Origin of the sequence: Halorubrum sp. SD683 (assembly GCF_002135045.1) — an archaeon.
GTDB classification, from domain to species: domain Archaea; phylum Halobacteriota; class Halobacteria; order Halobacteriales; family Haloferacaceae; genus Halorubrum; species Halorubrum ezzemoulense.
On record NZ_NEWJ01000004.1, the window covers coordinates 1 to 52809 of the forward strand.

Annotated in this window: 62 protein-coding genes and 2 tRNA genes (1 of these 64 only partly in view); 27 read left to right on the plus strand and 37 right to left on the minus strand. The window is 70.0% G+C overall.

The annotated features are described in order from the left end of the window. The 3 genes from B9G49_RS02525 to guaB form a co-directional block, all read right to left on the minus strand. Window positions 1-606: DEAD/DEAH box helicase (locus tag B9G49_RS02525; RefSeq protein WP_143414676.1), on the minus strand; the 606-nt coding region annotated here is incomplete at its 3' end. 72 nt (window positions 607-678) lie between these two features. Further along, complete coding sequence (locus B9G49_RS02530) at window positions 679-1266, minus strand: HalX domain-containing protein (RefSeq protein WP_049929939.1); 588 nt, start codon at window positions 1264-1266, stop codon at window positions 679-681. A 201-nt stretch (window positions 1267-1467) separates the two neighbouring features. Next, window positions 1468-2955 carry an IMP dehydrogenase gene (gene guaB, locus B9G49_RS02535; protein ID WP_086215315.1) on the minus strand — a complete coding sequence of 496 codons (1488 nt, stop codon included), beginning with the start codon at window positions 2953-2955 and terminating at the stop codon, window positions 1468-1470. A gap of 525 nt (window positions 2956-3480) precedes the next feature. Here guaB and B9G49_RS02545 point away from each other — a divergent pair. The 4 genes from B9G49_RS02545 to B9G49_RS02555 all read left to right on the plus strand — a co-directional run bounded on the left by B9G49_RS02545 (window position 3481) and on the right by B9G49_RS02555 (window position 5865). Then, window positions 3481-4497 carry a DUF5794 domain-containing protein gene (locus B9G49_RS02545; protein WP_086215316.1) on the plus strand — a complete coding sequence of 339 codons (1017 nt, stop codon included), beginning with the start codon at window positions 3481-3483 and terminating at the stop codon, window positions 4495-4497. A 109-nt stretch (window positions 4498-4606) separates the two neighbouring features. Next, the gene (locus B9G49_RS02550; RefSeq protein ID WP_086215317.1) at window positions 4607-4831 is read left to right on the plus strand and encodes a DUF5795 family protein; all 225 of its coding nucleotides are present in this window, start codon (window positions 4607-4609) and stop codon (window positions 4829-4831) included. A gap of 118 nt (window positions 4832-4949) precedes the next feature. Beyond that, window positions 4950-5124 (plus strand) — tRNA-Trp (locus B9G49_RS16465). 111 nt (window positions 5125-5235) lie between these two features. Next, the gene (locus tag B9G49_RS02555) at window positions 5236-5865 is read left to right on the plus strand and encodes a glycosyltransferase family 2 protein (RefSeq protein ID WP_049929946.1); all 630 of its coding nucleotides are present in this window, start codon (window positions 5236-5238) and stop codon (window positions 5863-5865) included. Between the two features lie 213 nt (window positions 5866-6078). Here the strand turns inward: B9G49_RS02555 and B9G49_RS02560 are convergent, their stop codons facing one another. Further along, window positions 6079-6279, minus strand: coding sequence for a hypothetical protein (locus B9G49_RS02560; RefSeq protein ID WP_049929948.1), 201 nt, complete (start codon window positions 6277-6279; stop codon window positions 6079-6081). A 114-nt stretch (window positions 6280-6393) separates the two neighbouring features. On the opposite strand from B9G49_RS02560, the gene B9G49_RS02565 reads away from it, so the two are divergent. Further along, window positions 6394-7695 carry a PQQ-binding-like beta-propeller repeat protein gene (locus tag B9G49_RS02565; RefSeq protein WP_086215318.1) on the plus strand — a complete coding sequence of 434 codons (1302 nt, stop codon included), beginning with the start codon at window positions 6394-6396 and terminating at the stop codon, window positions 7693-7695. A gap of 35 nt (window positions 7696-7730) precedes the next feature. Here the strand turns inward: B9G49_RS02565 and B9G49_RS02570 are convergent, their stop codons facing one another. The 5 genes from B9G49_RS02570 to B9G49_RS02595 all read right to left on the minus strand — a co-directional run bounded on the left by B9G49_RS02570 (window position 7731) and on the right by B9G49_RS02595 (window position 9765). Next, the gene (locus B9G49_RS02570) at window positions 7731-7943 is read right to left on the minus strand and encodes a helix-turn-helix transcriptional regulator (RefSeq protein WP_049929951.1); all 213 of its coding nucleotides are present in this window, start codon (window positions 7941-7943) and stop codon (window positions 7731-7733) included. A 2-nt stretch (window positions 7944-7945) separates the two neighbouring features. Then, window positions 7946-8329, minus strand: a complete 384-nt coding sequence (locus B9G49_RS02575; RefSeq protein WP_086215319.1) for a hypothetical protein — start codon at window positions 8327-8329, stop codon at window positions 7946-7948. Between the two features lie 577 nt (window positions 8330-8906). Then, window positions 8907-9104 (minus strand): DUF5800 family protein, encoded by a 198-nt coding sequence (locus B9G49_RS02585; protein ID WP_086215320.1) that lies wholly within the window; start codon window positions 9102-9104, stop codon window positions 8907-8909. 107 nt (window positions 9105-9211) lie between these two features. Beyond that, window positions 9212-9469: a hypothetical protein gene (locus B9G49_RS02590; RefSeq protein ID WP_086215321.1), complete on the minus strand. Its 258-nt coding sequence runs from the start codon at window positions 9467-9469 to the stop codon at window positions 9212-9214. Between the two features lie 116 nt (window positions 9470-9585). Next, window positions 9586-9765, minus strand: coding sequence for a DUF5786 family protein (locus tag B9G49_RS02595; protein ID WP_049929958.1), 180 nt, complete (start codon window positions 9763-9765; stop codon window positions 9586-9588). Window positions 9766-9891: 126 nt separating this feature from the next. Here B9G49_RS02595 and B9G49_RS02600 point away from each other — a divergent pair, with 126 nt between their 5' ends. After that, window positions 9892-11040, plus strand: a complete 1149-nt coding sequence (locus tag B9G49_RS02600; protein WP_086215322.1) for a polymer-forming cytoskeletal protein — start codon at window positions 9892-9894, stop codon at window positions 11038-11040. A gap of 263 nt (window positions 11041-11303) precedes the next feature. Next, the gene (locus tag B9G49_RS02605; RefSeq protein ID WP_198943800.1) at window positions 11304-12185 is read left to right on the plus strand and encodes a hypothetical protein; all 882 of its coding nucleotides are present in this window, start codon (window positions 11304-11306) and stop codon (window positions 12183-12185) included. 56 nt (window positions 12186-12241) lie between these two features. Here B9G49_RS02605 and B9G49_RS02610 read toward each other — a convergent pair whose 3' ends face one another. After that, complete coding sequence (locus tag B9G49_RS02610) at window positions 12242-13012, minus strand: ribonuclease H-like domain-containing protein (RefSeq protein ID WP_086215324.1); 771 nt, start codon at window positions 13010-13012, stop codon at window positions 12242-12244. Window positions 13013-13157: 145 nt separating this feature from the next. Here B9G49_RS02610 and B9G49_RS02615 point away from each other — a divergent pair, with 145 nt between their 5' ends. Together B9G49_RS02615 and B9G49_RS02620 are read left to right on the plus strand one after the other, a co-directional pair. Continuing rightward, window positions 13158-13871 carry a glycerophosphodiester phosphodiesterase gene (locus B9G49_RS02615; protein WP_086215325.1) on the plus strand — a complete coding sequence of 238 codons (714 nt, stop codon included), beginning with the start codon at window positions 13158-13160 and terminating at the stop codon, window positions 13869-13871. A 25-nt stretch (window positions 13872-13896) separates the two neighbouring features. Then, on the plus strand, window positions 13897-14625 hold the full coding sequence (locus tag B9G49_RS02620) for an SOS response-associated peptidase (protein WP_086215326.1): 729 nt from the start codon (window positions 13897-13899) through the stop codon (window positions 14623-14625). A 61-nt stretch (window positions 14626-14686) separates the two neighbouring features. Here B9G49_RS02620 and B9G49_RS02625 read toward each other — a convergent pair whose 3' ends face one another. The 4 genes from B9G49_RS02625 to B9G49_RS02640 form a co-directional block, all read right to left on the minus strand. Continuing rightward, window positions 14687-16153, minus strand: a complete 1467-nt coding sequence (locus B9G49_RS02625; RefSeq protein ID WP_086215327.1) for a small ribosomal subunit Rsm22 family protein — start codon at window positions 16151-16153, stop codon at window positions 14687-14689. A gap of 25 nt (window positions 16154-16178) precedes the next feature. Then, window positions 16179-16952 (minus strand): prephenate dehydrogenase, encoded by a 774-nt coding sequence (locus B9G49_RS02630; protein ID WP_086215328.1) that lies wholly within the window; start codon window positions 16950-16952, stop codon window positions 16179-16181. A 178-nt stretch (window positions 16953-17130) separates the two neighbouring features. Further along, a complete protein-coding gene (locus B9G49_RS02635; RefSeq protein ID WP_233125147.1) occupies window positions 17131-18468 on the minus strand; it encodes an MFS transporter in 1338 nt (445 codons plus the stop codon). A gap of 102 nt (window positions 18469-18570) precedes the next feature. Then, window positions 18571-19248 (minus strand): thioredoxin domain-containing protein, encoded by a 678-nt coding sequence (locus B9G49_RS02640; RefSeq protein ID WP_086215329.1) that lies wholly within the window; start codon window positions 19246-19248, stop codon window positions 18571-18573. 112 nt (window positions 19249-19360) lie between these two features. On the opposite strand from B9G49_RS02640, the gene B9G49_RS02645 reads away from it, so the two are divergent. Then, on the plus strand, window positions 19361-19732 hold the full coding sequence (locus tag B9G49_RS02645) for a DUF5779 family protein (protein ID WP_086215330.1): 372 nt from the start codon (window positions 19361-19363) through the stop codon (window positions 19730-19732). A gap of 39 nt (window positions 19733-19771) precedes the next feature. On the opposite strand, the gene B9G49_RS02650 is transcribed toward B9G49_RS02645, so the two are convergent. Then, on the minus strand, window positions 19772-21388 hold the full coding sequence (locus tag B9G49_RS02650; protein WP_086215331.1) for a long-chain-fatty-acid--CoA ligase: 1617 nt from the start codon (window positions 21386-21388) through the stop codon (window positions 19772-19774). A gap of 381 nt (window positions 21389-21769) precedes the next feature. Between B9G49_RS02650 and B9G49_RS02655 the strand changes: the two genes are divergently transcribed. From B9G49_RS02655 to B9G49_RS02665, 3 genes are all read left to right on the plus strand, one after another. Beyond that, a tRNA-Met gene (locus B9G49_RS02655) sits at window positions 21770-21844 on the plus strand. A gap of 96 nt (window positions 21845-21940) precedes the next feature. Continuing rightward, on the plus strand, window positions 21941-22552 hold the full coding sequence (locus B9G49_RS02660) for a translation initiation factor IF-2 subunit beta (protein ID WP_049929975.1): 612 nt from the start codon (window positions 21941-21943) through the stop codon (window positions 22550-22552). A gap of 75 nt (window positions 22553-22627) precedes the next feature. Then, a complete protein-coding gene (locus B9G49_RS02665; protein WP_086215332.1) occupies window positions 22628-23803 on the plus strand; it encodes a Xaa-Pro peptidase family protein in 1176 nt (391 codons plus the stop codon). A 69-nt stretch (window positions 23804-23872) separates the two neighbouring features. Here B9G49_RS02665 and B9G49_RS16630 read toward each other — a convergent pair whose 3' ends face one another. The 3 genes from B9G49_RS16630 to B9G49_RS02675 all read right to left on the minus strand — a co-directional run bounded on the left by B9G49_RS16630 (window position 23873) and on the right by B9G49_RS02675 (window position 27277). After that, window positions 23873-24025 carry a hypothetical protein gene (locus B9G49_RS16630; protein WP_167373063.1) on the minus strand — a complete coding sequence of 51 codons (153 nt, stop codon included), beginning with the start codon at window positions 24023-24025 and terminating at the stop codon, window positions 23873-23875. A 116-nt stretch (window positions 24026-24141) separates the two neighbouring features. After that, complete coding sequence (locus B9G49_RS02670; RefSeq protein ID WP_086215333.1) at window positions 24142-26511, minus strand: ATP-dependent DNA helicase; 2370 nt, start codon at window positions 26509-26511, stop codon at window positions 24142-24144. A 109-nt stretch (window positions 26512-26620) separates the two neighbouring features. Next, the gene (locus B9G49_RS02675; RefSeq protein ID WP_049929980.1) at window positions 26621-27277 is read right to left on the minus strand and encodes an HAD family hydrolase; all 657 of its coding nucleotides are present in this window, start codon (window positions 27275-27277) and stop codon (window positions 26621-26623) included. Between the two features lie 135 nt (window positions 27278-27412). Between B9G49_RS02675 and B9G49_RS02680 the strand changes: the two genes are divergently transcribed. Next, entirely contained in the window at window positions 27413-27862 is a 450-nt protein-coding gene (locus B9G49_RS02680) for a TIGR00725 family protein (protein ID WP_086215334.1), read from the plus strand. Between the two features lie 6 nt (window positions 27863-27868). Here the strand turns inward: B9G49_RS02680 and B9G49_RS02685 are convergent, their stop codons facing one another. Then, window positions 27869-28945 (minus strand): HAMP domain-containing sensor histidine kinase, encoded by a 1077-nt coding sequence (locus B9G49_RS02685; RefSeq protein ID WP_086215335.1) that lies wholly within the window; start codon window positions 28943-28945, stop codon window positions 27869-27871. 235 nt (window positions 28946-29180) lie between these two features. On the opposite strand from B9G49_RS02685, the gene B9G49_RS02690 reads away from it, so the two are divergent. Then, entirely contained in the window at window positions 29181-29381 is a 201-nt protein-coding gene (locus B9G49_RS02690; protein ID WP_049929984.1) for a hypothetical protein, read from the plus strand. Beyond that, the gene (locus tag B9G49_RS02695) at window positions 29378-29590 is read left to right on the plus strand and encodes a hypothetical protein (RefSeq protein WP_086215336.1); all 213 of its coding nucleotides are present in this window, start codon (window positions 29378-29380) and stop codon (window positions 29588-29590) included. Before B9G49_RS02690 ends, B9G49_RS02695 begins: the two co-directional genes overlap by 4 nt. A 67-nt stretch (window positions 29591-29657) precedes the next feature. On the opposite strand, the gene dph2 is transcribed toward B9G49_RS02695, so the two are convergent. Continuing rightward, entirely contained in the window at window positions 29658-30701 is a 1044-nt protein-coding gene (dph2, locus tag B9G49_RS02700) for a diphthamide biosynthesis enzyme Dph2 (protein ID WP_086215337.1), read from the minus strand. Window positions 30702-30931: 230 nt separating this feature from the next. Between dph2 and B9G49_RS02705 the strand changes: the two genes are divergently transcribed. The 4 genes from B9G49_RS02705 to B9G49_RS02720 all read left to right on the plus strand — a co-directional run bounded on the left by B9G49_RS02705 (window position 30932) and on the right by B9G49_RS02720 (window position 33552). Then, the gene (locus B9G49_RS02705; RefSeq protein WP_086215338.1) at window positions 30932-31591 is read left to right on the plus strand and encodes an alpha/beta hydrolase; all 660 of its coding nucleotides are present in this window, start codon (window positions 30932-30934) and stop codon (window positions 31589-31591) included. A 69-nt stretch (window positions 31592-31660) separates the two neighbouring features. Beyond that, a complete protein-coding gene (locus tag B9G49_RS02710) occupies window positions 31661-32035 on the plus strand; it encodes a YlbF family regulator (RefSeq protein ID WP_049929990.1) in 375 nt (124 codons plus the stop codon). 93 nt (window positions 32036-32128) lie between these two features. After that, on the plus strand, window positions 32129-32827 hold the full coding sequence (locus tag B9G49_RS02715; RefSeq protein ID WP_086215339.1) for a P-loop NTPase: 699 nt from the start codon (window positions 32129-32131) through the stop codon (window positions 32825-32827). Window positions 32828-32931: 104 nt separating this feature from the next. Continuing rightward, window positions 32932-33552, plus strand: coding sequence for a transcriptional regulator (locus B9G49_RS02720; protein ID WP_086215340.1), 621 nt, complete (start codon window positions 32932-32934; stop codon window positions 33550-33552). A 22-nt stretch (window positions 33553-33574) separates the two neighbouring features. Here the strand turns inward: B9G49_RS02720 and B9G49_RS02725 are convergent, their stop codons facing one another. Together B9G49_RS02725 and B9G49_RS02730 are read right to left on the minus strand one after the other, a co-directional pair. Further along, on the minus strand, window positions 33575-33835 hold the full coding sequence (locus B9G49_RS02725; protein WP_049929993.1) for a hypothetical protein: 261 nt from the start codon (window positions 33833-33835) through the stop codon (window positions 33575-33577). A 150-nt stretch (window positions 33836-33985) separates the two neighbouring features. Then, window positions 33986-34921: a peptidylprolyl isomerase gene (locus tag B9G49_RS02730; protein ID WP_049929994.1), complete on the minus strand. Its 936-nt coding sequence runs from the start codon at window positions 34919-34921 to the stop codon at window positions 33986-33988. Window positions 34922-35097: 176 nt separating this feature from the next. Here B9G49_RS02730 and cyaB point away from each other — a divergent pair, with 176 nt between their 5' ends. Continuing rightward, entirely contained in the window at window positions 35098-35676 is a 579-nt protein-coding gene (gene cyaB / locus B9G49_RS02735; RefSeq protein ID WP_049929995.1) for a class IV adenylate cyclase, read from the plus strand. Between the two features lie 5 nt (window positions 35677-35681). On the opposite strand, the gene B9G49_RS02740 is transcribed toward cyaB, so the two are convergent. After that, window positions 35682-36158 carry a MaoC family dehydratase gene (locus B9G49_RS02740; RefSeq protein WP_086215341.1) on the minus strand — a complete coding sequence of 159 codons (477 nt, stop codon included), beginning with the start codon at window positions 36156-36158 and terminating at the stop codon, window positions 35682-35684. 87 nt (window positions 36159-36245) lie between these two features. Here B9G49_RS02740 and B9G49_RS02745 point away from each other — a divergent pair, with 87 nt between their 5' ends. Continuing rightward, a complete protein-coding gene (locus B9G49_RS02745; RefSeq protein WP_086215342.1) occupies window positions 36246-37109 on the plus strand; it encodes a CoA ester lyase in 864 nt (287 codons plus the stop codon). A 173-nt stretch (window positions 37110-37282) separates the two neighbouring features. Continuing rightward, a complete protein-coding gene (locus B9G49_RS02750; protein ID WP_086215343.1) occupies window positions 37283-38536 on the plus strand; it encodes a Glu/Leu/Phe/Val dehydrogenase in 1254 nt (417 codons plus the stop codon). Window positions 38537-38569: 33 nt separating this feature from the next. On the opposite strand, the gene B9G49_RS02755 is transcribed toward B9G49_RS02750, so the two are convergent. The 5 genes from B9G49_RS02755 to B9G49_RS02775 all read right to left on the minus strand — a co-directional run bounded on the left by B9G49_RS02755 (window position 38570) and on the right by B9G49_RS02775 (window position 42238). Continuing rightward, the gene (locus B9G49_RS02755; protein WP_086215344.1) at window positions 38570-39280 is read right to left on the minus strand and encodes a diphthine--ammonia ligase; all 711 of its coding nucleotides are present in this window, start codon (window positions 39278-39280) and stop codon (window positions 38570-38572) included. A gap of 103 nt (window positions 39281-39383) precedes the next feature. Beyond that, entirely contained in the window at window positions 39384-39953 is a 570-nt protein-coding gene (locus B9G49_RS02760; RefSeq protein ID WP_049930001.1) for a hypothetical protein, read from the minus strand. 165 nt (window positions 39954-40118) lie between these two features. Then, window positions 40119-40463 (minus strand): glutaredoxin, encoded by a 345-nt coding sequence (locus tag B9G49_RS02765; RefSeq protein WP_049930003.1) that lies wholly within the window; start codon window positions 40461-40463, stop codon window positions 40119-40121. A gap of 82 nt (window positions 40464-40545) precedes the next feature. Then, window positions 40546-41181: a transcriptional regulator GfcR gene (gfcR, locus tag B9G49_RS02770; protein WP_049930004.1), complete on the minus strand. Its 636-nt coding sequence runs from the start codon at window positions 41179-41181 to the stop codon at window positions 40546-40548. Then, window positions 41168-42238: a glucose 1-dehydrogenase gene (locus B9G49_RS02775; RefSeq protein WP_086215345.1), complete on the minus strand. Its 1071-nt coding sequence runs from the start codon at window positions 42236-42238 to the stop codon at window positions 41168-41170. Before B9G49_RS02775 ends, gfcR begins: the two co-directional genes overlap by 14 nt. Window positions 42239-42343: 105 nt before the next feature. Between B9G49_RS02775 and B9G49_RS02780 the strand changes: the two genes are divergently transcribed. The 4 genes from B9G49_RS02780 (at window position 42344) to B9G49_RS02795 (ending at window position 45050) form a co-directional block, all read left to right on the plus strand. Then, window positions 42344-43168 carry an NRDE family protein gene (locus B9G49_RS02780; protein WP_086215346.1) on the plus strand — a complete coding sequence of 275 codons (825 nt, stop codon included), beginning with the start codon at window positions 42344-42346 and terminating at the stop codon, window positions 43166-43168. 89 nt (window positions 43169-43257) lie between these two features. Beyond that, window positions 43258-44142: a metallophosphoesterase gene (locus tag B9G49_RS02785; RefSeq protein ID WP_086215347.1), complete on the plus strand. Its 885-nt coding sequence runs from the start codon at window positions 43258-43260 to the stop codon at window positions 44140-44142. A 74-nt stretch (window positions 44143-44216) separates the two neighbouring features. Continuing rightward, complete coding sequence (locus tag B9G49_RS02790) at window positions 44217-44570, plus strand: MarR family transcriptional regulator (RefSeq protein WP_049930010.1); 354 nt, start codon at window positions 44217-44219, stop codon at window positions 44568-44570. Window positions 44571-44690: 120 nt separating this feature from the next. Then, a complete protein-coding gene (locus tag B9G49_RS02795) occupies window positions 44691-45050 on the plus strand; it encodes a hypothetical protein (RefSeq protein WP_049930011.1) in 360 nt (119 codons plus the stop codon). Window positions 45051-45074: 24 nt separating this feature from the next. Here the strand turns inward: B9G49_RS02795 and B9G49_RS02800 are convergent, their stop codons facing one another. The 9 genes in view from B9G49_RS02800 to B9G49_RS02840 are tightly spaced (each overlapping or abutting the next) and all read right to left on the minus strand, a layout consistent with a single transcriptional unit that may run on beyond the window. Then, entirely contained in the window at window positions 45075-46889 is a 1815-nt protein-coding gene (locus tag B9G49_RS02800) for a Na(+)/H(+) antiporter subunit D (RefSeq protein WP_086215348.1), read from the minus strand. Continuing rightward, the gene (locus tag B9G49_RS02805; protein ID WP_086215349.1) at window positions 46889-48568 is read right to left on the minus strand and encodes a cation:proton antiporter; all 1680 of its coding nucleotides are present in this window, start codon (window positions 48566-48568) and stop codon (window positions 46889-46891) included. Before B9G49_RS02805 ends, B9G49_RS02800 begins: the two co-directional genes overlap by 1 nt. Then, window positions 48565-50043, minus strand: coding sequence for a monovalent cation/H+ antiporter subunit D family protein (locus tag B9G49_RS02810; RefSeq protein ID WP_086215350.1), 1479 nt, complete (start codon window positions 50041-50043; stop codon window positions 48565-48567). Before B9G49_RS02810 ends, B9G49_RS02805 begins: the two co-directional genes overlap by 4 nt. Next, on the minus strand, window positions 50036-50395 hold the full coding sequence (locus B9G49_RS02815; protein ID WP_049930017.1) for a cation:proton antiporter subunit C: 360 nt from the start codon (window positions 50393-50395) through the stop codon (window positions 50036-50038). The genes B9G49_RS02810 and B9G49_RS02815 overlap by 8 nt, the downstream gene beginning before the upstream one ends. Continuing rightward, window positions 50392-50886 (minus strand): MnhB domain-containing protein, encoded by a 495-nt coding sequence (locus tag B9G49_RS02820; protein ID WP_049930018.1) that lies wholly within the window; start codon window positions 50884-50886, stop codon window positions 50392-50394. Before B9G49_RS02820 ends, B9G49_RS02815 begins: the two co-directional genes overlap by 4 nt. Then, the gene (locus tag B9G49_RS02825; RefSeq protein ID WP_086215351.1) at window positions 50883-51422 is read right to left on the minus strand and encodes a DUF4040 domain-containing protein; all 540 of its coding nucleotides are present in this window, start codon (window positions 51420-51422) and stop codon (window positions 50883-50885) included. The genes B9G49_RS02820 and B9G49_RS02825 overlap by 4 nt, the downstream gene beginning before the upstream one ends. Continuing rightward, window positions 51419-51736 (minus strand): monovalent cation/H(+) antiporter subunit G, encoded by a 318-nt coding sequence (gene mnhG, locus B9G49_RS02830; protein WP_049930022.1) that lies wholly within the window; start codon window positions 51734-51736, stop codon window positions 51419-51421. Before mnhG ends, B9G49_RS02825 begins: the two co-directional genes overlap by 4 nt. Next, window positions 51733-52008 carry a cation:proton antiporter gene (locus B9G49_RS02835; protein WP_049930024.1) on the minus strand — a complete coding sequence of 92 codons (276 nt, stop codon included), beginning with the start codon at window positions 52006-52008 and terminating at the stop codon, window positions 51733-51735. Before B9G49_RS02835 ends, mnhG begins: the two co-directional genes overlap by 4 nt. Beyond that, window positions 52001-52809 carry the 3' portion of a monovalent cation/H+ antiporter subunit E gene (locus B9G49_RS02840; RefSeq protein ID WP_086215352.1) on the minus strand. 325 nt of this gene lie beyond the right edge of the window, so only the last 809 of its 1134 coding nucleotides appear in the window; its start codon lies off the right edge, out of view; the stop codon is at window positions 52001-52003. The genes B9G49_RS02835 and B9G49_RS02840 overlap by 8 nt, the downstream gene beginning before the upstream one ends.

A 52809-nucleotide genomic window follows, 5' to 3' on the forward strand; every position in this document is an offset into this window, starting at 1 on the left:
GGGCCGCAGGTGGACGGGCGGCCACGCGGGCGCCGCGAGCGCGGCGGCGCGCCGGTCGGCGGTGGCCTCGGGGTGGTCGACCGTCTCCGACAGCGCGACGGTCTGGAGGGCCGGATTCCGGCGGCGGAGCGGCGCCAGCGTCACTTCGAGGGTCGGTCCGCGCCCCGTCGCGCCGAGCAGGTGGACCTCGTCGACGACGACGCAGGCCAGCGCGTCGACCCACGAGGCGCCGTTGCGGATCGCCGAGTCGACCTTCTCGCTCGTAGCGACGACCACGTCGTTGCCGGCGAGCGCCTCGCCCGTCGCGTCGAAGTCGCCGGTGGAGATGCCGACGTCGACGCCGGGGAGCGCCGCGAACGTCTCGTACTTCTCGCGGGCGAGCGCGCGGAGCGGGCAGACGTAGAGCCCGGGGCCGTCGGCGGTCAGGAGCGCAAGTTGTGCGACGAGTGTCTTGCCCGAGGCGGTCGGCACCGCCGCGACGACATCGGCGCCCTCGCAGACGCCCGCGTCGACCGCCGCGCGCTGCGGCGGGTACAGTTCGCGCACGCCGCGCTCGGCGAAGTGGTCGACGACGCGTGACGAAAGCGGCAGGTCCCGGACGCGCATACGAACACGCCTTCGGCCGGATCGCTGATAAAGAGTCCGCGGCGCCCCCTCTCGAACCCGTTCGGTCGCCGACTACCCGTCGGCGTCGAAGTCTTGGAACAGCTTCTCGTAGTCCTCGTCGTCGGTCGCGACCGCGTCGCGCGACTCGTCGGCCCGCTCGCGGAGCTCGTCGATCCGACCGGTGAGCCGCTGGTACTCCTCGTTGTCCGCGAGGTCGCTGGCGCTCTTTTCGGACTCCAGCATCGCCTTCTTGGAGGTCAGCGAGAACAGCTCTTGGACCTCCGAGTCGTACTCGCCGCGCCGTAACAGCCCTTCGACGGTCTCTCGGAGCGTCTCGCTCGTGACGGGCTTGACGAGGTAGTCGTCGAACCCCATCTCGAGGATGTCGAAGTCTGGCTCGACGGCGGTGACCATCGCGACCCGACAGTCGATGCCCCGTTCGCGGACGGCCGTGAGGACCTCGTCGCCGGAGAGACCCGGCATGCGTCGGTCGAGGAGGATCGCGTCGACCTCGTCGTCGACCTCGTCGAGTTGGTCGAGCGCCTCGCGGCCGCCGTACGCGGTCCGGACGCGGTACTCGTCGCCGAGCCAAGCGGCGTACAGGTCAGCCAGATCGGGTTCGTCCTCGACCACGAGGACCAGCGGCGGTTGCTCACTCATGGATGACGGGAGCGAGGGGGTGTTCGCTCACACGTTTCGTCTCTCCGCTGGCTATATTAAAATACCTCTTCGAAGCGCCACGCTGATCGGTCGCTCGGCCGGACGCGATCGGACGAGACGCGACCGGAGTCGACGAGGCGCAGCGCGACGCGGTGGGGGGCGACCCGACAGGGACCGCGCTCGGTCGGCGGTCGGTTCCGGTTACTCGTCCGGGCTGTAGTTGGGCGCCTCGTCCGTGATCATCACGTCGTGCGGGTGGCTCTCGCTCTGGCCCGCGGTCGAGACGCGGACGAACTCCGCGCGCTCGTGGAGGTCGGGGACGGTCTCCGCGCCGACGTACCCCATCCCGGAGCGCATCCCGCCCGTGAGCTGGTGGAGCTCGGAGGCGAGGCTCCCATTGTACGGGGTCGCCGCCTCGACGCCCTCGGGGACGAACTCCTCGTCTTCGTCCTCCTCTTTGAGGTAGCGGTCGCCGCCGCCGGACTTCATCGCGCCGACCGACCCCATCCCGCGGTACTGCTTGTACTTCTTCCCCTGCATCGTGATGACGCGGCCGGGGGCCTCGTCGGTGCCGGCGAAGTACGAGCCGAGCATCACGGCGTCCGCGCCCGCCGCGATCGCCTTGATCGCGTCGCCGGAGTACCGGATCCCGCCGTCGGCGATCACGGGCACGTCGTGCTCGGCGGCGACGTCCGCGACCTCCGCGACCGCGGTCATCTGGGGCATGCCCGCGCCGCTGACGACGCGCGTGGTACAGATAGAGCCCGGTCCGATGCCGACCTTCAGCCCGTCGGCGAAGTCGACCGCGGCCTCGGCGGCCTCGCGCGTGCCGACGTTGCCGACGACCACGTCGGCGTCGACGGTCGCTTTGATCGCCTCCGCCGAGTCGAGCACGTTGAGGTTGTGGGCGTGCGCGCAGTCGATGAAGATGACGTCTACGCCGGCCTGATCCGCCGCGACGGCGCGCTCCTCCTCGAAGGGGCCGACGGCGACCCCGGCGAGCAGGCGCCCCCGGTCGTCGCGGGCGGCGTCCTCGTGTTCGCGGCGCTGGAGGATCCCCTGCATCGTCACCAGCCCGACGAGCCGCTCGTCGCCGTCGACGATGGGGACGCGCTCGATCTTATGATCGTACATCAGTTCGAGCGCCTCGCGCGCATCGACGTCGTCCGGGGCGGTGATCACCTCGTCGGTCATCGCCTCGCGGACGGCGTCGTCCTCGCCGACTTCGAGGTAGGGCCGGATGTCGGTTCCGGAGATGATACCGAGGACCGTGTCGTCGTCGGCGACGACCGGCGCGCCGGAGACGCCCTGCCGCTCCATCACCTCGTCGGCCTCGCGGACGGTGTCGTCGGGCGAGACTGTGACGACGTTCTCGCGGCGGATGACGAGCTCGTGCGCGCGCTTGACGCGCTCGACCTCGGCGGCCGTCTCCTCGGCGGTCATGTTGCGGTGGAGGACGCCGAGGCCGCCTTCGCGGGCCATCGCGATCGCGAGGTCGCTCTCGGTGACGGTGTCCATCGCCGCCGACAGCACGGGGACGGTGAGTTCGACGTGCTTCGACACGCGCGTCGTCAGGTCCGCGTCGTCGGGCTCGACCCGACTCTCTTTCGGACGGAGGAGCACGTCGTCGAACGTCAGCGCTTCCGGGACATCGAGCTTCGCCGAGAATCGGCCAGAATCTGTCGCCATATAATCCGTCATGAACGGCCGATGAAAAGCGTTGCGAGACGGCACGGACGTGGTTGTTGCTCACATTCGAATCCCCATTATATACATGATCATGGTTATCAATCGGCCGAGACGCGATCGGTTCGAGAACGATTGAGTCCGTTCGGCCCGTCGAAGCCGCTCTGCGTCCGGAGTGAGAGCCGGAGCCGAGAGATGATCGGAGAAGCCCCGAAAGCGGCGACGGTTCCTCGTCGGAGCCGCGCGTTCACCGTGAATACGTCGTGTCATGCGGACGCGTCTCACACAACCTTTAACGCGACCGAAACACGTATATCAGGTATGGACTCCGACAGTCCCGTGAACGCGCGTATCGCCGGCCAGTCGAACGCCGACCTCGGCGTCCGCTTCACAGCCGGCAATCCGCGCAAACCCTTTACATGGGCTCGTCGGACCTCCCGCGGCGTGGACTCCGCGTGCTGGTCCCCAGACCACTGCGAGTCGCACGCGTCCCACCGCCACCCCGACGGTCAGGGCTATCGTCCCTAAATGAGCACGTCACGTCACCCGGTCGCCCTGCGATTAGAACAGCAGGTCGGGAGCGCGACGAAGTTGCTCGCGACCGTGATGGTCCTGCCGCTCATCGACGGCATCTTCCCCGCCCTCGTCGTCGCCGGCGTCCTCGGATCGGCCACCGGCGTCGTCGAGACCGGTATCCTGATCTTCGGCGGCTCCGCGACCGCTGCGGTGATCCTCGCGGAGATGGACGGGACCCGTCGGGAGATGGTCGCGTCCGTGCTACTGATCGGCGCGGTGATCATCCCGGTCGCCGCCGTCGAGGCGGCCCTCGCGCCAACTCTCCAGGAGCTGCTCAACCTGCCCGTCTTCGAGCGGTTCGCCGGGCTGGTCATCCTGACGATCGCCGCGAAGACCGCTAGCTCGGAAATCGGCGAATACCTGCCGAGCCCGGGCGTGATCATCGGACTCGGCCTCGTCGCGAGCTTCGAGCCGTCGGGGTTCGCCCTGCGGACTTCGACCGAGTACGTCGTCAACGGCACCGCGGCCGCCGCCGTGGGCGTGGCGTTCGCGCTGTCGATCGCGCTGCTGTCGCCGCACCTCCGCGGCCGCGTCGACATCGATCGGTTCCGGTTCGGCTCCGCGGTCGCGCTGGGCGTGCTCGCGCTGCCGATCCTGCTCGGCCCGTTCGACCTCATGCAGACGGAGGCGCCCGTCGCGCTCGCGGTGCTCGCGGTGACGACCCTGTTCGCGTACGACCCGAACTCGGAGGGAGAAGAGGGCGCCGCCGGGGACGACGAGGCGCCCGACGACGACGCGCCGGACGGTCCCATCGACGGCGCAGACGAGTCGGACGCCGACCCCACCGACGCCGACGAAGAGTCGGAGGAAGCGCCGAGCGAACCGCCGCTCGACGCGCCGCCTGAGGGGCCCTCCCCGATCGTCGACGACGACGTCGCCGTCCTCGCGAACGGCGGCGAGAGTCGGGACGCCGACGACGACGGGGCGGACCCGTTCACCGACGACGACTCCCGCGCGCCGTGGCTGTAAGCCCGGTGTAGCCGGCGACCGACATATCCGACGTCTGCCCCGGATCGCACGGCTCCGTGATCGCCCCGCGTGTCGCCGGGGTTTAGGTACTCGACCCCGAACGGACGGTATGTCGAACCGCGTCGTTCAGGGGCGGATGGTGACGCCCGAGAAGCTCGCAGAGCTGATCGAAGGAGAGTCCGTGCTGGAGGCCGAACCGATCGCAGACGCCGACCGCGACTGCCCGGAGTGCGGCGGGGACGTCATCTCGGTCGGGTACATGCCGAGCGTGACCGAGTTCGTCACCGGGTACAAGTGCCAAGACTGCGACTGGAGCGACGACGACCGAGAGTAACGCCGGTCGGATCGCCGCCGTGTCGCGCGCGTTCGCTCGCCGCCGCCACGTCGTCGGATCGTCCGTGATCGAAACCCCTTTATCCGCGTTTCGGCAACGGACCAATGCGAGATCACGCGGGGCTGTGGCCAAGCCAGGCATGGCGACTGACTCCAGAGGCTTGCGCCCGGGACGACACTCCAGACTGATATACCGAGCGGCCGACTGATCATCGGTCGCGTTGACGACCCTCTGGAGTTCCGAGGCGCACCGGAGATATCAGTCGATCGGGGGTTCAAATCCCTCCGGCCCCATACCCTTGCTTCAGAGGTCCCAGTCGGCGGACTACAGTAGCTCGCTGAGTCCGTGCTTGGGAGCCGGCGTATACACGATACATATAGGAGCAGATGTTGGCAATATAGCTCATGGACGATGTCACCGTTGTCGTTCCGGCCTACGACGAGGCGGGTCGGATAGGGCCGGTCGTTCGTGATCTCGTCGACGAGTATGCCGTGCTGGTCGTGGACGACGGCTCGACGGACGCCACGGCGGCGGAGGCCGAGGACGCGGGAGCGGACGTCGTTCGACAGCCGGAGAACGCGGGCTATATCCGCGCGCTGAAACGCGGGTTCCGAGAGGCGACGTCCGAGATCGTCGTCACGTTCGACGCCGACGGGGAACACCGTCCCGAAGACGTCGACCGTCTCGTTCGACCGGTCAGAGACGGCAAGTTGGATCTGGTCCTCGGTGCCAGATCGACCATTCCGCGCCCCTCGGAACGGCTACTCAACGAACTGGCGCGGTTGAAGATCGACGTGCGGGACTCGGGTACGGGGTTTCGCGCGCTCCGTCGCGAACTGGCCGTGTCGCTCGATCTCGACACGGCCTGTACCTGTGGGACGTTCGTGTTAGAGGCGGCCGCCAACGGGGCGAGGATCGGAGAGGTTCCCGCAGAGACGCGCTCGATTCAGAAACCGCGCGGGATCGCTTGGAAACACGGCAGACAGCTCTTCCACGTGCTGCGGTACCTGATGCTTGCCCCACGTCGGTCGTAGGCGCTGGACGTAGTCGCGATACGTATCGGGGACGTTGTGTCTGGATCCCTACGCGTCGACGAACGGGTTCGAGAGCTTCTCGCCCCCTCTTGTGGGCGCCGTGGTGCCTGTCCGCGACGGCGGATCGCGCTCACCGAGGCCGACGGGAGTGATCGGTCGAGACGGCTTCGACGGGTATCGACCGCGTCTCGCGAAGCGTCGGCAAAGTTCCGGTCAGCGGCGAGCCACGATCCGCCCGGCGAGCAAGCCGACGAGCGCGATCATGCCCGCCATCGCGAGGTAGATCGCCAGTCCGATCGCCTCGCCGTTCGCCCCGTTCAGGCCCGCCAGTCCTAGGAACACGACGGCGATGACGGCGTGAAGCGTGAACACGCCAGACGGGACGTTCGCGCCGAGATCGAATCCGAGGTCCATACCCTCGCTTCGGCCACCGTCGGAAAAAGTCGTCCGGTCGGACGCGCGCCATCGACGCGCTCGCCGCCGACGGGGCCGCCACACTAAAGCGACACCGACCCGAGGGCTAGCCCGATGACCGACGCCCGCTCCCGACGCGAGTGGCTCGCCGCGGTCGGCGCAGCGACGACCACCGCCGCGGCCGGCTGTGCCTCGCTCGACAACCCGCCCGTGGACGAGCCCCGCGAGGCCCCGGACGTAGACCCCGGCGCGGGGGACGCGACGCGACAGACGATACCTCCGGGCGTGGCGCAGTTCCGCGGCTCGCTGGAGCGGTGGGGGTACTACCCGGACGAGACGGTGCCCGACGCGGTCGAAGAGGCGTGGCGGATCCCGGCGGTCAACACCGGCGACCACAGCGCGGCGAAGGCGAGCGCGGTGCCGACCCCGGACGGCGGCGTCGTCCTCCCGGGCGACACGGGGGACCTCCTCGCGATAACGACCGACGGGGACGTTCGCTGGTGCGGCGAGACCGACGCGGGAGGGCGCGGGATCCACGGGACGCCCGCGGTCGCAGACGGTCACGCCTACGTAGGCGCGTACGACGGCGTCCTCTACGCGTTCGCGCTCGACTCCGGCGACCTGAAGTGGTCGACCGACCTCGGCGGCTCGATCGGGTCGAGCCCGCTGTACCTCGACGGGGAGCTGTACGTCTCGGTCGAGTTTCCAAACCCCGAAGGGCGGCTGTTCGCGGTCGACGCGGCGACGGGCGACGTGACGTGGGAGGAGCCCGACCACCGTCCCACCGACCACCCCCACTCCTCGCCCGCGGTCTCGCTCGCCGCCGGCCGGATGGTGTGCGGGTCGAACGACGGCTACTGCTACTGTTGGAGCTTCCCGGAGCTGGAGTTCCAGTGGCGCTTCGCGACCGACCCGCCCGCGTCCAACGACGGCGAGATCAAGGGCCCGATCGCGACGTACGACGGCGCCGCCTTCTTCGGCTCGTGGGACTTCAACGTGTACCGCGTGGACCTGGAGACGGGCGAGGAGGACTGGCGCTTCGAGACGGGCGACCTCTCGATGACGGGGCCCGCAATCGACCCCGAGCGCGACGTGGTGTACATGGGCAGTCACGACGACCACCTGTACGCGCTCGACGCGGCGACGGGGGACGTGGAGTGGCGCTTCCGGACCGGCCGCCCGCTCACCGGCTGCGCGACGGTCGCCGGCGACCGCGTGCTGACGGGGTCGAAGGACGGCACGCTCTACGCGCTGGAGGCCGACTCCGGTGACGAGGTGTGGCGCGTCGACCACGACGGCTGGATCACCAGCGCCCCCCGCGTCGTCGACGGGGAGATTTACTACGCCGAGCGCGCTCCCGACCCGGAGGGGGGAGACACCGACGGCGGCGGGTACAAGCTCGTCGCCGCGGAGTGAGCGGCGTGGCTGCGGTGGAGGACCGCCGAGACCGCTCACGGCCGCGGTCGATCGGGTAGCTCGAACACCTCCTCGATTCGGGCGTCGAACTCTCGCGCGATCCGCCACGCGAGCTCCAGGGAGGGGTTGTACTCACCCTTCTCGACGTAGAGGACCGTCTGCCGGGTCACGTCGACGCGGTCGGCGAGTTCGGCCTGCGTCAACCCCGCTTCTTCGCGGAGCTCCCGGATACGCGTCTCGAACTCCACGGTTACGCCTCCACGCCCCGCCGTCGGACCCAAGCCCGCGTGCCGTGGGCGACGGAGGAGACGCAGATCGCGACGGCGGCCCACACCACCACGACGCGGGCCTGCGCGTAGGCGGTCGCCGCGACGCCGGCGAGTCCGCCCGTCGCCTCCAGAGCGGACCCGAGGAGGAAGACGGCGAGCGCGGCCCCGAACAGCAGCATCACGGCGCGGCTCGCGGCGGTCCGCGTGATCTCGCGGGTGCGCTCGTCGATCGGCGTGTGACCGACGCGGTCGGCGAGCGTCCGGCTGACCGGGAAGAACGCGACGAACAGCACCGCGCCGCCCGCGATGAGCGGGGCCGATTCGCGGGCCAGTCCGAGGTTGAGGGTCAGTACCGTCACGAGCATGTGAACGGCTCGTCCGATGCGGTATCGCGTCTGAGGTCGCATGGAGTGGTCACCTCTAGATGTAAATTTGATCTAACGTTATATATTTCTTACTCTACTAACCGGCGCGAGACCCCTCCCTCGCGAGAATTGCGTCAAATATCGGGCAGCGGGCCGTCGGTAAGGAGATCACGAGCCCGCTATCGACGGCGGGGGCTGTCGTGGCCCAGCCCGCAAGGCAGGTCATACTCGAAGGAACCAGCGGTGAGATGGAACCTGCGAACTCCCGAAGACGTGGACCTACCCCTCAGTGATGAAAGCCCACGAGTGTAGTCCTGTCTCTTACCCACAAATCGAGTCGTTGTCGAAGTCAATAAATCCGGTTGAAACCTCGATATCTACAGACTTAACACTTCCATGGGACGATTTTGCTGATCTCGTTTACCACATTCAACAACCCCCCACTGCCGATATCACCGTCCGAATCGCTCCTCACCTCGATCTCTCGAGAATAGATTTGGTTCGACAGCGTCTGAAACGTCTGTTTGGGACTCGGTGAACTTGTGGGTAAGAGACAGGAGTGTAGTCGTGGGAGGAGTCACAACACGTCGCCGATCCGGACCGGCTCGCCGTCGAGTTCCGGGTCCTCGGCGACGATCGTCAGGACCTCGTGGTCGGTGACGTCCCGGTACGACTTCCCGGTGGCCTCCTCGATCAGCGTCTTCTCCAGTTCGAACTCGGTCCCCTCGTAGACGACGTCGACCCCGCGGTCGGTGAACGTCAGTTCGGTACGCATGCGCTCAGATACTCGACGAGAGGGGATAAGCGGCACGAACACAGGGAGTCGGCGGTTTCGAGGTGTATCACGAGACCTGCCCGCGGCGAGTCGGCCGTGGGTCCGGGTCAGATCGCGTTACAGGCGGTGTCGTGGCCGGACTCGCAGAGTCGTTCGAGCGTCTCGCAGGCCTGTTCGTTCCCGTTCGCGCAGAGGCGGCGAGCGAGCGCGACCGTCGCGGCCGAAGTGGAATCGGCGTTCGCGTCCTCGCCGTCGCTATCTTCCGAGTCGGCGGCGGCGAGCCGATCGGGACCGCGCGTCCGTTTCCGGCGGTTGCTCCGCGTCGAACGGCTAGATCGGTTCGATAGTTTGTGCCTCCGTGGCATAGAGTAACACACGCCGCGGAAACAGATAAATCCGAATCGGGTGTGCGAACTGTACGCACATGGGCCACGGCCGGTCGGCGCCGAGTCGCGTCGAAGCGTGACAGGAGAGGGGCAGTTCAGTCGTCGTCCTCGTCGCGCATCTCGGAGAGGCGGCCGACGAGGTCGTCGGTGTCGGCGTCGCCCTCGATGGAGACCTCACCGTCGTGGTCGTTCTCGTGGACGTTCACCGCGTCGTCCTCGTCGGTATCGACGTCCTGGTCCTTCTGTTCGCTCTCGTCGTACGATCCGAATCCCATACCTGTCCGTTTGGCGGCGCACTGAAAAGCACCGCGACCGCGATCCCGTGCGAGAGCGATTCACTCGCGTCCGACGTTCGTCCGACGCCCCGTACCGTTTATACGCGCGGGGCGACTGCTCCCGGTGTGTCGCTGCGAGGAGGCGGCCCGATAGAGGAGCTCGCGGTCCCCTCGGGGACGACCGTCGAGGAGCACGACGTCGTCGTCGACGGCGACGTGCTCGTGGGCGGCCAGTCGACCGTCGAGCTCGGCGTCCGCGGCCGCAACGTCGCAATCGGCGAGCGCGTCAGCGTCGGCGACGACATCGAGGCCGAGGGAGACTGCCGGCTCGACACCTGGTGTTCCGTCGACGGCAACGTGTTGGTCGGCGAGGACGCGTACCTCGGCGAGCGGGTCACCGTCACCGGGCGCCTGATGGTGTCGGGCGACCTCGACATCGGTGACGACGTGACGATCGAGGAGGGGTTCGAGGCCAACGGCTGGATCGTCATCCGCAACCCGGTGCCGACGATCGTCTTCTACTTCATCGTCCTCTCGCAGCTGCTGCGCGTCGGCGAGACCGACGCGGCCGACGAACTTGCCGAGGCGCTCGCCGACGGCGACGACGTCCGCGACCCACTCTTGATCCCGCGGAGCGCCGAGATCGCCGACGACGCGTGGCGCGTGTCGACGCCGGCGACCGTGGGCGACGACTGCCGGCTCCACGGCAACCTCCGCGCGGCGTCGATCCGCGTCGGGGAGCGCAACGAGGTGTTCGGCTCGCTGCGCGCCCGCGAAGACATCACCGTGGGCGCGGAGACGGTCATTCACGGCGACGTGACAACCCGGGGCGGAACCGTGACCGTCGAGGCCGGCGCGCGCGTCCTCGGCGACGTCTCCGCCGGCGACCTCGTGGTGTACGACGGCGCGGAGATACAGGGCACGCTCCGGGCGCGCGGCGAGATGAAGTTGGTACAGCGGACGGGCCCCGAGACCGAGGCGGACGAAGTCGAGGAAGGGGGAGGAGCCGAAGCCGGAGGGTCAGACGGAGTCGACAGCGAGGAGCCGGACGGAGTCGACAGTGAGGAGTCGGACGGAGTCGACAGTGAGGAGTCGGACGGAGTCGGAGATGACGACGCCGATCCGGGCGACGGGACCGAGAACGAGACGACGGAGTCCGCGCGCGAGGATGACGCCCCCGAGACAGACGGCGAGTCCGACGCCGAGGGGACCGCAGCGGTGACCGCCGACGCCGGGGCGGCGACGGAGGCGGTCGAATCAGAGGACGACTCCTGACCGGGAGAGAACGTCTTCGGCCAGTACCCGCCGATCCCAGAACAGCTGTATCGAAGCCTCAGGAGATACATTAACGCAGATGAGCCGCCAGTTCGGCGGACGTTTAACCCGATTTTAGCCGTTTTAATTTCACAAATTGTCTGAACGGACACAAGGCACTTACAACGGCCGCCGAAACGGCCGAGTGCGACATGAGCCGATCACTGACGGCGACCCGCCGCGCGACGCTGGCGGGGCTGGGCGCGATCGTCGCATCGGGAAGCGTGACAAGCGTAGCCGCGGCCGCGGAGAGGGACTGGACCGTCGAGGCGACCGAGACGGACAGCACGCTTCACGACGTGGTGTCGGCGAACGCCGGTCGCTTCGCGGTCGGGGGCGGCGGCGTGCTCACCGCGCCCGCCGAGGAGGGTTGGCTAACGCTCCGCGACGGCGGCCCGACCGGAAACGGGAACAACCTCTACGGCGCGTCGGTCACCGACGACGGCGAGCGCGTCTGGTTCGTCGGCGCGAGCGGCGCCATCGGCGAGTACATCCCCGCGACGGACACGCTCGTTGACCGCTCCGCGCCGATGGACAACACGAACAACTACAACGACGTCGCGGTCACCGGCGCCGCCGGCGAGGCGAACGTGTACGTCGCCGGCGACTCGGGGAAGATCTACTACAGCTTCGAGAACGGCGCGACGGGGACGTGGGACTACGTCACGCCCGGGAGCGGCTCGGCGCTCCCCGCGATCGACTTCCACGCCCCCCGAAGCGGACACGCGATCGATACGAACGGGCGCGTGTTCGGCACCGACGACGGCGTCACGTGGAACGCGATCGGCATCGAGGACGCGAACGTGACGTTCTACGGCCTCGACAGCGACGCCCCCGACGACGTCGCCGTCTCCGGCGGCAACGGGACGCTCCTGACGTACGACGGCGCGAACTGGACGCCCGACGCCCTCGGCGACGCCGACCTCGTCGACGTCGAGACCGACGGCGAGGCCGGCTACGTCGTCGGCAGCGGCGGGGTGGTTCAGGAGTCGACCGCCGACGACCGGATCGTCCTCGACACGCCGACCGGCGAGAACCTGAACGCGGTCGACGTCGACGGCGACGCGGTCGTCGTCGGATCCAGCGGCACCGTCCTGCGTCGGTAACGGCCTCGGCGACGGCCACTCGATCGGTCCATACCCGCCGAGCTATCGGATCCCTCTCAGTCGCCGTCTCCGTCCGGGGCGGCGACGAACACTTCATCGTCGAGGGCCTCACAGACCGCGTCTGCGAGCGCCCGGAGGTTCACGGTGTCCTCGCGGTTGTACGAGACGAGCGTCTCCAGCGCTTCCTCGTCGCCGCGCTCGTACTCACGCCAGAGGCGCACCGCGTCGCGGCCGGAGATATCCGGGCGCTCGCGGTCGATCCCGAGTTCCTTCTCGATCGGTTTCAGCCCGCCCGAGAGGCCGATCCGCTTGGCCGGGTACATCAGGTCGAGGTGGGGCGTGTCGATTTCGACGTCGAAGGATGTTTCGAGGAAGGGGACGTCGAAGCGCGCGCCGTTGAGCGTCGCGAGCAGGCTCGAGTCCGCGAACTGCTCCCGGAGCCGGCGCGCGGTGAGGTCCTCGCCCGCGACGAGCGTCGTCGTCTCGCCGCCCTGATGGAAGCTGACCGTCGTCACGCGGTCGCGGCGCTCGTCGAGGCCGGTGGTCTCGATGTCGAAGAAGCAGGTCTCCTCGCGGAAGTTCTCGTAGAGCCGCCAGCGCTCGCCGGAGGGGAACTCGCGGTCGAAGTAGGCCGCGTCGCCGTCGTCGAGCCGCGTCAGCGCCTCCGCGATGAACGACTCGATCCGGTCCGCGGTCGTCGTCCCGACGCCCGCGACGTCGACCCCGGGGTCGAACGCCTCCCACGTGGTGACGCCCCGCCCCCAGAGGCGTCGTTCGGTCGTCTCGCCCACCCCCTCGACGGGGATGAAGCTGTTCTCGATGCGCATGTCCGTTCCGGCGCGACGCGTAGCTAAAAAGCCGACGGGAGCGGGCGGGCGGCCCCGACCGACGAAGAGCTAACACGGTCCGGGCCCGAGGGCCGTGCGTGATCGAGCGAGCGAACCGACGGGAGGGCGAGGCGCGAGCGCCGCGATGACACGGACAGACCCAGACGATGTCACGCTGATCGGGCATCGCGCCTGCGCCGACCAGTACCCGGAGAACACGGTCGGAGCGATCGAGCGCGCGTCACCGCGCGTCGACGCCGTCGAGCTCGACGTGCGACGGTGTGCGAGCGGCGAACTCGTCGTCGTCCACGACGCGGATCTCGGCCGACTGACCGACGCGTCCGGACCCGTCGCGGATGCCAACTGGAGCGAACTCCGCGAACTGACGGTCCTCGGCTCCGAGGAGTCGATCCCGCGGCTCGACGGCGTGCTCGACGCCGCGCCCGACGACCTCACCGTCAACGTCGAGGTCAAAGAGCCGGCCGTCGCGGGCGACGCACTCGACGCGGCCCGGCGGGCGGCGAACGAAATACTGTTCTCGTCGTTTCACCCTCAGGCGCTCGCGGCGCTGCGGGACCGCGACCCCGAGACTGCGCGCGCGCTGCTCGTCGCGGGCGGGGACGCCGAGCGCGCGGTCGAGGCGGCGACCGACCTCGGCTGCGTCGCGGTCCACCCCCCGATCGACGTCGCGACCGAGCCGGGGTTCGTCGATGCGGTACACGAGGCCGGGCTGCGGGTGAACGCGTGGACCGCGACAGACCGCGACGAGGTCGAGCGGCTCCTCGGAGCCGGCGTCGACGGGATCATCGCCGACCGGTGGGACCTGCTCCCGGAGCCGGGGCGGTCGTCGCGGGACTAAGTAGCTCCCGCTCCAACGCGACGATATGTGCGGCCGCTACACCCTCTTCACCCCCACCGCCGACCTCGAAGCGCGGTTCGACGCCGACTTCGGCGACCGTGAGCCGAGCTACAACTGCGCGCCCGGGCAGTCGCTACCGGTGATCGCGGACCGGGATCCCGGCAAGACGACCCGGATGGAGTGGGGGCTGACCCCGTCGTGGGCGGACGAGTCGTTCGACCTCATCAACGCCCGCGCGGAGACCGTGCGGGAGAAGCGGAGCTTCGCCGACGCCTTCGAGCGCCGGCGCTGTCTCGTCCCCGCCGACGGCTTCTACGAGTGGGTCGGCGGCGACCGCGGCGGCGGGAAGACCCCCTACCGCGTCGCGTTCGACGACGACCGCCCGTTCGCGATGGCGGGGATCTACGAGCGGTGGGAGCCGCCGACGCCGGAGACGACCCAAACGGGGCTCGGCGCATTCGGCGGCGGGGCTGAGGGCGGCGAGACGGGCGACGAACCGGACGCGGTCGAGACGTTCTCGATCGTCACCACCGAGCCGAACGACCTCGTGGCTGACCTCCACCACCGGATGGCGGTGATACTCGACCCCGACGCGGGCGAGGAGGAGACGTGGCTCCACGAGGGCCCCGACGAGGCCGCAGCGCTGCTCGACCCGTACCCGAGCGACGACCTCACCGCGCACCCGGTGTCGACGCGGGTGAACTCGCCGAGCGTCGACGCGCCCGACCTGATCGAACCGGTGGCCAGCGACTGAACCGTACGCCAACGGCTGAGCCGGAGCGGTCCGGCTCGTCGGACCCGGCGCCCGCGACCGCTCAGGGCGCGACGAGGTCGACCACCGTCTCGTCGTCGACGACGACGTTGTACGCGCCCTCGTCCTCGTTCCAGAGGACGAGCCCGTTCTCGACGAAGACCACCGACCCGTAGTCGGCCTCGCGGAGGTCGCGGTTCAGCGCGGTCTCGCGGGTACAGACGAGGTAGTGGTCGGTCGCCTGCGAGCCGTCGCCGGCACGGTAGAGCGCGTTGTCCCCCTCGCTCAGGTCGTGGCTCAGCTTCACCGCGAGCAGGTTCACCCGGTCGGTGACGTGGCGCTCGGACTCGGCCATGCGCGCGCACCGCTCCGCGCTCGCCTCGATGTCGACCCGTCGCCGCCCGTCGGGGCGGAGTATCGAGTAAGCGAACTGGACATCGACGTTGACGAACTCGCCCGGCTCGTCGGTCTCGCCGCGCGCCGTCGCCTCGTCGAGCCGGCGCTGGAAGGGAGGGACCGCGAGGTCCGGGGCCACGTCGAACGACCACCCCGGATCGCTCGGGACCGCGTCGGGCCACAGTCGGAGCGCCGGCGAGTACATTTCGGCGTCGCGTCCCGGGCCGGCGCCGTCCCCGTCGCCCGCGACGAGCGCGCGTTCGACCCGCCGGAGCCCGACCGCGGTGTTCCGATCGGCGGGCGCGAACGCCACGAGGCTCCCGTCGGGCGCGAGCGCGTCGAGGGCGGCGTCGGCGACCGTGACCGGGTCGGCGAGCTCCGAGAGCACGTTACCGAATATCACGATGTCGAAGGGGTCGTCGGTCGCTGCGGCGGGCGATTCGCCCTCGTCGAGACCGAGGAACGCCTCGGCCGTCGCCTCGTGGAGCGTCGTCCGGAAGTTGCGGCCGGTCTCCTCCAAGAGCCGGTCGAGCACGTCGGTCGCGGCGCTCGGCTCGACGGCGTGGTACTCGACGATCGCGTCGTCGGGGAGGTAGTCGTGGAGGCCGAGCGCGGGGCCGCCCACGCCGGCTCCCACGTCGAGGACGCGGAGCGTCCGGTCGAGCAGGCCGTTCTCGGTCAGGTCGTCGAGGACGTGGCCGACCGTGGCGTAGTACGCGGGGAGGTGGTAGATCGCGTAGCCGAGCGCCGCGACGCGGTCGTACTCGACCTCGTTCTCGTAGAGGTAGTCCGTCTTCAGCTGGCGGACCCGCTCGCGGAGCTCGTCGCCGGACTCGCCGCGGTGCCAGTTGGCGCCGTACTCGCGGACGAGCAGGTCCTCAACCGCGAACGCGTACGCCTCCGGAAGCGCCTCCGGGGCCCAGCCCGGTGGGTCGACGGGCGACTCCTCGACGGGGACGAACGCCCCGTCTTCGCGCTCGCGGAGCCGGAGGTCGAACGCCTCCTCGCGGAGCGTCTCGCGGACGACCGCCGGGTGCGGCGTCCCCTCGATGTACTCGGCGATCTCCTCGGGGTCGATCGGTCTGACGTTGCGCAGGTAGTTCGCGTTGTTCCGGACCGCGGTTCTGTCGATCATGGTTTCTCGTCTGCTTCGCGTCGGCTCACTCCAGCCGGTCTCGCCCCTCGCGGTCGCCGCGGGCGCGCTCGTAGAGGGCGGCGAACGCCTCGTCGTCGGCCGCCGCGATCTCTGCCGCGGCGTCGGCCACCCCGTCCGCGCCGTCGAAGGCGCGCTGAATCTCCGCGTACACCGCGGGCGAGCCCTCGGTGACCGTGTCGGCGACCTCCTCCAGCGCGGCCGACACCGGCGTGTGGAACTCCTCGCGGACCGGGTCCGCGGCGAGCCGCCACGCGAGCACCGCGGCGTGCGCGCCTGCTTGGACCGTCTCCATCGCCGCATCGTGTTCGTCCGCGGTCGTCTCGAACACGTCGTTGCCCCCCGCCTGGACCGAGTCGGTGAGCCCGTCGACCGTCGGGCCGCCCTCGTCGACGACGACCGCGACGTTCCCCGGAACGCGCGGCGGGGCAAACAGCGGGTGGTAGCTCGCGCGTTCGAGGCCGGGGGCGTGCTCGCGCATGGCCGCGAGCGCGTCGGTCATCTCGCCGGAGACGTCGACGATCGCCCGCTCCGCGCGGGGCGCGTACGCCTCGACCGCCGCGGGGACCGCCGACATCGGCACCGCGAGGCAGACGGCGTCGTGGGCGGTGTCCCCGTCGGCGGCGACCGCTCTCGCGTCGCGGTCCGCGGCGGCGTCGGCCGCGACGGCCGGGTCGCGGTCGGCGAACGCGACGGTCGCGTCGACCGGCGCGGCGTCGGCCGAGACGGTGTCGGCGACCCAGCGACCGATCTCGCCGGCGCCGACCACGAGGAGGTCCATCGGTTACGCGAACGGAGGTGACGCGCCCGTTAAAAGGACTCGCCTCGAAGCGGGCGAGGGATCGGACGCGCCGGAGGCTTAGACGCGACGGAAGCTCGGACGCGACGGAGATTGGGGCGCGGTGGGATCCGACTCGGCAGGACTCCCGACGCGACGCTCCGGGCCGGGGGCGTCGGTCTCACCCCTCCGCGCCGAGTCGACCGATCACGCCCGCGCCGGGCGAGAGAGACCGGACCGCCGGGAGCAGCGCGAGCGCGATGGCCAGTTCCAGTCCGCCGACCGCGAGGAACGCGGGCGTGTACCCGAACGCGCCCGTGGCGCTCCCGCCAACGAGGAAACCGGCGAGGAAGCCGAGCGAGCCGAACACGTTGAACAGCCCCATCGCCGCGCCCCGCACCTCCGGTTCGACGAGGTCGGTGACGAGGGCCATCGTCGCGGGGGCCATCAGGGCGCCGCAGACGCCGACGAGGACCATCAGCGCCGCGGCGATTGGGTACGCAGGCGCGACGCCGACGCCGACCGTCGCGACGCCGTACGCGAGCGACCCGGCCACCACGGGGAGGAAGCGGCCGATCCGGTCCGAGAGCGCGCCGAGCGGCGACTGGAGGAGCGCGAACGGGACGAAGAAGAGCGCGAGGGTCGCGCCCGCGCCGGCCGCTGACAGCCCGAACGTCGCCGGGTCCTGGAAGTAGTAGACGCCGACCAAAGCGAAAAAGCCCGCCGTCAGTCGGTCGACGAAGCCGAACGCAAGCGGGACGAGGAGGCCGGGCGTCGTCCGGGCGCGGGCGAGCACGTCCCGGAAGCCGCCCCCGTCGGTCTCACTCGCCGAGTCGCTCGCCTCCGAGTCGCTCGCCCCCAAGTTGTTCGCGGCCGCGGTCCTCCTTCGGTCGTCGACCGTCGCCGCCAACAGCCCCGCCGCCGCCAGCACGACCGCCCCGGCGTACACCGGGTACAGCGCGCCGAGGCCAGCGAGCGAACCGCCGACGACGGAGCCGACCGCGGCACCGAGGCCGATGGCGAACCCGGCGGTCCCCATGTTCCGGCCGTTGCCGCCGCGAAGATCCATCAACAGCGTGATCGACAGCGAGAACGCGCCGATAGTGAGGGCGCCCCCGACGACCCTGACGAGGAGCGCGGCCCCGAAGCCGAGCCCGAGTCCCGGCAGCGACGCGAGCGCGACGTAGGAGGCCGCGCCGCCGAGCGCGCCGGTGACGATCAGCGGAACTCGCGTCCCGAGCGCGTCCGAAAGCGCGCCCCAGACGACCGCGAACGTCACGAACGCGCCGAACTCCGCGACGAGGAACCACATCCCGGCGTCGATGCCGGCCGGGGCGCCGAGCGCGACCACGAGGTCCGGCACGCCCGGGTAGAGGAGGACCTGCGAGATCAGCACCGCGAGGACGACCGCGCCGAGCCGGCGGCGGTCGGTCGCGTCGGCCGCAGCTCCGGCGGTGTCGATCTCGGCCGGGCGGTCGCCGCCGGCCGCGGTCGCGGCGGAGGAATCGCCGTCGCTCATCTGCGGGTACGACGGGACGAACGGGCAAAAGACCGACGCTCCGCAGAGTATCGGCCGGAGAGTCCCCTCACGACTCGGGTCCGGCCGGGGCCGTCACGCGCCTCAGAGTTCGGCGTCGATCGCCGCGGCGACCGTCTCGGCGGCGTACCCGCCCTCTACCGGCTCGCCGTTCACGAAGATCGTCGGCGTCCCCTCGACGCCCATCGACGAGCCCTCCGACCTGTCGTCCTGCGTAGCCGCCTCGTACGTGGAGAACTCCGCGTCGGACAACACCGCACAAGGGTCCGCGCCGGCGGTCTCGGCGGCGGCCCCGAGCGCCTCGCCGCTGTAGTTCCCCTGCGACTCGTAGGCCGCCTTCGCGAACTCGAAGAACGCCTCGTCGTCGTGACGGACCCCGACCCCGCGGGCCGCGCTGGCGACCGGGACAGCCCACCGCTCGTTGACCGGGATCGGGAAATCCCAGTGCTCGTAGCGGACCCGTCCGGGGCCGACGTACTCCTCGCGGATCGTCGGGAAGTGGTCGAGGTTGTACGTCGCGCAGTGCCCGCAGGTGAAGTCCTCGAACGCCCGGACGACCACGTCCGCGTCCGGGTCCCCGAGCGTCGGCCGGTAGTCGAGGTTGGGGTCCGTCGGCTCAGAGAGCGAGCAGTCGTACGACCCCGTGTCGAGGCTGAGTTCGCCGCCGTTTCCGTCGCCGCCTCCGCCGCCGAGACAGCCGGCGACACCGACGACGCCGGCCGTGGCCCCGGCCGCGAGCAGGGACCGCCGCGTACGTTCCATGCCTATCGCTGGGGTCGGTGCGTACTTAACCACTCCGCGACCGGACGGCGGCTCGGAGCGGAGACGCGGCGCGCGTCCGAACGTTTTTGCCGCCGCCTGTCGACGACCACGTATGAGCGACTGGGACCTCGACCTGCGGGACGCCGAGGAGAAGATGGACGAGGCGTTCGCGGCGACCGGCGACGTCGTCCTCGGCGTGCTGGACGGCACGACCGACCCGGAGGAGTGGGTCCGCAGCGTCGACTACGGGAACACGCTGGTGCTGTCGATCGAGGGCGACCTCAACGAGCTCGCCGCCCCCTTCGCGCGCGACGTGAAGGAGATGGACGGCGAGCTGATGCACTTCCGCGGCTTCCTCGTGGTGACTCCTCCGGGCGTCAGCATCGACACGGACCGACTGGGCGACTCCGGCGGCGCCGAGGCGGAGACCGGCGAAGCGGACGACGCCGACGAAGCAGAGCCAAAAGGCGTCGAAGAGGTCTGAACGGTTTCTTTTCTCGTACGACCGCGGGAGAGGCGCCGGTTATCCCTCGCCGACCATCCGGTCCTCCTCGTCCCACTCGCGCTCGCGCAGTTCGTACTTCTGGATCTTGCCGGTCGCGGTGGTCGGGAGTTCGGCGACGAACTCCACCTCGCCCGGCGTCTTGTAGTCCGCGACGCGCTCGCGGACGAACGTCTTCAGCTTCTCGGGCGTCGCGCCCGCGTCGTCGGGGTCGCCGCCCTCGGGGACGACGAAGGCCTTCGGGGTCTCGCCCCACCGCTCGTCGGGCGCGGGGATCACGGCCACGTCGGAGACGACGTCGTGCTCGAAGAGTGTGTCCTCCAGTTCGATCGAGGAGATGTTCTCCCCGCCGGAGATGATGATGTCCTTCTTGCGGTCCTGTATCGAGACGAACCCGTCCTCGTCGACGACGGCCAGATCGCCCATGTGGTAGTACCCCTCCAACCGCTCGGAGAACGCCTCCTCGGTGGCCTCGGGCTTGTTCCAGTAGCGGTCCATCACTTGATTACCGCGGACGACGATCTCGCCGATCGTCTCGCCGTCCGCGGCCACGTCCTCACCGTTCTCGTCGACGACGCGTACGTCGGTGCCGAGGTAGCCGATCCCCTGCGTCTTCTTCACGGCGAAGCGGTCGTCCGAGTCCGCCTCGAAGTGGCGCTTCGCGTCGGAGGTGGTGATCAGCGGCCCCGTCTCGGTCGCGCCGTACACGTGTTTGAGATCCCAGCCGAACTCCTCCTCGACAGTGCGGATCGTCGCCTCCGGCGGCGCCGCGCCCGCGGTGGCGACCCGCACGTCGTTGTCGCCGGCCGTCGCGCCGCCGTGTTCGGCGTGGTGGTCGCCGAGCATGTTGAGGACGGTCGGCGCCGCACAGAAGTACGACACGTCCTCGCTCCGGATCCGGTCGAACGTCTCGGCGACGTCGACCCCGCGGGTACAGACGTGGCGAGCGCCGGCCCCGGTGATCGCGTAGATGTGGCCCCAGCCGTTGACGTGGAACATCGGTAGCGTCCAGAGGTACACGTCGTCGTCCGTTATTTCCTGATGGATGGAGATGAGGTACGCGTGGAGCGTCTCGGCCCGGTGGGTCCGACACACGCCCTTCGGGTCGCCGGTGGTGCCGGAGGTGTAGTTGATCGTGATCACGTCGTCCTCGTCCATTGCCGGCCGTTCGTAGGCGTCCGGGTCCGCGTCGTCGAGCGCCGCGTCGAACGACTCCCAGTCGCCTTCGACCGCGTCGGCGTCGTTCGTGAGGAACGTCTCCGTGGGCACCTCGTCGCGGATCGCCTCGACGTTCGGGGCGTACTCGGCGTCGGCGTAGATGGCGTCGACTCCGGCGTCGGAGAGCATGTACGAGAAGTCGTCCGGCGTAAGCCGGTAGTTCAGCGGGGCGTGGATCGCCCCGACCTGCATCGCGCCGTAGGCGGCCTCCAAGTGGTAGTGCGTGTTCGGGTCCAACACCGCGACCCGGTCGCCCTTCTCGATCCCGCGCGCCTGAAGCGCGGCGGAGAAGCGGTCGGCGCGGTCGCCGAGTTCGGCGTACGTGTACCGCGTCCCGTCGACCGCGAGGACGGCCTCCTCGTCGGCGTAGTGGCGTCGCGCCCGGTCCAGAAAGTCCGTCGTCAACAGCGGCTTGTACATCGTCTATCACTATCTATGATGTGTGAAATTGTTTGCGGCCGACGCAATGGAGGGGCGGTCGCGGGACCCTTTTGTCAGTCGCCCGCGAAGTCGCGCGGACCGGGCGACGAGTCCGCCGGGCCGGCGGTCAGCGGGGGACGCGGTTCCGATCGCGGAGGTGGTGGCGTTTGGCTTCGCCGTCGCGGCTGTCCCCGCGCTGCGGATGGGGATCAGGACCGTCGCAGCGCCCTCGGAGAACGACGAGGGAAGCATAACCCGGCCGCGTGGACGGTCGATTCGGGCGGCGGCGCGGGGGCGTCTCCGCGCCATCGACGCGTGGACGAATCGCACACCGGCGGCGGGATCAGAACCCTTAACAGTCACACGCGATTGTGCTACGATAGCGGGATGGGATAGCCAGGAGATTCCGCCGGGCTCATAACCCGGAGATCGGTAGTTCAAATCTACCTCCCGCTACTTCTGGCCGACTGCCACTCTCCTAGTACCGGGTCCGTTCCGGGCCGCCGCTCCGAACCCGGAAGCGATTTCCGTCGCGCTGTCGTTCCATCGCGTATGGATTACGAATCGAGCCTCGACCGCGCGATGGAGGAGGTGCCGGACCTCGGCGGCTCCGACGAGCGGCTGTCGGTACCCGACCCCGAAACGCAGAAGGACGGGGCGTTCACGCGACTGACGAACCTCTCCGCGATCGCCGACGCGCTGAGCCGCGACCCCGAACACGTCCACTCGAAGATACAGCAGGAGCTCGGGACGGCCGGGCAGTACGAGGACGGCCGCGCGCGCTACAGCGGGAACTTCCGCGAGCGCGACTTCCAGGCCGCGATCGACTCGTACATCGAGTCGTTCGTCACCTGCTCGGAGTGCGGCCTCCCCGACACGCGACTGGAGACCGAGAACCGGACGCCGATGCTCCGCTGTGAGGCCTGCGGGGCCTTCCGACCGGTGGCGAAGCAGAACACCTCCGACACCCAGCGCCAGGAGGACGCCGTCGAGTCGGGCAACACCTACGAGCTCGAGATCGTCGGCACCGGCCGCAAGGGCGACGGGGTCGCCGAGCGCGGCGAGTACACCATCTTCGTCCCCGGCGCGCAGGAGGGCGAGACTGTGACCGCCTACATCAAGAACGTCTCCGGCAACCTCGCCTTCGCTCGCCGCGAGAGCTGAGCCGGCGCCGAAGACGCCCGTACTTCGCGTTCCGCTACCCGACTTTTTATGCGCGCGTTCGCACATCCCTGAGCCATGGTCACGCGACTTCCCGAGTCGGCCTTCGACGACCGGCTCGCCGCCGTCCGAGACCGGCTCGCCGACACCGACGCCGACGCCGCGACGTGGGTCGGCGCGACGGCGATAGAGTACCTCACCGGCTTCCACCACATCCAGACGGAGCGGCCGGTCGTCCTCGCGGTCACCGACGACCGCGTCGAGATAACCGTCCCGAGGCTGGAGGTCGAGCGCGTCGAGCCCAACCCGCGGATCGACGCCGTCCACCACTACTTCGACTATCCCGGTGGCGAGCCCGTCTCGGTCGCCGTCGAGATGCTGCGCGACCTCGGCGCCGAGACGATAGCCGCCGACGCCGACGGCCCGCCGGGCGTGATGGGGTACGAGGGGCCCGCGTTTTCCGACTCGGTCGACGTCAGGGCCCAAGCGTGGGTCGACCGGATGCGCTGGGCGAAGTCCGACGCAGAGGTCGACCTGATTCGCGAGTCCGCGAAGTGGGCGAACCTCGGCCACCGCTACCTCGCCGACTACTCCGAACCGGGCGCGCACCCGGCGACCGTCTCGCAGCGCGCGTCCACGGAGGCGTCGCGCGCTATGCTCGACGCGCTCGGCGACGCCTACAGCGTCCGCGTCCGCGGCGACGGGCCGGTCCACGCGGGCTACATCTCCGGCGAGGAGACCGCGCTCCCGCACGGGCACACCCCGAACGAGCGGCTCTCCGAGGGCGACGTGCTCGTTACGGGCGCGACCGCGAACGTCGACGGCTACCGCTCGGAGTTAGAACGGACGATGTTCGTCGGCGATTACACCGACGAACAGGAGCACTACTTCGAGCTCATGCTGGAAGCGCAGACGCTCGCGATCGACGCCTTGGGTCCCGGCGTGCCGGTCGCCGAGGTCGACGAGGTCGTCTGGGAGTACTTCGAGGAGCAGGGCGTGACGGACCTAGCGCAACACCACGTCGGCCACAACATCGGTCTCGGCGCCCACGAGCCGCCGTACATCGACCGCGGCTGGGGCGAGCGCTACGACAGCGATGACGCCGTGATGGCGCCCGGCCACGTGTACACGATCGAGCCCGGGCTGTACACCGACGAGTACGGCTACCGACACTCGGACACGGTGGCGATCACCGAGTCGGGAACGGAGCGACTCACGAACTTCCCGCGCGACATCGACTCGAACGTCGTCTGAGGGTCGTTCAAACGCCTTGGCCGGGGTGACCGGGCCCGCTCGAAACCGTCGGACCGGGCGAGCCGAAACTCACTCGACCCGGTCGATCACCACTCGATGACCGGTGTCTGCGGCGTGGTTGCGGCCGTAGTCGTCCGCGTCTCCCGCGATTCCGATCAGCCGTTCGAAGGGGCACTCGCGACAGACGACGTGGTACAGTTCGCCGGGAGAGGGTGGTTCCATACGTTGACACACGTTCCCCGGAGACGTAGTTACGCGCTGCCTACTCGCATTGAACGCGCTGCCTACTCGCATTGAACGCGCTGCCTACTCGCATTGAACGCGCTGTTAGTCACCGGCTACCGGCGCGACTCGAACCGGTCGAGCGCGACATCCAGCATGTCCGGACTCACCGGCTGGTACTCCTCCCGCTCGTGATCGGGCAGGTACTCCCTGACCGCGTTCCACGAGTCGCGGGCGTACCGGGCGTCGAGGAGGACGCGGACGCCTCGCTCGTCCGGTCCGCGGATGACGCGGCCGACCGCCTGCCGCGCCTTTCTGACGGCGGGCACCGTCAGGGCCGTCTCGAAGCCGGACTCGAACCGGCAGTCGTAGGCGGTGATTACCGCCCGCGTCTGCGGTCGCGCCGTGTTGATGATCGGGACGCCGCAGACGACGGCCGCCGAGAGCCGGTCCCCGCGGTAGTCGACGCCCTCCGTGAGGGTGCCGCGGAGGCTCGTCACCAGCACCTTGCTGTCGCCGGCGAAGAAGTCGTCCTTCAGTGACTCCGTCTCTCGGTCGCCGGAGGACTCGTCTAAGAGGACAGGCTTGTCGAGCCGCGCCGAGAGCGACTCCGCCATCCACGTCGCCTCTGCGTAGCTCGGGGTGCCGACGAGGACGTTCCCGTCGCGGCGCGCGACCGCGGCCGTCGCGTCGAGGTGCGCGAGCCGCGTCGGGTTCTCCTCCCCCGGCGCGCCGCGGTTCTGGTGGGTGAACTTCGGCGCGTCGACCGCGAGGCTCGCGCGGTTCTCCTCGGGGAACGAGAGGCCGTACGTCCGCTCGATGACCGGGCGGCCGCGCTCGGCCAGGTGATCGAGTCCGGTCACCTCGCGGAAGAGGTCCATCGGCTCCAGCGTCGCGCTCATGAGGACGCCGCCGCCGAACTCGGCGAGCCGGTCGCCGATCGGTTCGCTCGGAAGGCAGTTGTGGAGCGCGAGGCGGGCGTTGTACGCGCGCCGCCACGAGTCCGGCGGCTCCGTCTCGTCGAACGTGCGTTCGAGCTCGATCGCGCGGAAGAAGTCGGTGTGTCCCTGGCGATACCAGGCGTTGAGGGTGCGGCCGACCCCGGGCGCGGCGCGCTGCTTGTCCTCGTCTTCGAGCGAGTCGAGGACGCGCTTGACGACCGCGCCGACCTGCTCGGCGCGCGCCCAGACGCGCTCGCCGTACCCCTCGCCGTCGGCCCACTCGGTGATCGCGTCTTCGCCCGGCTCCTCGGGGTCGCGGAGCGGGATCTCCTCGTCGTCGAGGTCGCGCATCGACGCCCGCCAGTCGGGGCGCTCGCGGTCGAGGTGCGCGGTCACGCGGCGGTCGAGCTCGCCGCGGAGGTCGGCGTAGAACTCTCGGACCGCCTCGATCTCCTCGACGGTCACGTCCGCGTCCTCCAGCTCGCCGCGGACGAGGGCGGCGTCGTCCGACTTGGCGCCCGCGCTCTCGAACGAGAGGGGCTGAACGACGCGCGTGAGCTCGTTCTCGGCGTCGCGGAGGCTCGCGTCCGCGACGGCGTCGCTCACGAGGTCCCGGACGCGCGGTTCGAGCATGTGCGCCTCATCGCAGACGACGAACGTCGAGTCGTCGAGGAGCGCGCCGGTGAACGTCCCCGTCGTCACCGGATCGAACGCGTGATAGTAGTTGCCGATGACGACCTCGACCTCGGGGACGAGCGCGCCCATGATCGAGTGCGGACACGAGCCGTGGCCCGCCGCGAGCCGGACGAGTTCGTCGGCGTCGACGTGGCCGAGCCCGGTCACGTCGAACGGGACCGCCTCGGCGGGCTCGCCGTCCTCCGGCAGGTCGTCGAGGAAGCCGGCGTAGAACGGGCAGAACTCCACGTCGTCGTACTCCTCCGTGTCGGGGCGATACGGCGTCGGCTCGCCGTCGACGGAGAGGTAGTCGGCGTCGGGCGCGCCCGAGTCGGCGGCGGCAGTCCCGCCGGCGGGTCCCGCCGACCCCGAGTCCATGAGTCCCACCTGCTGGCTCCGCGCCTCGCTCACGAGGTTCGCGGTCGTCGTCGCGCCACCGTCGCCGACGAGGTTCCGGGTCCGCTCGCGGAGCCCCTCGCAGCGCTCGTACACGTTCTCGCGGTCGACCCCGCCGCGGTTCTCGCGGGCGTACGGACAGACGTCGGCCTTCCCGACGAGGGTGAGACCAGAGACGGGGTCGTAGTCGCTCGGGAGGTTCTCGTTAACCGCCCGCAGATCCGTCTCGAACTGGCGCAGCTGCTGTTTGACGCTGGTGAGGACGAAGACCCGCTCGAAGTCGGAGTCGGGGTCGCGGACGCGGTCGAGCCCGGCGGTGAGCGCGAGCATCGTCTTCCCCGTCCCGCAGGCGCCTTCGAGGGCGAGGAAGCCGCCGTCCGCGGCGGCGTCGACGGCGGCGTCGATGCCGTCGGCCTGCTCGGGGTACGGTTCGGGATGGCCGAAGAGGTCGGCCCACGGGGGCGAGTCGGTCACGGAGGCGAGTTACGCACCATGCGATTTAAACGCTTCATCGCCGGACGCGGCCCGCGGTCGTCGTCGACGCGTTGCTGCCGGAAAGCGGACGCTCGGAAGGGGCTCGGCCTCACTCCACGATGTCGTGGAGGTCGGAGAGCCGGTCGATCTCCCACGTCGGCCAGACGTTCAGTTCCCAGTCGCGGCGGTGGGGACGGCGGATAAACGCGGAGTCGATCCCGGCGTTCTCGGCGGCGCGCACGTCGGACTCGTTGTCGCCGACGAACAGGGCGTTGTCCGCGTCGAGGTCGCCGAGCGCCTGCTCGATGTAGTGGGGGTTCGGCTTGCGGAGCTGGAGCGAGTGGATCGTCGGCTCGCGACCGTACGCGGCGCCGATCCGGTCGAACCCGTCGAAGTGATCGACGAGGAAGTCGACGGTTGCCTGCTGGTTCGACGAGACGATCCCCATCTGGACATCGAGGTCCTGGAGCTCGTCGAGGTCGTCGTACGGCGTCTTGCGTCCCTGACGGGCCTCCTGCTGTTGGGCCCGCGACACCACGTCGTCGCGCGTCCGCCAGAACGACCCCGGGTCGAGGTCGTACGTCTGACAGACGGTGCCGACGCTACCGGGGGTCGCACCGATGGTCATCTGCTCTACGTCGTCCGGATCGGGCTCCTCGACGCCGCACTCCTCGAACGCGTTCCGGGTCGCATCCCGGAGCACGTCGAAGCGCGTGCGGCCCACGAGGACACCGTCGTTGTCGAACACGACGGTATCGTACGTCATAGCCCTCATTCACGGCCGGCAGGGATAAGGGTTTCAGTGGGCGTCTCGACGACGAGAATCGGCGGGGAGCCCGTCTCGACGCCCCTCGCGGCCGCGACCGACCGATTTTACCCGGCGCGGACCCACCGACGGGCCATGCGCGTCAGCGTCATCGGCGGGAGTACGATCGGTCCGGAGACGGCGGCGGTCGCGGAGGCCCTCGGCGAGCGGCTCGCCGAGCGGGGCCACGCCGTGGTCTGCGGGGGCCTCGGCGGCGTCATGGCGGCTGTCTGTCGCGGGGCCCGGGCGGCCGACGGCGAGACGATCGGGATCCTCCCGACCGACGACCGGAGAGACGCCAACCCCCACGTCACGACGCCGATCGCGACGGGGCTCGGCCACGCGCGTAACGCCCTCGTCGTCATGAACGGGGATGCCGCGGTCGCGGTCGACGGGGCGGGGGGCACGCTCTCCGAGATCGGGCTCGCACTCGCGCAGGGCCGTCCGGTGGCCGGAATCGACACGCACGACGTGGACGGCGTCGAGGCCGTCGACTCGCCAACGGCGGCGGTCACGTACGTCGAGCGGGCCGCGGGTGCGGACTGAAGCCGGTCAGTCGTCGAACTCGACGCCGGTCACGTCGAATCTGGCACCGCCTCGCGCCCCCTCGGAGACGGTGACCTCCCACCCGTGGGCCCTGGCGACCTCGCTGACGATGTTCAGTCCGAAGCCGGTCCCGTTCGCGCCCGTCGTGTACCCCACCTCGAACACGCGGTCGCGCGCTTCCGGCGAGATTCCCGGGCCGTCGTCCGCCACGAAGAACCCGGCCGGCAGGACCACGCCGGCGCGCGTCGTCGTGTACATCGGGGAGATGTCGCCGATAACGACGACCACGTCGTCGCCGCCGTGTTCCACGCTGTTCCGGAACAGGTTCTCCAACAGCCGCTTCAGCCGCCCGCTGTCGGCGAGGATACGCCGGTTGGTGTCGACGGTCAGCGTGGCGTCGCCGGTCGCGACGTTCGCCCAACACTCGTCGGCGAGGGCCGCCAGTTCGACCGGATCGAGGTCTTCCGGCCGCTCGCCCTGTTCCGCGAGCGTCAACAGGTCGGAGAGCAGTTCCAGCGTCCGGTCGACCGCTGACGCCGCGTCGTCGACGTGTTCGCCGCCGCCCTCCGCTTGCGCCATCGCGAGCCGACCCTGCGCGACGTTGAGCGGACTCCGCAGGTCGTGAGAGACGCCCTGGACGAACTCCTCGAACCGGTCGCGCTGCCGCTCCGCCTCCGCGACGGCGCGGGCGGACGCGACGGCGTTCGATACCCGGTGAACGAGGACGGGCGTCCGGTCCGAATCGGGACACGCCCTCGCGACGTCGGTGGCGCCCGCGTCGAACGCCGCGGACACGGCGGGCGCGTCGAGCGTCTGGTCGGGGCAAACCAGGATCGGAAGCTCCGGGTGCCGATCGCGGGCCGTCGAAACGAGGGAGAGGCCGGTCGGTTCCGCCGGGTCGCCGACCGTGACCAGACAATCGACGGGCGAGTCCTCGATTATCTCCGCGGCCGCGTCGGCCCCCGCGACCGGCTCGACGGCGAGGCGGTCGTCCGCGCGCTCAAGCGAGTCCTTCAGCTCCGCGGCTCGGTCGGGCGTTCCCGCGGCGAGGACGACGGTGATCGAACCGCTGGGTGTGGACATCACGGAGAACCTTACCCTCAACGCCCGTCCGCTCGGCAGATAAACGTTGTTCCGACGCGCGCCGGCAGGCCCGCTTCCATCGAATGTTGGTCGTTCGCCGCTCGGCGCTCGCCGAGCCGATCGCTCGCGAGGCCGGCCCCTTCGACGAACGCTCACCGATCGAGCGTGTCGGGCCGCGGAACGGCCTAATTAGATATAATTAAATTTTTGTCGGCGGAGCGGGAGATGTTTGCCAATGAGCGAGTACACCACGATTTCGCTGCGGAAGGAGTTCGTCGCGGACGTGGAGGAGTACATTGAAGACGAACCGTTCGGCTCCGTCAAGGAGTTCGTGAAACACGTCGTTGTTCAGGAGATGGAGTCGGACGACGGGGTCTCCGAGGCGGAGGCGAAGCAGATCGCACAGAAGCTCCGCGACCTCGGGTACATGGAATGAGCGGGAGCCACCGCGGACAGGGGGCGGTCCTCGACGGCCTCGACCGCGCCGACCTCGTCCTGCTCGCGATCCCGCTCGCGTTCTGCGCCGTGTACGCGGTCGGGTCGCTCCTCGCGCAGGGGAACGCGGTTCCCGTCGCTGGCGCGTCGCTCGCGGCCGGGGCCCTCGTGGTCGACGGGCTCTTTTTACATCCGCCGAACGAAGCGTGACGGCGATTCCGCTCCGAGGACGGTACCCGAAAAAAAAAAATAGCGTCTCCTGCTCCCGTGCGCCGCCCTACCAGGTGTCGTGGAACGTGTCGAACTCGATCGAGTCGAGCGGCTTCTCCCCGATCGCGGCCTCGTACTCGCCCGGCGTCAGCATCGGCTTGTGGAACCGCGGGCCGTCGTCGGTCGTGATCCGCGGGCAGCCGGTGTTGACGAACGCGTCCATGTCGAAGTTCCGGAGGCGGTCCGGCGTCACCTCGTCCATCGTGATCAGGTAGGCGTTGTCGTTGTTGTCGACGATCTCTTGGGCCTTCTCCCAGCGGCCCTGCCCGATCTTCGTACAGAAGATGACGCCCCACTTCTCGGCGTCCATCGCCTTGTGGACCGCGGCGTAGCGCTGCTTGAGGAACTGGTCGTGTTCGGCGACCGAGACGGCGTTGTTGACCGGGTCCGCGATGACGACGCGCTTGTCCGGGTGCTCCATCGCCAGCCCGACCGGGTGGAACTTCCCGCCGCCGACGTACAGCACCTGCTCGGCGTCGATGTCCGCGGAGGCGTAGTTACAGCCGAGCACCTGCCCCTCCTTCGTGAGGCGGTCGTCGCCCCGGCGGGTGTGGACCTCGTAGCCGCGCTCCTCCAGCCAGTCCGTCATCTCCTCGAACCGGTTCATGTGCTGGGCGGTCGTTACGAGGCCCACGTCGGCGTCCTCTTCGGGGGACGCGAGTTCCTCCTCCAGCGCGTCCTCCATGATCGGGAACGGGTCGACGTTCGAGAACAGCGGGACGTAAACGATGCTGTCGGACTCCTTCATCGGCGTGTGGCCGAAGTGAACGAACACGTCCGTCCGCCGCATCAGGTACGTGTCGAGGTCGCAGGCCCCGTAGCAGGGCTGCCCCGAGAGCATGAACGTGACGTCGTCGGGTGCGACCTCGCGGAGGTCGTCCGCGACCTTCGGACCGCGGCGCTTGAGCCCCTCGGGGAACTGTAAGCCGACCTTCGAAGCGTCGCGCTCCTCGATGGCCTCCAAGATTCGGTCGAGCTCGTAGTCCCACTCGCGGTCGTGCTTGAGGGCCATCCCTGTCTTCGTCAGGTCGCCCTCGGTGGAGCCGCTCATGTCGACCGGATTGTGCGGCAGGACGGTTAAACGGCGCGTTCGACCCCGAGTTTCGTCCCAGACGTTCGTGATCGTCGGAATCCCTCGCCCCGCGCCGGGGTCGTCACGGCGTCTCGACGCGTCGCACTCGGCGTCCAAGTCGGCCGATCCTGAGACGACGAGCGGCCCGCCGAACCGACGCGCTGCCGCGGTCGACGGACCTAACAGCCGCCCTCGCTAACCCCGCACCGATGACCGAGATTCCGCTCGAACACGTTCACGTCGCCCCCGACGAGGAGTCCGGCGGCGAGCCCGCGCCCGCCGTCTTCGTCCTCCACGGGCGCGGCGCCGACGAGGAGGACCTCCTCCCGGTCGCGGCCGAACTGCCCGACGACCTCCACGTCGTCAGCCTTCGCGCTCCCGACCCGCTTCAGGGCGGGTACACGTGGTACGAACTGGACCTCTCGGCGGGCGGGCTGGAGTCCAGCCAACCAGACGCCGACGACTTCCGGCGGAGCCTCGACCTGATCGGTGAGAGCGTCGAGCGCGCGGTCGACGCCTACGGACTCGACGCCGACCGGCTCGGGCTGCTCGGGTTCAGTCAGGGCGCGATAACGAGCCTCTCGCTCCTCTTGGAGGACCCTGACCGCTACGCGTGGGTCGTCGCCCTCCACGGGTACCTCGCGGAGTCGCACGCCGACCTCGACCCGGACGGGATCGAGGGGAAGCCGGTCTTCGTCGGCGCCGGCGCCGGCGACCGGGTGATTCCCGAGTCGCGGACGACCGCGGCCGTCGAACGGTTCGAAACTCTCGACGCCGAGGTCGCGAGCGGGAGCTTCCCGGGCGGCCACGGCATCGGCCCGCAAGAGCTCGATGCCGTCGTCGAGTTCGTCGCGTCTCGGACGGCGTAGCGAACCCCAAACGTCGCCGCCGAGCCCCGGCTCCGGCAGGTTCAAACCGCTCGGCCACGATGTCAGAACATGAGCGTCGAACAGGTCTCCATCGAGGACCTCGGTCGAGAGCTCGGCGAACGCATCGCCGAAACCCCGGAGTACGAGCGCTTCGAGGAGACGAGGGCCGCGGTCCAGCGAGACGAGGAGGTACAAGCGGCGATCGACGAGTTCGAGCAGCTTCGCGCGGAGTTCATGCAGGCCCGCCAGACCGGGCAGGCGACGAACGCCGAACTTCAGCGCGTTCAGGAGGCGCAGGACGAGCTCCACTCGATGCCGGTGATGAGCGAGTACCTCGACGCACAAGACGAGCTGAACGAGACCCTCGAAGCGATCAACGAAGCCATCTCGGAGCCCCTCGCGGTCGACTTCGGCGGGGAAGCCGGCGGCTGCTGTCAGGACTGACTCGCGGACTACGCCCGTCGTTCCGGCGAGCCGAACGCCCGCACCCCCGGCGACCGGCCCGCTCCTTATGACGAATACCGACGCACCACCCCCGTGATAGCCGTCGCCGGCGGCAAGGGCGGAAGCGGAAAGACGACGACCACCCTCGGGCTCGCGCGCGCACTCTCGCGGCGCGGCGCGCGGACCATCGCGGCCGACGCCGACTGGGATCTGCCGAACCTCGCGCGGCTCGCAGCGGAGACCGCGACCGACGGCGGTCCGGCCGATCCCGATCTCCCTGGCAGTCCAGAGGACGAGACGACGGTCCGCGACGCGGTCCGCGGGACCGTTCCGGTCCGTCCCGACCGCTCCGAGCCGATCGTTCTCGCCGCCCCGGACGCGCCGCGATCGGTCGACGCGTTCGGAGCGCTCGCGGCACTCGACGGCGCGACGCCCGACGGCGCGCCGGTGTTGCTCGACTGCCCGGCGGGCGCGTCGGCGGACGCGGCCGCGCCGCTTCGGGCCGCGGACCGCGCGCTGATCGCGACGCCGCTCCGCCGCGCCGCGCTCCGTGACGCCGCGAAGACGGCGGCGATCGCTCGCCGCCTCGACTGCCCGCCGGTGGGGGCGGTCGCCGTCGGCGAGGCGAGCGTACCGGACTCGGTTGCGACGCTGCTCGGCTGTCCCGTCTTCGGTGCGGTTCCCGACGGCGGAGCCGAGCCGCTGTCCGACCCCGCGGTCCGGAGCGCGTACGACGAACTCGCTCGGCGACTCGGCGAGACGGCGGCGGCGGACGGGTGGCAGATCGCGTGAGAATCACGGACGCGGCCGACTCCGGGGCGGCGGATTTCGGTGGCGAGACCGGTCGAGAGAGCCGCCACCGACAGACCCAAACCTCCACGGGCGGCAGCGATCGTATGGAGACGCTTCCGACCGGGGTCTCGGTGCTGGACCGACAGTTCGGCGGGGGGTTCCCGAGCGGTAGCGTCGTCGTGTTGAAGGCGAACCCCGACAGCCAGTCCGAGCTCATCTTGGACCGGTTCGCCCGCGTTCGGAGGTGCCGCTACCTCACGACCGTCCGATCGGCCGGGGCGGTGGAGGCGGCGCTCAGCCGCGACGGGGACGGGGAGACGACGGTGGAGGCCACCGACGAGGTCGGCGACCTCGACGAGGCGGCGTCGCTCACGACCGATCTCCCGGAAGAGGGAACGCTGATCGTCGACTCCGTGGAGCCGCTGGAGCGCGGCGCGTCTCCGGCGGCGTACGCCGAGTTCCTCGACGGCGTGCGCGCTCGGGTCGACGACGCCGACGGCGTCGCGCTGCTCCACGCGCTCCGCGGCGGGGAGGACCCGCAGGCGCGCCGGATCACGGAACAGGTCGCGGACATCGTGTTCGACCTCCGGACGACGGTCACCGGGACCGAGATCGCGAACCGGCTCGTCGTCGCCAAGTTCCGCGGCGGCGCCGCCTTGGAGGAGCCGCTGAAGCTGAAACTAACCGACGAGGTCGCCGTCGACACGAGCCGCGACATCGCCTGACGCGGCCGATCGCTTGATTCGGCTACGACACGACGGACGCGAGAAGTGTCAGCGCGCCGACGACGGCCGAAGCGATCGCCCAGTTTCGCGCGGTGTCGAACGCTCCGTACGGCCCGCCCTTCCGCGAGAAGAGGTACGACGCGTACACGGCGAGCGGCGCCAGCGTCGGGAGCGTCGCAACCGAGACGACGGCGGTGAAGCTCGACAACAACGCGACCGCGACGGTCGTCGCGCCCGCGACCGCGGCGACGAGCGCGTCCTCGCGTGCCCGTTCGATCTCCATACCGGTGTGGGCGCGGCGTCGGGCAAAAGCGATCCGTTCGTCGGTCGACCTGACGCTGCGGGCTGAGCCACCGGAGTGAGTGGCGGCGTAGCGCGGCCGCTCGAGGCACCAGCGTCTCGAAGAAGCGAAACCCGGCAGCGACGGGGTCCGTTACTCCTCGTCGATCTCGTCGACGATCTCGTCGGCGTCGACGTCGACGTCCTCGAGCGCCTCCTCGATGTCGACATCGCCGGCGCCGGCGCCGCCCATGCCGCCCATCATGCCGCCGAGGCCACCCATGCCGCCGCCCTCGATGACCTCCTCGATCACGACGCGGTCGAGGTCGAGGCGGTCCATGAGGTCCTGCGCGATCTGCTGTTTCTGGAACATCCACTGCTGGTTCATCTGCATCGCCTGCGTCGCGGTGACGTAGAGGATGTCCTTCTCGACCTCCTCAGTCTCGACGGTCTCCTCGCCGTCCTCGTCCTCCGTGACGGTCTCCTCCTCCTCGGTCTCCGTCTCGATGCGGACCTCGGGCGCCTCCTGAAGGTACATCCCGAGCATGCCGGCGGCCTGCTCCTCGCGGTCGTCGATGGCTTCGAGGATCTCGTACTCGTACTCGAGGTCCTCGCCGGCGAGCGGGTGGTTAAAGTCGACGCGTGCGCGGCCGCCGATGATCGTCTCGAGGTGGCCCTGCTGATTGTCGATCTGGACCTGCGCGCCGGGGTAGCGGCTGTCCTCGGGGATCTTGTCGGCCTTGACGGTCTCGACCTCGTCGGGATCGTACTCGCCGAAGGCGTCGTCGGCCGGGACGTCGACCGTTCCCTCGTCGCCGACGGCGCCGCCGATGAACGCCTCCTCGACGGAGGGGAACACGTGGCCGGCACCGAGCGCGATGATCCGGGGCTCGAAGTCGTACTCGTCGACGTCGATCTCGGCGTCCTCGGCCGTCTCCTTGTCGGTCGTGTCGATGACGCGGTCGTCGTCGGCCGTTCGGATCGTGTACGCGACGCGGACGAAGTCGCCGTCTTCGAGTCCGTCAGCGTCAGTCTCGGTCTCGGTCTCCTCGGCCTCGGCGGCCGCGTCCGCTTGCTCCTGATCGCTCATACCTGAAGGTCACCTGTTACACCCTTAAGAAGCACGGTTCGGCCCGAAGCCCGCCGACGAGCGGGCGACAGCGGCGATTCGGCGGCCGGCGCGCCGGCCTACGGGTCGCGGCGGTTCGTCGCGGAGCACGGCGGCGTCCCGCGCTCCTTATGAGCGGTCCGACCGCAGTGCCGGGCATGTACGAGGTCGAGATCAAGGTACCGGCGGACCTGGACGCAACGCGAGAGCGCCTCCGCGAGGTCGGGGCCGAGCACGTCGCCGCCAAGCGACAGCGCGACACGTACTACGACGCGCCGCACCGCGAGTTCGCCGAAACGGACGAGGCGCTCCGGATCCGGCGCGAGATGCCGCTGTCGGACGGCGAGGGGTCGGCGTCCTCCGCCGACGACCCGGCGGCGACGATCACGTATAAGGGACCCCTCCTCGACGAGGCCTCGAAGACCCGCGCCGAACACGAGACGGGCGTCGACGACGGAGAGGCGCTCGCGGCGGCCCTCTCCGGGCTCGGCTTCGAGCCGGCCGCGACGGTGGAGAAGCGGCGCGAGTTCTGGGCGTACGACGGGTTCACCGTGACGCTCGACGCCGTCACCGGGCTCGACGAGTACGTCGAGATCGAACGCGCCGTCGAGTCCGAAAGCGAGGTCGACGCGGCGCGCGAGGCAGCGATCGAGGCGCTCGACCGGCTCGGCCTCGACGCCGACGACCAAGTTCGCACCTCCTACCTCGGGCTGCTGCTCGCCGGCGAGGACGACTGAGGCAGTCAGCCGTCCCCGTCCCCCGTCGGCCGCTTCTCGGAGAGGACCGTCCGCTCGAACTCGCAGACTAAGACGTCGTCGTCGCCGTTGACGATCTTGAACGCTTCCACGCGCATGGTGACGACGCCGCGCTCGCCGTCGCTCGTCTCGCGCTTGTCGGTGACCGTCGAGCGGGCGCGGATCGTGTCGCCGTGGAACACCGGGTTCGGGTGTTCGACGCCGTCGTACGAGAGGTTCGCGACGATGGTGCCGTCGGTCGTCTCCGGGATCGACATCCCGACCGCGAGCGACATCGTGTACAGTCCGTTCACCAGTCGCTCGCCGAACTCCGTTTCCGCGGCGAAGTCGGCGTCGAGGTGGAGCGGCTGCTGGTTCATCGTCATGTCGCAGAAGCGCTGGTTGTCGGCCTCGCTTATCGTCCGCCGCGTCGCGTGGTCGATCGTCTCGCCGACTTCGAACTCCTCGTAGTACAGTCCGGGCATGGGCCCCCGCTCGACCGGCGGCGTGAAATCGGTACCGCTCTCGGGGCGGCCGTCGGGTTTTATTTGCCCGCCCGCGCACCCCCGCACATGCCACGCCGAAGCTTGCTGTTCTCGCCCGGCGACAGCCCCGAACTCATGCGGAAGGCGCCGGGAACCGGCGCCGACGTGATCTGTTTCGACCTCGAGGACGCCGTCGCGCCCGGCCGGAAGGACGAGGCGAGGGCGGCGGTCCGCGAGGTGCTCGCGGACCCCGCCTTCGACCCGGACGCGGAGGTCTGCGTCCGGCTCACCGCCGAGTCGCCCGCGGCCGACCTCGACGGGGTGATCGGTACCGACAGAGGGGGGGGCGGCGACGCGGTCACCCTCGACGCGGTGATGCTCCCGAAGGTCGAGGGCGCGGGTCGGGTCGAGCGCGTCGCCGAACTGTGCGCCGAGCGGGGCCGCGATCCCGCGGTGTTCGCGCTCGTCGAGACGGCGGCGGGCGTCCTCGCGGCGGAGGCGATCGCGGCGGCGGAGGCGACCGACGCGGTCGCGTTCGGCGCCGAAGACCTCGCCGCGGACGTGGGCGCGACCCGGACCGACGAGGGGACGGAGGTGCTGTACGCCCGCGAACACGTCGTCCTCGCCGCGAGCGCGGCCGGCGTCGACGCGCTCGACACGGTCTACACGGACTTCTCGGACGAGTCGGGGCTCCGGGAGGACGCCGCGTTCGCGCGCCGGCTCGGCTACGACGGGAAGCTGGCGATCCACCCGGCGCAGGTAGGCCCGATCACCGAGGCGTTCACCCCGGACCCGGACGACGTCGAGTGGGCCGCGGCGGTCCTCGACGCCCGCGACGAGGCGGAGGGGGAGGGACGCGCCGTCTTCCAGGTGGACGGCGAGATGATCGACGCGCCGCTGATCGCGCAGGCGGAGCGGATCCTCGACCGCGCGCCCGACGGGACCCGCTGAGTCGGATCGGTGGCCCGGCCGGCGTTCGGGTCGCGACCCGCCCGGCTGTCGCTGTGGACGGGGTCGACCCGCATCGCTCGATCGGCGTCGATGCGCGTCGTTCGGACGGTGTCGGCACGCACAATTTCCGTACCGGTCGCCACAGTTAACCACCGCCCACCGAGACTGATCGTATGACTACGGAGGCGAATCCGTTCGAGAGCCTGCGGGAGCAGGTAGACGACGCCGCGGCGGTCGTCGACGCCGACTCGGGCGTCATCGAGCGCCTGAAGAACCCGGAACGGGTGTTGGAGACGAACCTGACGTTCGAGCGCGACGACGGCTCGCTGGAGACGGTGCGCGCGTACCGCGCGCAGTTCAACGGCGACCGGGGGCCGTACAAGGGCGGGATCCGCTATCACCCGGGCGTCACCCGCGACGAGGTGAAGGCGCTGTCGGGCTGGATGGCGTACAAGTGCGCCGTCGTCGACGTCCCGTACGGCGGCGGCAAGGGCGGCATCGCGATCGATCCGGCGGACTACTCCGAGTCCGAGCTGGAGCGACTCACGCGGGCGTTCGCGACGGAACTCCGGCCGCTGATCGGCGAGGACCGCGACATCCCCGCGCCGGATGTCAACACCGGCCAGCGGGAGATGAACTGGATCAAAGACACCTACGAGACCCTCGAAAACACCACCGCCCCCGGCGTCATCACGGGGAAGGCGCTCGACTCCGGCGGCAGCGAGGGTCGCGTCGAGGCGACCGGTCGCTCCGTCGCGCTGTCGGCCCGCGAGGCGTTCGACTGGCTCGGCCGCGACGTCGCGGACGCGACCGTCGCGGTTCAGGGGTACGGCAACGCCGGGTCGATCGCGGCGGCGCTGCTCGACGACCTCGGCGCCGACGTGGTCGCGGGCTCCGACTCCGCCGGCGGGATCCGCGACCCGGAAGGGCTCGACCCCCGCGACGTGAAGGCGCACAAGGCCGAGACCGGGTCGGTGACGGGCTACCCCGGCGCCGACGGCCTCACGAACGACGAGCTGCTCACGCTCGACGTCGACTGCCTCGTCCCGGCCGCGCTGGAGAACGCGGTCGACGCCGAGCTCGCGGCGGACGTCGGCGCCGACCTGATCGTCGAGGCGGCGAACGGTCCGCTCACGCCCGACGCCGACGACGTGCTCGCCGACCGCGACGTCAACGTCGTCCCCGACATCCTCGCGAACGCGGGAGGCGTCACCGTATCGTACTTCGAGTGGGTCCAGAACCGACAGCGGTTCAGTTGGACCGAGGCGCGCGTCAACGAGGAACTGGAACGCGTGATCACGGAGGCCTTCGACACGCTGGTCGACACCTACGAGTCGAACGACGTCCGCAACCTCCGCACCGCGGCGTACGTCGTCGGTATCGGTCGGATCGTGGACGCATACGATCAGGCCGGAAACTGGCCGTAACGGGACTCTTTCGCCGTTTCAAAGGGCGCTCTACTACAGCGTCGCGTCGCGGACTTCGATGTGACCGCGGTCACCCTCCCAGACCGTGTCGTACGTCAGGTCGATGCGGCGGTCCATGTGCGGGCCGTCGACGACGTACGTCTCGAACTCGCCGCCCTCGCCGAGCGGGTGGACGCCGTACTCCTCGCGGAGCGCGAGCAGGTCGTCGAGCGCGTCCGCGTCGTACCGTCGTCCGAGCCATGATTCGTCGAGCCCGTACGCCGCCACTTGGATGATCCGGATCTCGAAGCCGGCGTCGAACATCGCCTCCGCGAGTTCGACCGGGTCCCGCTGCCACAGCGGGGCGAACAGGTCGATCCCAAGCCGGTCGCACATCCCCCGAATCCGGTCCGTCTGGAACTCGCTCTCGACGGCGCCGGCCGTGACGCCGGCGAGGTCGAGGTCGTCCGCGGCGGCGATCTCTCGGAGCGCCGCCTCCATCGGCTCCAGCTCCGCGTCGCCCTGCGTGCCGGCGTCGTCGACGTCTGCGGCACCGAAGTCGTCCGGCGACACCTCGACGAGGTCGACGCCGACGCTCTCGGCCGCGAGTTCGGCGAGCTCGGTCGCCGGCGTGTGGTACATGTACGAGTCGCCGGCGGGGTGGACGGTCAGCAGCCGCGAGACGTCGAGCCCTTCCTCCAGCGCGCGGTACAGGGCCCACGAGGAGTCCTTGCCGCCGGAGAAGAGGCTCACCCAGTTGCTCATGACCGGGGGAGGGAGTCGCGCGGATAAAGAGTCGGCGGTCGGACGGCGAGGGAGCCGCGAATCGCACGCCGCACGCGGGACCGGCCGCGGCGAACGCGCCGCCTCAGTCGGAGATGAACTCGTTGTCGCGCCAGTTGACGCCGCCGTCGCCCTCGCCGGCGCCCTGCGGGCTCTCGACGACCTCGATGCTGGCGGGGCGGGGTTCACCTTCGACGATCCGGGTCGCCTCCAGTTCGCCGTCCTCCTCCGTGATCGCGGTGAGCGTCCCCTTCTCGGAGAGCGTCGCGATCTTGCGGAGCACGCGGAACATTGGGTACTGGAGCGCGGAGTTCTGGAGGACGGTCTCGCGGTCGCCCTTGAAGCAGGCGAACTCGACGAGCTCGGAGGGGATCTCCTCCTCCTCGTCGTCCATCCACTGGGGACCGCCGGCGCGGGGCGGCTCCTCCTCCCAGACGCGGGTCTCCGTGACCGACGCCTTCAGCTGCGCCGTGGGCGTGTACTTGCTGATCGACTCGTCGTCGGACAGGGCCTTGATGATGAGTGTGTTGTTTCGACGCGTGATGTCGATGTCGTCGATCTCCTCCGGCAGATCGGGGTCTTCGTCGAAGTACGTCTCTACGTCTTCGAGTGGCAGTTCGAGCGTCGAATGGAGTCGGAACACGCGGCCTGTCATTGTTTGTGGAATGCGGTGGGGTCGAACCGGTGGTCACGGCGGCGGCGGCAACGGCCGCACCTACCGTAGCTACGCACCGTAGGTTTATATGGACTGCCCTTCGAGGTGTCAGGATCCGCGTGTACGTCGCGCCCGGACCGGAGGATCAACGGCGGGGGCGACGGCTCACTCGGCGCCCAGTTCCGCGGCGAGCTCGCCGCGCTCGTCGAGTTCGCCGAGCACGTCGCTGCCGCCGACGAACTCGCCGTCGACGAACGTCTGCGGAATCGTCTCCCACCCGCTGTGAGACTCCAGCGCCTCGCGGTACTGCGGCAGCGCGGGCAGCACGTCGACCGTCTCGAACTCCTCGACGTGCTGGGAGATCAGCTCGACGGCGCGCTGGGAGTAGCCACACTGGGGCATCAGACGGTTCCCCTTCATGAAGAGTACCACGTCGTTATCGGCGAGGACCGTCTCGACTCGCTGTTCGATCTCTTCGGCGTCGGCGTCGGCTTCGGGACTGAACGTCATACGGCTCGATACGCGACGCCGAGGCAAATGGGTTCCGCACGGGCGGGCGACGTGACGGGCCGACCGCCGACCGGCTCGGCGCTTACTCCTCGCGGTCGACGCGCACCACGTCGACGAGCGAGTAGACCGGAACGCCGTCGATGTCGTCGTACCCCATCTTGTCGACGAGGACGACGCACGCGACCGGCTCGCCGCCCTGCTCGCGGATCGCGTCGATCGACTCCCGCATCGTCGTCCCGGAGGTGATGATGTCGTCGACGACGTAGCAGTCGCGGTTCCGGATCGCGGCGAAGTTCCGCGAGAAGCCGCCGCCGTGCTCGTCGATGTCGCCCTCATCCCACTGGTGTTTCGCGGGGGCGTACGTACCGAGGTCGGTGTCGAGCCGGTCGGCGACCGCGGTCGCGAGCGGCGCGCCCGCCTTCTCGATGCCGACGGTCAGGTCGACCGCCTCGCCCTGTTTGGCCAGCAGGTCCGCCATCGCGCTCGCCGCGAAGCCGAGGCGGGTCGAGTCGCGCCCGAGCGCCGACCAGTCGACGTGGATGTCGGCCGACGCCGCCGCGTCCGCGGCCGCCTCGTCCGTCTCGGCGCCGCCGCCGCGCTCGACCAGCCAGCTCGCCGTCTCGCGGGAGACGTTCAGTTCGTCCGCGATCTCTCCCTTCGAGAGCCCCCGCTCCGCGAGCTCGGCAGCGCTGTCGATGAGGTCGTCAACGTTCTTCATACGCGGCAAATTCGACCGCCGTTTTAATAGTCGTGTCGTCATCCGCGAACGCGGCCTCGAAGTCGTCGAGCCCGTGGACGCCGGTCACGAGATCATCGAGGAACCCGTCGGAGAGTCGCGAGAGCGACTCGACGGCCGACTCGAAGTGCCCGTACCCGGAGTTGACGCTGCCGACGAGCGCCTTGTTGTGGAGGACGAACTCCCGGTGGAGCCGGCCGCCGTCGATTTCGAACTCCCAGTCCCCCGGGACGCCGAGGAGCGCGCCGACGCCGTTGGGCGCGAGCGCCTCGATCGTCTCGAAGGCGTGGGGCGCGTAGCCGGTCGCCTCGAAGACGAGGTCCATCGGTTCGTACACCTCTGGCACCTCCGGGATCGCGGTGTCGTTGGAGTTCACGTACGTCGCTCCGAGCGACTCGATGATCTCGATCGTCGGGTCGGGGCGCTCGCGCCGTCCGAGACAGTAGATCCGGTCGAACGACTCGTCGAGGGTCGCCACGGTCAGCAGGCCGAGCGACCCGTTCCCCAGCACGAGCGCCGACTCGGGCTCCCAGTGGAACGCCGACCGGCTGGCGTACGCGTGCTCGATCGCCTTCTCCGCGATCGAGACCGGTTCGACGAGGAAGCCCCACTCGGCGAGCGCCGGGGGGATCTCGACGAGAAACTCGGCCGGGCTGGTGAAGTACTCCGCCATGAACCCGTGCGCCCCGACGATGCCCCGCTCGTGGTACTCGCCGTCCGGCGCCATGTCGGGCTCGCCGCGCGCGAAGTACTCGTTGGCGCCGTTCGGCGGGCGGCGGACCGTCGGGACGACGACATCGCCGACCTCGAACGGCGTGTCGTTCGGCTCCTCGATCACGCCGACGGCCTCGTGACCCAACACGAGGTGGTCCTCGCCCGCGGGCGCCCCGCCGTGCCCGCCGGCGATGACCTCGTGGTCGGTCCCGTCGACGCCGACCCGGAGCGTCCGAACCAGCGCCTCGCCGGGCGCGGGCTCCGGTCGCGGTCTCTCTGTCACGACCGGTTCGTCGGCTCCCTCGTAGACGGCAATCGCGTCCATACCACGACCCAAGCGGTCGGCCCTCAAAAGATTTCTTTTATTTCGAGTAAACACGTGTGGGGGCTCCACCGTGGAGTTTTCACCCGGTCGGCCGTACTCGCTGGCGTGTGTACACTGACTCTGGCGTGGCGGACGTTCGGCGACGCCCCCGTCGCGCTCGCCGCCACCCGCGACGAGGCGCACGACCGCCCGAGCGAACCGCCGGCACTCCGAGAGGGCGACGGCGATAGCGGGCAGGGTGACGGCGGAGACGACGGCGAGGGGTTCGACGGCGGCGGCCGGTACGTGGCCCCGCGCGACGCCGAGGCCGGCGGTACGTGGATCGGCCTCTCCGAGGACGGTCTCGTCGTCGCCGTCACGAACCGCTGGCTCGACGCCGACCGCGAGGGCGACCGCTCCCGCGGGCTGCTCGTGCGCGACTGCCTGACGGCCGCCTCCGCGGAGGACGCGGTGCGGACCGTCGAGCGCGAACTCGACGAGCGCGCGTACGACGGCTTCAACCTCGTCCTCGCCGACGATCGCGCGGCGTTCCTCTTGGCGTACGACGGCGGCCTCGCCGTGACCCGGCTCGACCCGGGCGTCCACGTGATCGGCAACGTCGGCGGCGTGGTCAACGGGACGGAGCGGTTCGCGGTCCCCGAGCGACGCCGGGAGTTCGGCGAGGAGCGGGCCGACAGCACGAGGCGGATCGCGGCCGCGCTCGCCCCGGAGCCGGGGGAGTCGGGAGCGTCGTGGCTCGACCGCGCGAGCGCCGTCCTCGCGGACCACGAGTACGGCGCCTGCCTCCACGGCGACGGGTTCGGAACGCGCTCGTTCACCCGGATCCGGACCGGCGGCGACCCCGCCGTCGCGTACGCCGACGGACCGCCCTGCGAGACGCCGGCCGAGGCGGTGCCGCTCCCGGCCGACTTCGCGACGGGCCGGGCGTAGCGGGGCGGAGCGGAGCGTACCCCGCCCGCCGTGCGACTCGGTACCGAGACGGGCGGGACGTTTTTACCTCGGAGACGGACGTAGCGGTCATGCGGCTCCTCGTCTTCGGCGACCTCCACCTGAAGCCCGCGGCCGACGACTACGACCTCGCCGCGGTGTCGCCGCCGGCGGGCGTCGACGCCGCGCTCGTCCTCGGCGACCTCACGCACCGCGCGGGCGACGACGATGCCGAGCTGGCCCGCCGGTTCATCGGGCGACTCGCGTCGGACGTGCCGGTCGTCTACGTCCCGGGGAACCACGACCCAGCGCCGATGCCGGGGGAAGTGGTCGACACCGCTCTCGGGGCCACCGCGGAGCACCTGAGCGCGCGGACGCTCGGGAACCTCACCGTGGTCGGGTGGGGCTGCGAGCGCCGGTCGCTCGCTCCGTCGCTCCCGCAGACCGACTTCGACGCGCTCGACCCGCGGACGGCCCCTCGCGAGGACCGGAGACACGCCGCCGACCGTCTCGCGGACGACCTGCTCGACGCGTGTCACCGCGTCGTCAGCGGAGCGGCGTCGACCGAGGAGGTCGCCGCGTCGCTGGGCATCGCGGACGAGGAGGCGGTCGCGTTCCACCGCGGAATGGCCGAAATCGAGACGACGTACGAGCGGCTTTCGGACCGCCTGCGGCGCCGTTCCGACGTGCTACTCGCGACGCACGTGCCGCCGTTCGGTACGTCCTTCGATCGCCACCACGCGGTCGGTACGCGCGAGACGGACCGCGAGCACCTCCACACCGGGTCGATTGCGCTCGCCCTCGCGGTCCGAGACCACGACGTGTTCGCCGCGTTCAGCGGTCACTCGCACGCGTTCGGGTACGACCCCGGTGACGGCGACGGCGGTCGACCGCACCTGCTCAACCTCGGTTTCCGCGGCGTCGGCGTCGTGACTGTCGGCCCGGCGCGGGGAGAGTTCGCGTTCACGCGCTGGTGAGGCGGCGCTCGCGCGGGCTCGGGGCGGGCCGAGCGGAAGGCCAGTTTTAACCGATTCGGGAGGCGTGAGAGAGTATGAGCGCGTCTGAAATCGAGTCCGACCTGTCGGCGGACGAGCGCGCCGGTCTCGAACTCATCCGCGAGACCGGCGGCATCCACCAGAGCGACTTCTGGAAGGAACTCGATGTCTCGTCGCGGAAGGGGAGCCGCATCGCCGATGCGCTAGAGGAGTCGGGCCTGATCCAGCGGGAGGACACCGTCTACAACGGCCACAACACCTACTACCTGGAGCCCGCCCCGCGCGACCTCGACTTCTCGCTGCTTATGGCCGACGACATGCTCTCGCCGTTCATCGGCGAGGAGGAGGTCGACGCGCAGGCGGACGCCTTCTCGCAGTGGATGATGAACCTCGCGTACGAGGAGTACTGAGGCCGGCGGCGAGCGACTCTGCGCCGCCCCGCTTCGAATACGGTCCTGCCAGTTTCATCGACGTTCGCAGCCCACCGCCGCCCCGAGGGTTTTACTCGATCGGATCCGGATCGATCCCGTATGAACAGGGCCCTCCCGCTCGCACTCGGCGTCGGCGTCGTCCCCGCGCTCGGCGTGTACGCGCTGGTCTCGTCGGTCCCGACCGCGCTCGGAACCGCCGCCGTCTACGTCGGCGCGGCGTACTTCTACTTCGCGTTCGACATCTCGCTGCTCGCCGCCGCACCGCGGTTCGACGACCGCAGCGACAGGCTCGGGTACGGCGTCGGCCTCTTCGGACTGAGCGTCACCCCGATCCTGTTCGCGCAGTCCGCCGGCGGCGGCGACGCGACGGTGTTCGGATTCGTGATCGCGTTCTTCGGCGCGGTCGCCTTCCTCACCCTCAGCGAACAGGCGCGCCGCCGTCGCGGCGGCGGAGAATGAGACCGCGGCGGCGCTTGGCTGCGGTCAGAGGAACAGGACTCCGAACAGTGCGATCCCGACCGCCAGCGTCAGGATCAGCACGCTGCGGCCGATCCCGGACTTGATCTCGACGTCGCTGCCGACGCGTCGGACGGCCGCCTGCGGGTCGGTGACCGTCCGGACGGTCGCCGTCGTGAGCCCGACGACGGCGCGGTCGACGGCGGCGTAAAGCTCCGTGACGCCGACCACGAGCCCGCGGGTGCCGTAGAACACGGCGGGGTTGTACAGCGAGTCGACGTCCGGGACCCGCCCCAGCTTCGAGAGCGGCTTCTTGGTGAGCGCGAAGCCGATCAGGCCGAGGACGGCGAGGGCGACGCCTTCGATCAGGTGGTCGACGGTGTACGTCTTGTACACCTTCTTGACGACGGCCTCGCTCGTCACGTCGAACGGGAGGATCCCGAACAGTCCCACGTCGGCCGGGACGACCGCCGCGAGCGGCGAGGTGGGAACGAGGACGCCGTAAGCGACGCAGAGCACCGCCACCGCGCCCATCGCGACGCTCTGCCCCCGGTTGGCGTCCCGCACGTCGCCGTCGTAGCTCCCGTGGAAGAACGCGTAGTAGCCGAACTTGATGAACGACATGAACGTCCCGATCCCGCCGAGCAGGAGCAGCCATTCGAGCGTATGGAAGTCGCCGATCGGGAGCGGGCCCTTCGGGAAGGTGTAGTGGCTCCCGGAGATGATGATCCCCTTGCTGACGAAGCCGTTGAACCCGGGGAACCCCGCGATCGACAGCGCGGCGATCGTGAACGCGCCGGCGGTGACCGGCATGTCGCGGGCCAGCCCGCCCAGCTTCTTCAGGCTCTCCTCGCCGGTCCGGTAGACGACGACGCCGGCCGTCATGAAGAGCAGCCCCTTGTAGAGGATGTGGTTGAACACGTGGGCGAACGCGCCGGCCTGCGACAGGGCCGACCCGATGCCGACGCCGGCGATCATGTAGCCGACCTGCGACTGGATGTGGTACGAGAGCAGCCGCCGCATGTCGTTCTGGAACAGCGCGAACGTCGCCCCGAACACGGCCATCCCGCCGCCCATGTAGGCGATCGCGACGTGCCCGTCGGGGAACGCCCGGTACATCCCGTAGACGCCCGTCTTGGTCGTGAACACGCAGAGGAAGACGCTGGCGGCGATGTGCGGGCGCGGATACGTGTCGGGGAGCCACGCGTGGAGGCCGATGAACCCGACGTTGACGCCGATGCCGACGGCGGCGAGCGCGGCCGGGAGCCCTGCCACGATCCCCGCCGTCTCGGGGCCGCCCGGCACCGTGGCGAACAGGAAGGTCCCCTTCGCGACGTAGTTACCGAGTATCGCCGCCATCAGCAGCGTCCCGCCGAGGCCGTGGAGCAGCGCGTACCGGAAGCCGGCCCGGACCGCCTCGCCGCGGTAGTGCCAGACGAGCAGCGTGCTGGTGACGGCCATCAGCTCCCAGAAGAACAGCAGCGTGAGCCAGTCGCCGGCGAACACCGCGCCGAAGCTCGTCGCGACGTAGGAGAACGCGAACGCGGTCTGAATGCTCTCGGCCTCGCTCGCGTACGAGTAGAGGACGGCGACGACGCCGATGATCCCGAATATCAGCCCCATGAGCCGCGAGAACTCGTCGACGTTGAGCAGGACGGCGTCGAAGCCGAGGAACGTGGCCTGGAGGTGCGCGCCCGCCGGGACGGTCCACGCCCAAGCCACCGCGACCCCGGACGCGGCGACGCCCAGCGCGTGCCCGACGCGGCGGGGCGTGAGGGCGATCAGCGCGGCGATGACGAGGAGGACCGGACCGGGCGGGAGGGCGGTGAGCGCGGCGGTCATCAGCCCATCACCCCCGGGAGCGAACCGACGACGGTCTCGATTATCCGGAGGAACACCGCCGTCCGCGGGACGACGCCGAGCAGGACCGAGAGGCTCGCGGCCGTCAGGATCGGCCCGAGCATGAACCACGTGCTCTCGGCGCCGCGCCAGCCACGAACGTCCCACCCGCCCGCCGGCGGGCCGCCGTGGTGGTCGTCGTGACCCTCGTGCGTCGCCGCCTCGTGGTCATCGCCGTGCGCTGCGGTCTCGCCAGCGCTCGCGTGCGTCGCGGCCTCGTGGCCGCCGTCGGCGCGGGGGCTCCCGCGGCCGCCGAGCGCCGCGGTCACGAGCGGCTTCTTGTCGTGCCCGTCCGGTGACTCGAAGTACGCCTGGTACACGATCGGCCAGAAGTACGCGATGTTGAGGACGCCGGACACCAGCAGCGCGCCGGCAAACACGAGGCCGCCGCCCTCCAGGGCGCCGATGACGATGTACCACTTGCTGACGAACCCGGCTATCAGCGGGATGCCGGCCATCCCCGCGGCTGCGACGGCGAACGCCGCCATCGTCAGCGGCATCCGGTCGCCGATGCCGGCCATGTCGCTGATGTCGTCCGTGTGGGTCTCGACGTGGATTGCGCCCGCACAGAAGAAGAGGGTGAGCTTCATGAACGCGTGCGCCGGGATGTGGAGCAGCCCGCCGACGAGCGCCTCGCCCTCCAGCAGCGCGAGCCCGAGGACGATGTACGACAGCTGGCTGATCGTCGAGTACGCCAGCCGCCGCTTGAGGTTGTCCTGCCGCAGTGCGATGACGCTCGCGGTCAGGAGCGTGATCGCGGCGACGACCGCGAGCGGCGCCGCCACGCCCAGCTCCGCCATCGTCTCCGTGCCGAACACGTCAAGCACGACGCGGGCGATGCCGAAGATGCCGCTCTTGACGACCGCGACCGCGTGGAGCAGCCCCGAGACCGGCGTCGGCGCGACCATCGCGTCGGGGAGCCACGAGTGGACCGGCATCAGCGCCGCCTTGACGCCGAACCCGCCGGCGAGGAGGCCGAACGCCACGCGCGCCAGCGTCGGGTCCGCGCCGGCGAGCGCCTCGATCCCGCCCGGCGTGAACGCCGTGGTGCCCGTCAGCACGTAGACGAGCGCGGTCCCGCCGAGCACGGCCACGCCGCCGCCGAAGGTGTACGTGAGGTACTTCCGGCCGGCCGCGCGGGCCTCGTCGGTCTCGTCGTGCGTGACCAGCGGGTACGTCGACACCGTCAGCAGCTCGTAGAAGACGAACAGCGTGACGAGGTTCGCCCCGAACGCGACCCCGACGGCCGAGGCGAGGCTCGCGGCGAACGAGGCGAAGTAGCGGGTCTGCGCGTGTTCGCTCAGTCCGCGCATGTACCCGATGGAGTAGAAGCTCGTGACGATCCACAGGAGGCTCGCGAGCAGCGCGAACAGGATCCCGAGGGGGTCCGCGCGGAGCACGAGCGAGATACCGTCGCCCAGCTCGCCGATCCGCGTGACGTAGGTGGTCCCCGAGAGGACGCCGGGGACCATGCTGGCGACGAGGGCGAACTTCGTCGCGGCGACGGTGAGGGTGACGCCCTCACGGACGTTCGGCCGCGATCGGAGCGAGAGGATGACGGGGATGGCCACGGCCGACACGAGCACGGCGAACAACGGTCGAAGGGAGGTGACGTCGGTCATTGGAGCATCAGCTCGAACACGGTCATGTCGATCAACTGGTCTATCACCGGGACGGCGGCCGCGAGTCCCACGGCGAGGACGGCGGCGACGACGACGGTCACGATCATGGCCGTCGAGACGCGCTCACCCCCGTCGGCGGCGACCGCCTCCGGCGCGATGGTTGCCTCGGCGAAGTAGAGTCGCTCGGCGAGCCGCGCGAAGTACGCCAGCGTCAGCAGCGTGCTCGCCAAGAGGACGGCGACCACCGGCCAGGACCCGGCGTTCACCGCGCCGAGGACGATGTACCACTTCCCCATGAACCCGACGGCCGGCGGAACGCCGACCATCGCGAGCGCCAGCAGCGTGAAGGCGCCGGTGGCGGCCGGCGCGCGACCGGCGATCCCGGCGTACCCGCCGACCGTCGTCGCGCCGGTCTTCCGCTCGATGATCCCGGTCGCGGCGAAGAGGCCGCCCTTCATCACCGCGTGCCCGACGAGGTGGACGGTCGCGCCGACGACCGCCAGCGGCGTCGCGATCGCGAATCCGGCGATCACGAGGCCGAACTGCGACACCGACGAGTACGCCAGCATGCGCTGAACGTCGGACTGCGCGACGGCGAGGGCGCTCCCGGCGACGATGCTGACGCAGGCGACGGCGACCAGCGCCTGGCGCGCGATCGGAACCGCCTCGAGGAAGTCGACCGTGAACACGGAGAACAACACGCGCGCCAGGGCGTACGCGGAGACCGTGGAGACGAGCGCCGAGATGAACGCGCTCACGCTGTCCGGCGAGTCCGCGTACGCGTCGGGTTGCCAGGTGTGGATCGGGAACAGCGCGACCTTCACTAAGAGTCCGGCGACGATCAGGCCGAACGCGGTTAAGACGAGCGTCGAGTCGTATCCCGCGGCGGCGAGTTTGTCGCTGAGGTCCGCCATGTTCAGCGTGCCAGTGGCGGCGAGCGCGTAGCCGACGCCGAGCAGGTACAGCGACGCGCCGATGGTTCCGATGATGAGGTATTTCAGGGCCGCGACGGCGGACCGGGCTCCGGGGCCGCTCGCGACCAGCCCGTACGCCGCGAGCCCGGTGATCTCGAGGAAGACGTACAGGTTGAACACGTCGCCGGTCACGGTCATCCCGGACAGGCCGGCGACGAGGAGCAGGAACTGCGAGTAGAACGAGTTCTCGTGGGGGCCCGCGTGACGTGCGTACGCGAGTACGCCGAGCGAGACCGCGCTGATGAGGGCGACGAGTAGGATCGTCAGTCCGTCGGCGACGAGTTCGATCCCGTAGGGGGCGACGAACCCGCCGACCGCGTACCGAACGACCCCGTCGGTCCAGACGGTCCACGCGAGCGCGCCGGCGAGCACGGCGTGCCCGAGGGCCGTCGCCGTCGCGACCGCCCAGCCGACGCGGTCGTAGCGGAGACTGGCCAGCGGCGGGACCGCGGCGCCGAGGATCGGCAGGACGACCAACAGGACGATCAGGTGGTCAATCATGGTAGAGTTCCTCCAGGGTGTGCTCGTCGAGCGTGCCGTACTCGGAGTAGACGCGCACGACCAGTGCGAGCGCCACCGCGGTCAGGCTCACGCCGACGACGATGGCGGTCAGGATGAGCACGTGCGGCAGCGGGCTCACGTACGGGCCGGCGCCCTCGGTGACGACCGGGGGATTGCCGCCTGCGCGGTACGCGAGCGTGATGAAGAACAGGAAGATCCCGGTCTGGAACACGTTCATCCCGATCACCTTCTTCACGAGGTTCCTGGATTCGATCACGGTGTACAGCCCGATCCCGAGCAGCAGGACGACCGCGTAGTAGTTGTAGTGCGTCGTGAGTAAGTCGAGTGTCATGAGGAGTCCCCCTCGGCGACGCCGTCGAAGCCGGCCGCGAGCAGGAAGAATAGCCCGATCGCGACAGCGGCGACGATGGCGCCGATGCCGAGTTCGACGAGTTCGATTGCGTACTTGATCGCGTGGCCGAACAGCGCCTCGAACTCCGCGTACTGGAGGAACTGTCCGCCGAGCGCCATCGCGCCGAGACCGATCCCGACGAACGCGAACACGCCCCCGGAGGCCAGCGCGGAGACGACGCGGACGTCGAGCCACTGACGGGTCGAGTCGATGCCGTACGCGAAGGCGAGCATCATCACCACGGACCCGGCGATGACGCCGCCCTGGAACCCGCCGCCGGGCGAGTCGGCCCCGTGGAACATGATGAACAGCGCGAACGTGAGGATGAACGGGGCGACCAACCGGACGGTGGTCATGATGATCGTCGACTCGACGTACAGCCCGGGCCCCTCGTCGTCGCCCGCCGCCGGGTCCGCGTCGCCGGTGCTCATGCCACCACCTCGCGGCGCAGTACTGACAGCGTGACGACGACGGCGCTGAAGACGACCACGCCCTCGCCGAGCGTGTCGAAGCCGCGGTACGCGGCGAGGACGGCCGTCACGGCGTTTTTGACCTCGGTCTGGGCGTACGCGTTCTCGAGGTAGTACTGGGTCACCTCGCCGCCGACGACCGCCGAGTTCGGGTCGCCGATGGCTGGGAGCGCGGGGACCGTCGCGCCGACGAGCAGGACGAACCCGGCGACGAGCGCCGCCGTCTGCCACCCGATCGACTCGAACAGGCGGTCGACGTCCGGCGAGGCGGTGTTCGACAGCGCCAGCAGGAACAGCACGGTCATGATGCCGGCGCCGACGGCCGCCTCCGTGAGCCCGACGTCGGGCGCCTGAAGCACGAGCCAGAGCACCGAGACGCCGAGGCTGTACGCCGCGAACGCCATCACCGCCGCCAGCGTGTCCTTCAGCAGGGCCGCGCCGACTGCGCAGCCGAGGACGAACACCAGCAGCACGGCTTCGATCAGCGAGAGCGTCATGGCTCGTCACCCTCGTCGGCGGTCCACGGTTCGATTCCCTGGTCCTGCGCCGCGCGGGCGACGGCGTGTGCTGCCGTCGGGTTCGTGATGAACATGAACAACAGGAGGAAGACGGACTTCGCCGTCGAGAGCCCCGACTGGAGCGCGAGCGCGGCGGCGGCGATCGCGAGGATCGCCCCCAGCGTGTCGCTCTTCGAGGCGGCATGCGAACGGGTGTAGACGTCCGGCAGTCGGACGAGGCCGACTGCGGCGACGCCGCCGAAGAAGGCCCCGGCGAGCGCGAGGGCGACGATGCCCCACTCGGTCGGCGTCACAGCACACCCCCGCGCTCGACGTTGAACTTCGAGAACGCTATCGACAGGAGGAAGTTCAGCAGGGCGTACACGAGCGCCACGTCGAGGAACGTCGACTGCTGGAACGCCGCGGCCACGAGCGTGATGGCGATGACGGTGTTCGTCCCGGCGACGTTCACCGCGATGACGCGGTCGTGGGTCGTCGGCCCGTCGTACACCCGGTACAGCGCGACGACGGCGAAGAGGACGAAGGCCGCCGCGATGGCCAGCAGCGCGGTCTCGAACTCAACCATCTCGTCCCTCCCCGGCGTCGCCGCGTTCGCGCGGCGTCGGGATCCGGGCCGCCGCGCGGCCGTAGAAGACGAACCGAACCGCGCGCTCTAACCCGCCGTCGAAGAGGTCCGCGCGCGAGTCGGCGGTCAGCGAGTGGATGTCGAACGAGCGCTCGGAGACGTTGACGGTCAAGGTTCCGGGCGTGAGGGTGATGCTGTTCGCGAGCGTCGTCACCGCGCCGTCGCCCCAGACCGCGGCGCGGAGCTGAACGACCTCCGGGTCGATCGGCATGTCGGGGTGGAGGACGACGTACGCGACCTGGAGGTTCGCGACCGCGATCTCCTTGACCAGGTACGGAGCGTACACCAGCAGTCGGGCCAGCCGGCGGAGCGTCACCCCGAGCGGCGCGGAGCGGTTCGCCACGACCGGCGCGAGGACGAGGGAGACGATCGACGCCGTCACGAAGCCGGTGAAGAAGTCGAGCGGCTTCCAGGCGCTCAGCGACATGTAAAACAGGTACGAGACGACGAAGACGGAGAGGTACTTCGACAGCGACGCCGCGCGGGCGAGCACCGCCCCCTCGGTCGGTCGGTCGACCGGCGCCGTCTCGACCGGCACGTCGCCGCGGGCCAGCTCCACCGACATCGGCTGGAGCATCGACGCGGTGCCGCCGGGCTTGTACTCCGGGTCGACGACGATCCGGTCGATACCCGCCGCGGCCGCGTACTCGAGGAGCGCGTCGGCGTAGTCGCCCGGGCTGAACAGGTACCGGTCGGTTCCGACGGTGTCGGTGACGACGGTGAGCCACCCGGGGGCATCGG

What these genes read in the sequence shown, in the direction of transcription:
- B9G49_RS02530 (WP_049929939.1), bottom strand. Translation starts at nt 1,266, where the DNA reads ATGAGTGAGCAACCGCCGCTGGTCCTCGTGGTCGAGGACGAACCCGAT.
- guaB (WP_086215315.1), bottom strand. Translation starts at nt 2,955, where the DNA reads ATGGCGACAGATTCTGGCCGATTCTCGGCGAAGCTCGATGTCCCGGAA.
- B9G49_RS02545 (WP_086215316.1), top strand. Translation starts at nt 3,481, where the DNA reads ATGAGCACGTCACGTCACCCGGTCGCCCTGCGATTAGAACAGCAGGTC.
- B9G49_RS02550 (WP_086215317.1), top strand. Translation starts at nt 4,607, where the DNA reads ATGTCGAACCGCGTCGTTCAGGGGCGGATGGTGACGCCCGAGAAGCTC.
- B9G49_RS02555 (WP_049929946.1), top strand. Translation starts at nt 5,236, where the DNA reads ATGGACGATGTCACCGTTGTCGTTCCGGCCTACGACGAGGCGGGTCGG.
- B9G49_RS02560 (WP_049929948.1), bottom strand. Translation starts at nt 6,279, where the DNA reads ATGGACCTCGGATTCGATCTCGGCGCGAACGTCCCGTCTGGCGTGTTC.
- B9G49_RS02565 (WP_086215318.1), top strand. Translation starts at nt 6,394, where the DNA reads ATGACCGACGCCCGCTCCCGACGCGAGTGGCTCGCCGCGGTCGGCGCA.
- B9G49_RS02575 (WP_086215319.1), bottom strand. Translation starts at nt 8,329, where the DNA reads ATGCTCGTGACGGTACTGACCCTCAACCTCGGACTGGCCCGCGAATCG.
- B9G49_RS02585 (WP_086215320.1), bottom strand. Translation starts at nt 9,104, where the DNA reads ATGCGTACCGAACTGACGTTCACCGACCGCGGGGTCGACGTCGTCTAC.
- B9G49_RS02590 (WP_086215321.1), bottom strand. Translation starts at nt 9,469, where the DNA reads ATGCCACGGAGGCACAAACTATCGAACCGATCTAGCCGTTCGACGCGG.
- B9G49_RS02595 (WP_049929958.1), bottom strand. Translation starts at nt 9,765, where the DNA reads ATGGGATTCGGATCGTACGACGAGAGCGAACAGAAGGACCAGGACGTC.
- B9G49_RS02610 (WP_086215324.1), bottom strand. Translation starts at nt 13,012, where the DNA reads ATGCGCATCGAGAACAGCTTCATCCCCGTCGAGGGGGTGGGCGAGACG.
- B9G49_RS02615 (WP_086215325.1), top strand. Translation starts at nt 13,158, where the DNA reads ATGACACGGACAGACCCAGACGATGTCACGCTGATCGGGCATCGCGCC.
- B9G49_RS02620 (WP_086215326.1), top strand. Translation starts at nt 13,897, where the DNA reads ATGTGCGGCCGCTACACCCTCTTCACCCCCACCGCCGACCTCGAAGCG.
- B9G49_RS02625 (WP_086215327.1), bottom strand. Translation starts at nt 16,153, where the DNA reads ATGATCGACAGAACCGCGGTCCGGAACAACGCGAACTACCTGCGCAAC.
- B9G49_RS02630 (WP_086215328.1), bottom strand. Translation starts at nt 16,952, where the DNA reads ATGGACCTCCTCGTGGTCGGCGCCGGCGAGATCGGTCGCTGGGTCGCC.
- B9G49_RS02635 (WP_233125147.1), bottom strand. Translation starts at nt 18,468, where the DNA reads ATGAGCGACGGCGATTCCTCCGCCGCGACCGCGGCCGGCGGCGACCGC.
- B9G49_RS02640 (WP_086215329.1), bottom strand. Translation starts at nt 19,248, where the DNA reads ATGGAACGTACGCGGCGGTCCCTGCTCGCGGCCGGGGCCACGGCCGGC.
- B9G49_RS02645 (WP_086215330.1), top strand. Translation starts at nt 19,361, where the DNA reads ATGAGCGACTGGGACCTCGACCTGCGGGACGCCGAGGAGAAGATGGAC.
- B9G49_RS02650 (WP_086215331.1), bottom strand. Translation starts at nt 21,388, where the DNA reads ATGTACAAGCCGCTGTTGACGACGGACTTTCTGGACCGGGCGCGACGC.
- B9G49_RS02660 (WP_049929975.1), top strand. Translation starts at nt 21,941, where the DNA reads ATGGATTACGAATCGAGCCTCGACCGCGCGATGGAGGAGGTGCCGGAC.
- B9G49_RS02665 (WP_086215332.1), top strand. Translation starts at nt 22,628, where the DNA reads ATGGTCACGCGACTTCCCGAGTCGGCCTTCGACGACCGGCTCGCCGCC.
- B9G49_RS16630 (WP_167373063.1), bottom strand. Translation starts at nt 24,025, where the DNA reads ATGGAACCACCCTCTCCCGGCGAACTGTACCACGTCGTCTGTCGCGAG.
- B9G49_RS02675 (WP_049929980.1), bottom strand. Translation starts at nt 27,277, where the DNA reads ATGACGTACGATACCGTCGTGTTCGACAACGACGGTGTCCTCGTGGGC.
- B9G49_RS02680 (WP_086215334.1), top strand. Translation starts at nt 27,413, where the DNA reads ATGCGCGTCAGCGTCATCGGCGGGAGTACGATCGGTCCGGAGACGGCG.
- B9G49_RS02685 (WP_086215335.1), bottom strand. Translation starts at nt 28,945, where the DNA reads ATGTCCACACCCAGCGGTTCGATCACCGTCGTCCTCGCCGCGGGAACG.
- B9G49_RS02690 (WP_049929984.1), top strand. Translation starts at nt 29,181, where the DNA reads ATGAGCGAGTACACCACGATTTCGCTGCGGAAGGAGTTCGTCGCGGAC.
- B9G49_RS02695 (WP_086215336.1), top strand. Translation starts at nt 29,378, where the DNA reads ATGAGCGGGAGCCACCGCGGACAGGGGGCGGTCCTCGACGGCCTCGAC.
- dph2 (WP_086215337.1), bottom strand. Translation starts at nt 30,701, where the DNA reads ATGAGCGGCTCCACCGAGGGCGACCTGACGAAGACAGGGATGGCCCTC.
- B9G49_RS02705 (WP_086215338.1), top strand. Translation starts at nt 30,932, where the DNA reads ATGACCGAGATTCCGCTCGAACACGTTCACGTCGCCCCCGACGAGGAG.
- B9G49_RS02710 (WP_049929990.1), top strand. Translation starts at nt 31,661, where the DNA reads ATGAGCGTCGAACAGGTCTCCATCGAGGACCTCGGTCGAGAGCTCGGC.
- B9G49_RS02720 (WP_086215340.1), top strand. Translation starts at nt 32,932, where the DNA reads ATGGAGACGCTTCCGACCGGGGTCTCGGTGCTGGACCGACAGTTCGGC.
- B9G49_RS02725 (WP_049929993.1), bottom strand. Translation starts at nt 33,835, where the DNA reads ATGGAGATCGAACGGGCACGCGAGGACGCGCTCGTCGCCGCGGTCGCG.
- B9G49_RS02730 (WP_049929994.1), bottom strand. Translation starts at nt 34,921, where the DNA reads ATGAGCGATCAGGAGCAAGCGGACGCGGCCGCCGAGGCCGAGGAGACC.
- cyaB (WP_049929995.1), top strand. Translation starts at nt 35,098, where the DNA reads ATGTACGAGGTCGAGATCAAGGTACCGGCGGACCTGGACGCAACGCGA.
- B9G49_RS02740 (WP_086215341.1), bottom strand. Translation starts at nt 36,158, where the DNA reads ATGCCCGGACTGTACTACGAGGAGTTCGAAGTCGGCGAGACGATCGAC.
- B9G49_RS02745 (WP_086215342.1), top strand. Translation starts at nt 36,246, where the DNA reads ATGCCACGCCGAAGCTTGCTGTTCTCGCCCGGCGACAGCCCCGAACTC.
- B9G49_RS02750 (WP_086215343.1), top strand. Translation starts at nt 37,283, where the DNA reads ATGACTACGGAGGCGAATCCGTTCGAGAGCCTGCGGGAGCAGGTAGAC.
- B9G49_RS02755 (WP_086215344.1), bottom strand. Translation starts at nt 39,280, where the DNA reads ATGAGCAACTGGGTGAGCCTCTTCTCCGGCGGCAAGGACTCCTCGTGG.
- B9G49_RS02760 (WP_049930001.1), bottom strand. Translation starts at nt 39,953, where the DNA reads ATGACAGGCCGCGTGTTCCGACTCCATTCGACGCTCGAACTGCCACTC.
- B9G49_RS02765 (WP_049930003.1), bottom strand. Translation starts at nt 40,463, where the DNA reads ATGACGTTCAGTCCCGAAGCCGACGCCGACGCCGAAGAGATCGAACAG.
- gfcR (WP_049930004.1), bottom strand. Translation starts at nt 41,181, where the DNA reads ATGAAGAACGTTGACGACCTCATCGACAGCGCTGCCGAGCTCGCGGAG.
- B9G49_RS02775 (WP_086215345.1), bottom strand. Translation starts at nt 42,238, where the DNA reads ATGGACGCGATTGCCGTCTACGAGGGAGCCGACGAACCGGTCGTGACA.
- B9G49_RS02785 (WP_086215347.1), top strand. Translation starts at nt 43,258, where the DNA reads ATGCGGCTCCTCGTCTTCGGCGACCTCCACCTGAAGCCCGCGGCCGAC.
- B9G49_RS02790 (WP_049930010.1), top strand. Translation starts at nt 44,217, where the DNA reads ATGAGCGCGTCTGAAATCGAGTCCGACCTGTCGGCGGACGAGCGCGCC.
- B9G49_RS02795 (WP_049930011.1), top strand. Translation starts at nt 44,691, where the DNA reads ATGAACAGGGCCCTCCCGCTCGCACTCGGCGTCGGCGTCGTCCCCGCG.
- B9G49_RS02800 (WP_086215348.1), bottom strand. Translation starts at nt 46,889, where the DNA reads ATGACCGCCGCGCTCACCGCCCTCCCGCCCGGTCCGGTCCTCCTCGTC.
- B9G49_RS02805 (WP_086215349.1), bottom strand. Translation starts at nt 48,568, where the DNA reads ATGACCGACGTCACCTCCCTTCGACCGTTGTTCGCCGTGCTCGTGTCG.
- B9G49_RS02810 (WP_086215350.1), bottom strand. Translation starts at nt 50,043, where the DNA reads ATGATTGACCACCTGATCGTCCTGTTGGTCGTCCTGCCGATCCTCGGC.
- B9G49_RS02815 (WP_049930017.1), bottom strand. Translation starts at nt 50,395, where the DNA reads ATGACACTCGACTTACTCACGACGCACTACAACTACTACGCGGTCGTC.
- B9G49_RS02820 (WP_049930018.1), bottom strand. Translation starts at nt 50,886, where the DNA reads ATGAGCACCGGCGACGCGGACCCGGCGGCGGGCGACGACGAGGGGCCC.
- B9G49_RS02825 (WP_086215351.1), bottom strand. Translation starts at nt 51,422, where the DNA reads ATGACGCTCTCGCTGATCGAAGCCGTGCTGCTGGTGTTCGTCCTCGGC.
- B9G49_RS02835 (WP_049930024.1), bottom strand. Translation starts at nt 52,008, where the DNA reads ATGGTTGAGTTCGAGACCGCGCTGCTGGCCATCGCGGCGGCCTTCGTC.